This is a genomic window from Corynebacterium sp. KPL1995 (assembly GCF_000477935.1).
GTDB lineage: Bacteria > Actinomycetota > Actinomycetes > Mycobacteriales > Mycobacteriaceae > Corynebacterium > Corynebacterium pseudodiphtheriticum.
The window spans coordinates 1,356,808-1,414,478 of the sequence record NZ_KI515715.1; the positions used below are offsets into that span (position 1 = coordinate 1,356,808).

At 55.8% G+C, this 57,671-nt stretch carries 48 protein-coding genes, 1 other RNA gene and 1 pseudogene (2 of these 50 only partly in view); 31 read left to right on the forward strand and 19 right to left on the reverse strand.

Going from position 1 to position 57,671, the window contains the following annotated elements; genetic code table 11:
- Positions 1–798, forward strand: partial view of a class C sortase gene (locus tag HMPREF1292_RS06005; protein WP_023019157.1) — the 3' portion only. It extends 75 nt beyond the left edge of the window; 798 of the gene's 873 nt are visible here — the last part of the coding sequence; its start codon lies beyond the left edge, outside the window; its stop codon occupies positions 796–798.
- Between the two features lie 63 nt (positions 799–861).
- On the opposite strand, the gene HMPREF1292_RS06010 is transcribed toward HMPREF1292_RS06005, so the two are convergent.
- Positions 862–1,095: a hypothetical protein gene (locus tag HMPREF1292_RS06010; RefSeq protein ID WP_023019159.1), complete on the reverse strand. Its 234-nt coding sequence runs from the start codon at positions 1,093–1,095 to the stop codon at positions 862–864.
- 224 nt (positions 1,096–1,319) lie between these two features.
- On the opposite strand from HMPREF1292_RS06010, the gene HMPREF1292_RS06015 reads away from it, so the two are divergent.
- From HMPREF1292_RS06015 to HMPREF1292_RS06050, 8 genes are all read left to right on the forward strand, one after another.
- Positions 1,320–2,975: a TIGR04028 family ABC transporter substrate-binding protein gene (locus HMPREF1292_RS06015; RefSeq protein WP_023019160.1), complete on the forward strand. Its 1,656-nt coding sequence runs from the start codon at positions 1,320–1,322 to the stop codon at positions 2,973–2,975.
- Positions 2,975–4,021: an ABC transporter permease gene (locus tag HMPREF1292_RS06020; RefSeq protein WP_023019161.1), complete on the forward strand. Its 1,047-nt coding sequence runs from the start codon at positions 2,975–2,977 to the stop codon at positions 4,019–4,021. The genes HMPREF1292_RS06015 and HMPREF1292_RS06020 overlap by 1 nt, the downstream gene beginning before the upstream one ends.
- Entirely contained in the window at positions 4,012–4,824 is an 813-nt protein-coding gene (locus tag HMPREF1292_RS06025; protein ID WP_023019162.1) for an ABC transporter permease, read from the forward strand. Before HMPREF1292_RS06020 ends, HMPREF1292_RS06025 begins: the two co-directional genes overlap by 10 nt.
- The gene (locus HMPREF1292_RS06030) at positions 4,824–6,440 is read left to right on the forward strand and encodes an ABC transporter ATP-binding protein (protein ID WP_023019163.1); all 1,617 of its coding nucleotides are present in this window, start codon (positions 4,824–4,826) and stop codon (positions 6,438–6,440) included. The genes HMPREF1292_RS06025 and HMPREF1292_RS06030 overlap by 1 nt, the downstream gene beginning before the upstream one ends.
- A 55-nt stretch (positions 6,441–6,495) precedes the next feature.
- Positions 6,496–7,758: an alkylhydroperoxidase domain protein gene (locus tag HMPREF1292_RS06035; protein WP_023019164.1), complete on the forward strand. Its 1,263-nt coding sequence runs from the start codon at positions 6,496–6,498 to the stop codon at positions 7,756–7,758.
- 691 nt (positions 7,759–8,449) lie between these two features.
- Complete coding sequence (locus tag HMPREF1292_RS06040) at positions 8,450–9,616, forward strand: acyl-CoA dehydrogenase family protein (protein ID WP_023019165.1); 1,167 nt, start codon at positions 8,450–8,452, stop codon at positions 9,614–9,616.
- 38 nt (positions 9,617–9,654) lie between these two features.
- The gene (locus HMPREF1292_RS06045; protein WP_023019166.1) at positions 9,655–10,839 is read left to right on the forward strand and encodes a CaiB/BaiF CoA-transferase family protein; all 1,185 of its coding nucleotides are present in this window, start codon (positions 9,655–9,657) and stop codon (positions 10,837–10,839) included.
- Positions 10,832–12,184 carry a YjiH family protein gene (locus HMPREF1292_RS06050; RefSeq protein WP_023019167.1) on the forward strand — a complete coding sequence of 451 codons (1,353 nt, stop codon included), beginning with the start codon at positions 10,832–10,834 and terminating at the stop codon, positions 12,182–12,184. The genes HMPREF1292_RS06045 and HMPREF1292_RS06050 overlap by 8 nt, the downstream gene beginning before the upstream one ends.
- Before the next feature lie 595 nt (positions 12,185–12,779).
- Here the strand turns inward: HMPREF1292_RS06050 and HMPREF1292_RS06060 are convergent.
- Positions 12,780–13,415, reverse strand: coding sequence for an Abi family protein (locus tag HMPREF1292_RS06060; RefSeq protein ID WP_027018422.1), 636 nt, complete (start codon positions 13,413–13,415; stop codon positions 12,780–12,782).
- A 344-nt stretch (positions 13,416–13,759) separates the two neighbouring features.
- Here HMPREF1292_RS06060 and HMPREF1292_RS06065 point away from each other — a divergent pair, with 344 nt between their 5' ends.
- From HMPREF1292_RS06065 to HMPREF1292_RS06080, 4 genes are all read left to right on the forward strand, one after another.
- Positions 13,760–15,067: a DUF3100 domain-containing protein gene (locus HMPREF1292_RS06065; RefSeq protein WP_023019169.1), complete on the forward strand. Its 1,308-nt coding sequence runs from the start codon at positions 13,760–13,762 to the stop codon at positions 15,065–15,067.
- 12 nt (positions 15,068–15,079) lie between these two features.
- Complete coding sequence (locus tag HMPREF1292_RS06070; protein WP_023019170.1) at positions 15,080–16,303, forward strand: amidohydrolase; 1,224 nt, start codon at positions 15,080–15,082, stop codon at positions 16,301–16,303.
- A gap of 236 nt (positions 16,304–16,539) precedes the next feature.
- Complete coding sequence (locus tag HMPREF1292_RS11105) at positions 16,540–18,972, forward strand: Rib/alpha-like domain-containing protein (RefSeq protein WP_023019171.1); 2,433 nt, start codon at positions 16,540–16,542, stop codon at positions 18,970–18,972.
- 67 nt (positions 18,973–19,039) lie between these two features.
- On the forward strand, positions 19,040–19,738 hold the full coding sequence (locus HMPREF1292_RS06080) for an alpha-ketoglutarate-dependent dioxygenase AlkB (protein WP_023019172.1): 699 nt from the start codon (positions 19,040–19,042) through the stop codon (positions 19,736–19,738).
- Between the two features lie 280 nt (positions 19,739–20,018).
- Here the strand turns inward: HMPREF1292_RS06080 and HMPREF1292_RS06085 are convergent.
- Positions 20,019–20,726 (reverse strand): annotated as a pseudogene (locus HMPREF1292_RS06085) (trypsin-like serine protease); the annotation flags it as partial.
- Between the two features lie 120 nt (positions 20,727–20,846).
- On the opposite strand from HMPREF1292_RS06085, the gene HMPREF1292_RS06090 reads away from it, so the two are divergent.
- The 3 genes from HMPREF1292_RS06090 to HMPREF1292_RS06100 all read left to right on the forward strand — a co-directional run bounded on the left by HMPREF1292_RS06090 (position 20,847) and on the right by HMPREF1292_RS06100 (position 23,321).
- The gene (locus HMPREF1292_RS06090; RefSeq protein ID WP_023019174.1) at positions 20,847–21,653 is read left to right on the forward strand and encodes a hypothetical protein; all 807 of its coding nucleotides are present in this window, start codon (positions 20,847–20,849) and stop codon (positions 21,651–21,653) included.
- A gap of 23 nt (positions 21,654–21,676) precedes the next feature.
- Positions 21,677–21,877 (forward strand): hypothetical protein, encoded by a 201-nt coding sequence (locus HMPREF1292_RS10865; RefSeq protein ID WP_023019175.1) that lies wholly within the window; start codon positions 21,677–21,679, stop codon positions 21,875–21,877.
- Between the two features lie 61 nt (positions 21,878–21,938).
- Positions 21,939–23,321, forward strand: a complete 1,383-nt coding sequence (locus tag HMPREF1292_RS06100) for a phosphatase PAP2 family protein (RefSeq protein WP_023019176.1) — start codon at positions 21,939–21,941, stop codon at positions 23,319–23,321.
- Position 23,322: 1 nt separating this feature from the next.
- Here the strand turns inward: HMPREF1292_RS06100 and HMPREF1292_RS06105 are convergent, their stop codons facing one another.
- From HMPREF1292_RS06105 to HMPREF1292_RS06110, 3 genes are all read right to left on the reverse strand, one after another.
- Positions 23,323–23,565 (reverse strand): hypothetical protein, encoded by a 243-nt coding sequence (locus HMPREF1292_RS06105; protein WP_021353773.1) that lies wholly within the window; start codon positions 23,563–23,565, stop codon positions 23,323–23,325.
- Positions 23,522–23,875: a hypothetical protein gene (locus HMPREF1292_RS11110; RefSeq protein ID WP_023019177.1), complete on the reverse strand. Its 354-nt coding sequence runs from the start codon at positions 23,873–23,875 to the stop codon at positions 23,522–23,524. The genes HMPREF1292_RS06105 and HMPREF1292_RS11110 overlap by 44 nt, the downstream gene beginning before the upstream one ends.
- Before the next feature lie 87 nt (positions 23,876–23,962).
- A complete protein-coding gene (locus HMPREF1292_RS06110) occupies positions 23,963–25,054 on the reverse strand; it encodes a 2,3-butanediol dehydrogenase (RefSeq protein ID WP_023019178.1) in 1,092 nt (363 codons plus the stop codon).
- A gap of 212 nt (positions 25,055–25,266) precedes the next feature.
- Between HMPREF1292_RS06110 and HMPREF1292_RS06115 the strand changes: the two genes are divergently transcribed.
- Positions 25,267–25,578, forward strand: coding sequence for a hypothetical protein (locus HMPREF1292_RS06115; protein ID WP_023019179.1), 312 nt, complete (start codon positions 25,267–25,269; stop codon positions 25,576–25,578).
- 42 nt (positions 25,579–25,620) lie between these two features.
- On the opposite strand, the gene HMPREF1292_RS06120 is transcribed toward HMPREF1292_RS06115, so the two are convergent.
- From HMPREF1292_RS06120 to HMPREF1292_RS06140, 5 genes are all read right to left on the reverse strand, one after another.
- Positions 25,621–26,130 carry a 2'-5' RNA ligase family protein gene (locus tag HMPREF1292_RS06120; protein WP_023019180.1) on the reverse strand — a complete coding sequence of 170 codons (510 nt, stop codon included), beginning with the start codon at positions 26,128–26,130 and terminating at the stop codon, positions 25,621–25,623.
- Positions 26,131–26,219: 89 nt separating this feature from the next.
- Positions 26,220–28,466, reverse strand: coding sequence for a YhgE/Pip domain-containing protein (locus tag HMPREF1292_RS06125; RefSeq protein WP_023019181.1), 2,247 nt, complete (start codon positions 28,464–28,466; stop codon positions 26,220–26,222).
- Positions 28,463–31,006: a YhgE/Pip domain-containing protein gene (locus HMPREF1292_RS06130; RefSeq protein ID WP_034645175.1), complete on the reverse strand. Its 2,544-nt coding sequence runs from the start codon at positions 31,004–31,006 to the stop codon at positions 28,463–28,465. Before HMPREF1292_RS06130 ends, HMPREF1292_RS06125 begins: the two co-directional genes overlap by 4 nt.
- A gap of 200 nt (positions 31,007–31,206) precedes the next feature.
- Positions 31,207–32,322, reverse strand: a complete 1,116-nt coding sequence (locus HMPREF1292_RS06135) for an SURF1 family protein (protein WP_232218014.1) — start codon at positions 32,320–32,322, stop codon at positions 31,207–31,209.
- A gap of 62 nt (positions 32,323–32,384) precedes the next feature.
- Positions 32,385–32,861: a low molecular weight protein-tyrosine-phosphatase gene (locus tag HMPREF1292_RS06140; protein ID WP_034645177.1), complete on the reverse strand. Its 477-nt coding sequence runs from the start codon at positions 32,859–32,861 to the stop codon at positions 32,385–32,387.
- Positions 32,862–32,940: 79 nt separating this feature from the next.
- Here HMPREF1292_RS06140 and HMPREF1292_RS06145 point away from each other — a divergent pair, with 79 nt between their 5' ends.
- The 4 genes from HMPREF1292_RS06145 (at position 32,941) to rnpB (ending at position 36,679) form a co-directional block, all read left to right on the forward strand.
- Positions 32,941–34,080 (forward strand): Nif3-like dinuclear metal center hexameric protein, encoded by a 1,140-nt coding sequence (locus HMPREF1292_RS06145; protein WP_023019185.1) that lies wholly within the window; start codon positions 32,941–32,943, stop codon positions 34,078–34,080.
- Positions 34,081–34,239: 159 nt separating this feature from the next.
- Positions 34,240–35,016 carry a zinc ribbon domain-containing protein gene (locus HMPREF1292_RS06150; protein ID WP_023019186.1) on the forward strand — a complete coding sequence of 259 codons (777 nt, stop codon included), beginning with the start codon at positions 34,240–34,242 and terminating at the stop codon, positions 35,014–35,016.
- A 13-nt stretch (positions 35,017–35,029) separates the two neighbouring features.
- Positions 35,030–36,217 (forward strand): bifunctional RNase H/acid phosphatase, encoded by a 1,188-nt coding sequence (locus tag HMPREF1292_RS06155; RefSeq protein ID WP_023019187.1) that lies wholly within the window; start codon positions 35,030–35,032, stop codon positions 36,215–36,217.
- A gap of 26 nt (positions 36,218–36,243) precedes the next feature.
- Positions 36,244–36,679: RNase P RNA component class A (rnpB, locus tag HMPREF1292_RS10570), an RNA gene on the forward strand.
- Here rnpB and HMPREF1292_RS06160 read toward each other — a convergent pair.
- Complete coding sequence (locus HMPREF1292_RS06160) at positions 36,673–37,968, reverse strand: galactokinase family protein (RefSeq protein WP_023019188.1); 1,296 nt, start codon at positions 37,966–37,968, stop codon at positions 36,673–36,675. The two genes, rnpB and HMPREF1292_RS06160, sit on opposite strands and share 7 nt — an antisense overlap.
- Before the next feature lie 226 nt (positions 37,969–38,194).
- Between HMPREF1292_RS06160 and HMPREF1292_RS06165 the strand changes: the two genes are divergently transcribed.
- From HMPREF1292_RS06165 to HMPREF1292_RS06180, 4 genes are all read left to right on the forward strand, one after another.
- A complete protein-coding gene (locus HMPREF1292_RS06165) occupies positions 38,195–38,407 on the forward strand; it encodes a hypothetical protein (protein ID WP_023019189.1) in 213 nt (70 codons plus the stop codon).
- A 58-nt stretch (positions 38,408–38,465) separates the two neighbouring features.
- Positions 38,466–39,803, forward strand: a complete 1,338-nt coding sequence (locus HMPREF1292_RS06170) for a glutamine synthetase family protein (RefSeq protein ID WP_021353789.1) — start codon at positions 38,466–38,468, stop codon at positions 39,801–39,803.
- Between the two features lie 22 nt (positions 39,804–39,825).
- Positions 39,826–43,047, forward strand: coding sequence for a bifunctional [glutamine synthetase] adenylyltransferase/[glutamine synthetase]-adenylyl-L-tyrosine phosphorylase (locus HMPREF1292_RS06175; protein WP_023019190.1), 3,222 nt, complete (start codon positions 39,826–39,828; stop codon positions 43,045–43,047).
- 209 nt (positions 43,048–43,256) lie between these two features.
- Positions 43,257–43,826 (forward strand): hypothetical protein, encoded by a 570-nt coding sequence (locus tag HMPREF1292_RS06180; protein WP_023019191.1) that lies wholly within the window; start codon positions 43,257–43,259, stop codon positions 43,824–43,826.
- On the opposite strand, the gene HMPREF1292_RS06185 is transcribed toward HMPREF1292_RS06180, so the two are convergent.
- Positions 43,732–45,213, reverse strand: a complete 1,482-nt coding sequence (locus tag HMPREF1292_RS06185) for a nitrate/nitrite transporter (protein WP_084521426.1) — start codon at positions 45,211–45,213, stop codon at positions 43,732–43,734. The genes HMPREF1292_RS06180 and HMPREF1292_RS06185 overlap by 95 nt on opposite strands.
- A 34-nt stretch (positions 45,214–45,247) precedes the next feature.
- Between HMPREF1292_RS06185 and thrC the strand changes: the two genes are divergently transcribed.
- The 5 genes from thrC (at position 45,248) to HMPREF1292_RS06210 (ending at position 49,918) form a co-directional block, all read left to right on the forward strand.
- Positions 45,248–46,705 (forward strand): threonine synthase, encoded by a 1,458-nt coding sequence (gene thrC / locus HMPREF1292_RS06190; RefSeq protein WP_023019193.1) that lies wholly within the window; start codon positions 45,248–45,250, stop codon positions 46,703–46,705.
- 30 nt (positions 46,706–46,735) lie between these two features.
- Positions 46,736–47,812, forward strand: a complete 1,077-nt coding sequence (locus HMPREF1292_RS06195) for a trypsin-like serine protease (protein WP_023019194.1) — start codon at positions 46,736–46,738, stop codon at positions 47,810–47,812.
- A gap of 18 nt (positions 47,813–47,830) precedes the next feature.
- Positions 47,831–48,370: an NUDIX domain-containing protein gene (locus HMPREF1292_RS06200; RefSeq protein ID WP_023019195.1), complete on the forward strand. Its 540-nt coding sequence runs from the start codon at positions 47,831–47,833 to the stop codon at positions 48,368–48,370.
- On the forward strand, positions 48,363–49,295 hold the full coding sequence (locus tag HMPREF1292_RS06205; RefSeq protein WP_023019196.1) for an SGNH/GDSL hydrolase family protein: 933 nt from the start codon (positions 48,363–48,365) through the stop codon (positions 49,293–49,295). The genes HMPREF1292_RS06200 and HMPREF1292_RS06205 overlap by 8 nt, the downstream gene beginning before the upstream one ends.
- 134 nt (positions 49,296–49,429) lie before the next feature.
- On the forward strand, positions 49,430–49,918 hold the full coding sequence (locus HMPREF1292_RS06210) for an RDD family protein (RefSeq protein WP_021353797.1): 489 nt from the start codon (positions 49,430–49,432) through the stop codon (positions 49,916–49,918).
- A gap of 6 nt (positions 49,919–49,924) precedes the next feature.
- Here HMPREF1292_RS06210 and HMPREF1292_RS06215 read toward each other — a convergent pair whose 3' ends face one another.
- The 5 genes from HMPREF1292_RS06215 to sucB form a co-directional block, all read right to left on the reverse strand.
- Positions 49,925–50,704 carry a DUF4191 domain-containing protein gene (locus HMPREF1292_RS06215; RefSeq protein WP_023019198.1) on the reverse strand — a complete coding sequence of 260 codons (780 nt, stop codon included), beginning with the start codon at positions 50,702–50,704 and terminating at the stop codon, positions 49,925–49,927.
- A gap of 194 nt (positions 50,705–50,898) precedes the next feature.
- Positions 50,899–51,942, reverse strand: a complete 1,044-nt coding sequence (lipA, locus tag HMPREF1292_RS06220) for a lipoyl synthase (RefSeq protein ID WP_021353799.1) — start codon at positions 51,940–51,942, stop codon at positions 50,899–50,901.
- Positions 51,943–51,996: 54 nt separating this feature from the next.
- Positions 51,997–52,758, reverse strand: coding sequence for a lipoyl(octanoyl) transferase LipB (gene lipB, locus HMPREF1292_RS06225; protein WP_034645959.1), 762 nt, complete (start codon positions 52,756–52,758; stop codon positions 51,997–51,999).
- Positions 52,759–52,803: 45 nt separating this feature from the next.
- On the reverse strand, positions 52,804–54,018 hold the full coding sequence (locus HMPREF1292_RS06230; RefSeq protein ID WP_023019200.1) for an MFS transporter: 1,215 nt from the start codon (positions 54,016–54,018) through the stop codon (positions 52,804–52,806).
- 284 nt (positions 54,019–54,302) lie between these two features.
- Positions 54,303–56,108, reverse strand: a complete 1,806-nt coding sequence (sucB, locus tag HMPREF1292_RS06235; RefSeq protein ID WP_023019201.1) for a 2-oxoglutarate dehydrogenase, E2 component, dihydrolipoamide succinyltransferase — start codon at positions 56,106–56,108, stop codon at positions 54,303–54,305.
- Positions 56,109–56,234: 126 nt separating this feature from the next.
- Here sucB and HMPREF1292_RS06240 point away from each other — a divergent pair, with 126 nt between their 5' ends.
- Positions 56,235–56,627 (forward strand): hypothetical protein, encoded by a 393-nt coding sequence (locus HMPREF1292_RS06240; RefSeq protein WP_021353803.1) that lies wholly within the window; start codon positions 56,235–56,237, stop codon positions 56,625–56,627.
- On the opposite strand, the gene HMPREF1292_RS06245 is transcribed toward HMPREF1292_RS06240, so the two are convergent.
- Positions 56,624–57,671 carry the 3' portion of a leucyl aminopeptidase gene (locus HMPREF1292_RS06245; RefSeq protein ID WP_023019202.1) on the reverse strand. Its footprint extends 503 nt past the window's final position, so only the last 1,048 of its 1,551 coding nucleotides appear in the window; its start codon lies beyond the right edge, outside the window; the stop codon is at positions 56,624–56,626. The two genes, HMPREF1292_RS06240 and HMPREF1292_RS06245, sit on opposite strands and share 4 nt — an antisense overlap.

Below are 57,671 nucleotides of genomic sequence, written 5' to 3' on the forward strand. Positions count from 1 at the left end.
GCGGTTTTCCTATCGCCGGTGGTGCTGACGCACTACAAAAACGTCGAACAGCACAACCTCGCCGCGCAATACTCCGAAAACATAGCGCTGCTGCCCGCAGAATACATAGACCCCGTGCTTGCCGACGCCCACGCCTACAACGAAGGGCTAGTGGATTTTCCCGTCTCCGACCCGTGGAAATACGGCGTGGACACCAACTCGCCGGCCTACCACGACTACGAAAACCACCTCAACGTCGACGGGCTCATGGCGCGCATCGAGATCCCATCGGTGGGCGTTGATTTGCCCGTCTACCATGGAACTTCTACTGATGTCTTAGCCGCAGGCGTCGGGCACTTGTACGGCACAGATTTACCGGTCGGTGGCCTGGGAACGCATTCCGTGCTGACCGGCCATACTGGCATGGCGACGCTGACGATGTTCGATAACCTCACCAGCGTCGCCGAAGGCGAAATCTTCACTGTCGAATCGATGGGGCAGAAGCTGGCTTACCAGGTGGATCAGATTCAGACCGTGCTGCCCGATGAAGTAGAGCACCTGCGCGCAGAGGATGACAAAGACCAAATGACGCTGGTTACCTGCACACCTTATGGTCTGAACACCCACCGGCTGCTGGTGCGCGGCCAACGCGTAGAAATGCCGGAACAACCACTGGCACAAACCTATTACAGCCCGTGGCAGCCCTGGATGGTGGCCTCGGTGGTTATCTCTCTGCTGACCCTGCTCTACCTGGTTTGGTGGTTGGTGGGGCGAGCACGTAAACCGCGACGTGCCAACTGCTGCGCAGCGACGTCGTAAACGTAGTGCACAATATCGCTGTTGATGATCTTGTCGACGGCATCGATGATGGCCTCCAGCGGGTTATGCAGGTAGGTCGGCGTCGACAAGCGGGCGGAAGTAGACGATGTTCTTCTGGGCATAATCCCGTGAAGGATCCTCCGCCGCGTTGTAGCTGCCATTGCGGAGGCGAGTGACATTAGACTGCGCGCGACCATAGGCGAGCAGGAGATCGAAGAAGAGATCATCGCCGAACTCATCCTGCTCCGCGATCTGCGTGACGCGCTGCTCAATTTCCCGGATGCTAAGCGTAGCCACCTTGCGTTTATCCTTTAGCCGAAAACACTCTGGTTAGGTGTAGGCGATTGAATAGTGCAGGGCCGAAAAAATCGGTTCATCGATCGTAGACTGGATTGTCTATATGGTTTGTTTAATTGTTGTATCTATCGAGGTGAATCAATAGACCGAATGGTCTTGTAATCATCTTTCGTGTGTGGTCTAATTAGCGGGCTTTACTTTAGAACTGAAGGAAACCCACGATTATGACGAACCTACGAAGGCGCCTGAAAACGTTTGCCGCAGCTATGGGCGGTGCGATGACACTCTCCCTGGCCGCATGCACGAATATCTCCGAAGCGGCGGATACCGGCATGGTCACCTATGCCGAGCCGAATATGTTCAATAACCTTTATCCACCTTCTGGCGGTTATTACCCAAATGGTGGCGTGTTAAACAACATTACGGACCGGCTGCTGTGGCAAGACCCGGAAACCTTAGAGCTGCACCCGTGGATTGCAGAAGAATTACCGCAAGCAAATGCGGATAATACGGAATTCACTTTTACAATCCGTCGGGGCGTTACTTACTCCGATGGTTCTGTGCTTGATGCCGCGAACGTGAAAAAGAACTACGACCTCTACGCGAAAGGGGATGAGGCACGCTTATTAACGCCCTCCGAACAGCTTCCGAATTACGAGAAAGCTGAAGTCATTGACGAATACACGGTGAAGTTTTATTTCACGAAGCCATCCCCGGGCTTCCCACAAGCGACGTCAGTTATGAACCAAGGGTTGCTGTCCAACGAAACCTTGGATCTCGATGATTCCGGCTTCGCGCCGGGCAATGCCACCGGAATTTCCGGGTCTGGCCCCTTCGTGATTGAGCAAGAAGAACTCGGCACAAAACTGGTGTTAAAAGCGCGTGAAGATTACAACTGGGCACCGTCTGCCCGCGCGGACCAGCAAGGGCCACCAAATATTGCAGGTGTGAATATCGTGCTCGCCGAAGAAGATTCCGTCCGCGTGGGCTCCCTCGTCGCCGGGCAATCCGATGTGGCGCGCCAAATCGAAGCCCCGGACGAGAAGCACCTCAAGGAGCAAAATTTACAGATCCTCGCTGCGCCCACACGCGGCGTCAACAATAGCTATCACTTCCATTTCCGGCATCCGCTGGTAGCAGATATCCGCGTGCGCCAGGCACTGATTCACGCCATCGACCGCGACAACATCCTGCGAGCCTTGTACTCGGATTCCTACCCGAAGGGCTCGTCAATTTTGGCGCGCACGGCAATCGGCTACAAAGACGAGTCAGAACACTACGCTTATGACCCAGAATTAGCAGAACAATTATTGGATGAAGCAGGCTGGAAACGTGGTGCAGACGGCATCCGCACCAAGGAAGACCAACGGCTTTCCCTGACCTTTAACGAAGCCGTGCCGCAACCGCGGTCCCGGGAGATGTTTACCAAAGCGCAAGAGATGCTGAAAAGCATTGGGGTAGAAGCGAATTTGTACCCAGGCGATCGCTCTGCGCAGACGAAAGCGATGCAAGACCAAGAACTCGTACAAATACGTCATACGATGACCGGACGTGCGAACGTCGACACTTTAGCTACCTGGCTTGATGGCGCCGGGCGAAATAGTTTTCTGAACTACGATGCAGGAACCGATAGTTACGGCGATGAGCAATTGCAAGCATTGGTGGATGACTACTTCCAGCTGACCAGCGAGAAGCAGCGCCTCGCGAAAGCTGCTGAAATGCAGGACTACCTGGCAGAACAAGCCTATATTCTGCCTTTGTTTGAAGAACCACAAGTCTATGGTGCGCAACCGCATGTTGACGGCTTTACGACGGAAGCCATTGGCCGACCATCGTTTTACGCAGTAGAGATTAACCCTGCACAAGGACGGGGGAAGTAATGAACCGGAAATCAATATTTGCACGAATCGGCCAGTCCGTTTTAGTTATCTGGGCGACGTTTACGCTGGCTTTTATATTGCTCAGTGCCCTCCCAAGCGACGCGGTGGCTGCGCGCTACGATAACCCGAATCTTGGCCTGACACCCGAGCAACTAGCCGATATCCGTGAAGTCTACGGTGCTGATGAACCACTTATCTCACGGTATTTTTCTGCTCTCACAGGATTCCTGACTGGCGACTTCGGCTATTCCGTGGCAACAGGCACTGCGGTTTCGGAGCTGCTTGCTAATGCCATCCCGTCCACAATGGCCCTGGCATTATCCGCGTTTGTGGTGGGCGCAATCCTCGCCTTCGGTATTGCGGTGCTATCTACCTTCGGGCCAATGAAATGGTTGCGAAGCCTTTCGCGTAGCTTGCCCTCGGTGATGGTCTCGGTGCCCACCTTCTGGATCGGAATTATCCTCATTCAAGTCTTTTCCTTCGGGCTTGGCTGGGTGCCGGTTATCGGTGCGAATTCTGTGCAATCTCTGGTGCTTCCAGTCATTACCTTGGCTATCGCGATATCTGCGCCGCTGGCCCAGGTGCTCATGCGCTCTATCGATGAGGTCATGGATATGCCCTTCGTACAAGTGGTGCGTGCTAAAGGCGCAAGCGGGGCATGGCTGCTGTGGCGAAATGTATTGCGCAACGCCTTCCTGCCGGTATTGACCATGGCCGGACTTACCTTTGGCGAATTAATCGGCGGGTCCGTGGTAACGGAAGCCGTTTTTGCTCGGCACGGCATTGGAGCCTTAACGGTAGATGCGGTTGCAGACCGTGACACCTCGGTGTTGTTGGCGATCGTGGTGCTTGCCGCGGTCATCTTCGTGCTCATCAACCTCGTGGTTGACCTTCTTTATCCAGTGCTAGACGTGCGCCTTCGGGAGCGTCGCACGGTCGTAAATTCCGCAGCACAGCCTTCCGCAACTTCTTCATCTGCACACGCGGCAGGTGCTTCCCGGAATGCCTCAGAATCGCACGAAAAGGAAGAGCAAAAATGCAGCTAAAACCCGCACAACTTAAAGTTCGTCCCGGTACAGCTATTTCACTCATCGTGCTTGGCTTGGCAGTGCTGTGCGCATTGGTGCCGCAGTTGTTTACTTCGCAAGATCCGAGCCAGGGTGGCGACACCACCGCACTACTAGCCCCAAGTTTTCAGCATTGGTTTGGCACCGACGCCGTTGGACGCGACCTGTACACCAGGGTGGTCTACGGGGCCCGGCAATCCCTATTGGGAGCGCTGCTCGCCGTACTTTTTGGTCTCGTCGTCGGAACCATTCTTGGCGTGGTCGCGGGCGTGAATAAGGGATGGCTTGATGCAGCGATCATGCGCGTCGTCGACGTGCTGTTATCCATCCCCGCGCTACTGCTGTCTCTATCCGTCATCATCGTTTTGGGCCATGGCATCTTTAATGCTGCTATTGCAGTAGGCATTACTTCGGTTGCCACCTTTGCGCGCCTGGCCCGCTCCCAGGTACTGAGCGTCGCCGGTGCGGATTTCGTTGAGGCCGCCTACGGCTCCGGTGGAACACCATTCCAAGTACTCGTGCGCCACATCCTGCCAAATTCCTTGACCGCAGTATTCGCCGTTGCCGCACTGCAATTCGGCTTGGCGATTCTGCAGCTGGCCACACTTGGATTCCTTGGCTACGGGGCTCCACCGCCGACGCCGGAATGGGGGCTATTGATCTCGGAATCACGTGACTACATCGCTACCGCCGGATGGCTCACTATGGCACCCGGACTTGTCATCGTCGCTGTCGTCCTAGCAGCGAACCACCTCAGCCAGATTTTGCGAAAGGCGGCATGATGTCCCTGCTTTCTGTTTCCGATCTTTCCATTACCTACCGCACCGAACACGGTGAGGTAGAAGCCGTCAGCGGAATCAACTTCGACGTGATTCCGGGAGAAATCACCGCCATCGTGGGGGAATCCGGATCCGGAAAATCCACCTCAGCCATGGCGGCAATCGGTTTGCTCTCAGAAAACGCGTCAATCGTATCCGGATCTATCGAATTTGATGGCAAGGAAGCCACGCAGCTGCCAGAAAAGCAATGGCGTAAGCTGCGCGGCCGACGCATCGGGTTAATCCCGCAAGACCCAAACAATTCGCTGAACCCACTCAAGACCATTGGCGCTTCTGTCGAAGAAGGCCTCAACATCCATTCCTTCGGCGATAAAGCCACCCGCAAGCAGCGCGCGATAGAGCTGTTAGAGCGAGTCGGAATTGACGATCCACAGCGTCGTTACGAGCAATACCCCCACGAACTCTCCGGTGGCATGAAACAACGCGTCTTGATTGCCGCGGCAGTGGCGCTGGAACCCGAACTGATTATTGCCGATGAGCCGACGTCTGCATTGGACGTAACCGTGCAGAAGATCATCTTGGACCTCCTAGACAGCATGTGTCGCGAACTCAATATGGGCATCCTGTTTATCACCCATGATCTGGCCGTGGCTGGCGATAGAGCAAACAAAATTGTCGTCATGGAAAAGGGTATGGTGCGTGAATCAGGTGTTGCAGCTCGAGTGTTGACGAAGCCGCAGCATGAGTACTCAAAGCGGCTGCTTGCCGATGCGCCGTCTTTGAGCTCGCCACACCTGGGCACCTCCCGGCGTGGGCAAGAAGCGCCGCAGGTACAGGAGCCATTGCTCACGGTTTCCGGGCTAACCCAACAATTTGGGGACTTTACCGCAGTCAATGACGTGAGCTTTAGCGTCGCACCAGGTACCACGCATGCGCTCGTGGGTGAGTCTGGCTCTGGTAAAACCACCACAGGCCGGGCAATATCACTGTTTAGCCGCCCAACTGCTGGAAGCATTGAGTTGCATGGGGAGGAAATTACACGTGCCCGCGGAAAGCGCCAACGCGAGCTGCGTCGCAGCATTCAGATGGTCTACCAAAACCCGTTTGGTTCGCTGGATCCGCGACTGAGCATCGGAGACAGTATCGCTGAGCCGGTGCGGAATTTTCTCGGTGATTCCCGGCGGAGTGCTCGGGCGAAAGCGGCAAAGGTGCTTGACCAGGTCTCGTTAGATTCGTCGATGGCTGCCCGTAAACCCACCGAGCTTTCCGGTGGTCAGCGCCAGCGGGTGGCGATCGCGCGGGCGATTATCATTGAGCCAGAGCTCATCGTCTTGGACGAGGCCGTATCGGCGCTGGACGTTACTGTGCAGGCGCAAATCCTTCGGTTGCTCGATGAGCTCCAGAAAGAACTCGGGTTGACTTATATCTTCATCTCGCATGATCTTGCGGTTGTGAACCAAATTTCAGATTCTGTATCCGTGCTTTCACGCGGTACACAGGTGGAATGCGGTGCAACTGAAAAAGTATTTACCCAGCCGAGCACGGATTACACCCGGACGCTTATCGACGCCATCCCAGGCTCGCGCTACCGTGCGGGAGATTTGAACTTGGGCTTGTAGAGCCGAAAGTGCTGAAAAATTAGCGGAAATCAGGGATTGGAAAAGGAGAAACACTATGGCGGACATCATTAACAACCTGGCTGCGGCAGCACCGGAAATCGAGGAGCTACGCAATGCTCGTCCTGATGCGTTGCACAATGCGCAAGCGAGCTTTTCGGCACTCCTGGAGCCGGAAGATCCAGGCAATTTTTCCTACGCAGAGCGCTATGCCGTTGCTGCGTTTACGGCCACGTTATTCGGGGAAGAAAAAGCCACGGACTTTTATTTCGATTTGCTTGCTGACGAAGCCGACGAAGAGTTGATTGCGGTAGTGCGCGCCGCCAGTGCCCGTGGGGCGTCGACCGGACCGTACCACGATGGTGGATTCGTCGTGTTCGGTGGCACTAGTGACACCAGCGGCACCGGTGACGTTACGGCGGGCGATGGTGACGCCGACGGTGTGGAAGCAGCGCTTGGTACCCGCTTGGCAGCAGCCTTTTCCTGGGTACACCTGGTGGCATTCCATCCGAAGGATGCGTCCCCACAGGCGTTGGGAAACCTGGATGCTGCCGGTTGGAGCGCAACTGAAATAGTTAGCCTTTCGCAGTTGGTGGCGTTCCTCGCGTTCCAGGTGCGCGTAGTGCATGGGCTGCGGGTGATGGCGGGGCAGAACCCGCACACGCCTACAGTCGATCGTGCTCCAGGGACGAAGAACACGGGCTGGGAAACCACCTCGAATATCCTCGAGCATGACTCTGTTGCGCCTAGCCATTTTGTGAATCACCCCTTGGGCTGGCTGCCGTGGATCGCCCCGCTGGAAAAAGAAGAACTTAACGATGAGCATATTGATGCGCTCATTAAGCCCGAGCGTGCCGGTATCGCGTATTTTCGGTTGCTTGCCCGTGACCCAGACGCGTTGAAAGCCCGCACACTCACTGACCTGGATATTTTCTACAACACCGAAGGTGGGCTGTCGCGTGCCGACCGGGAGCTCGCAGCAACCGTGGTTTCGCGTTACAACGGCTGCGAATATTGCGCCACTGTGCACCAAGCACGCTGCATCGACGAGGGCGGTGAATCAGCAGCGGTGCAACGGCTACTTGATGAGGGCATTGCGGCGGACCTTGGCTCAAAGAAATGGGATCTGATTCGCCGAACGGCGGTTGCCCTGACGAGCACACCGTTTGCCTTCGACACTGCACAGTGTGCGGAGCTTCGCGAGTTTGGCTTTGATGAACAGTCGATTCTGGACCTGATCTATTCCTCGGCGTTCTTCAACTGGGCCAACCGATTGATGCTGACGTTAGGTCAAGCAGAAGTCCCGAAGCGGTACCGGTAGCTGGCGTGCGGATCGCCCAGCGGTTGCAGACGCGGTTGGTTACGTCGCAGTAAACCCCTCTCCAAGCTTCTCACCTGCACAGCTCAAATGAGAGAGGGGTTTTGCACGTCAGTTGCGGACAGTTGATTAAGCGGCTGTCGAGAGTGAGATGAACGATTACCCAGGAATATATCCTCATAATTGTGCTGAATTGATGAATTTTGGGTAGCGCCTGATTGTTATTGGGGAACTTGGCGCCTTATGAATATTACTTATAAGCAAGTGTGGTGGGCCCTGGGAATCAGGGAGCGTCGCGTCGTGCGGTATTGGAAAATCTGCAATGCCACCCGGCGGACTATGTATCGGGCGGAAAATGCCCAACGGATGGAAGCTCGAGCAAGTTTTTTTATCAGGGCTATAAGTCTTGATGGAGTCGCAATTTCTCGTGAAAATTTTGTGTAAAAACCAACACGATCGCCAATGACCTCATTGTCGCACGCTTGTAAACGTGAGTGGGCCCATGTTGTGTTAACAGTGCCGTGGCGTATGCGGATAATGCTTATTGTTCAACAATGATGGTATACTGGAAGTTTTTCTCTCCTGGTCTCGAATTTCAGACAGGGTGCGGTAAATGTTGCTATCCAAACCGGTCGCGTCACAATAGCCTGTAACTCAGTTCATATTCACTTGATATTTGGATTGGAGTCTCAACATGGCTGGCCGTTACCCACAAGGTGATTTCTTTGATTTCGAGAGCGAACTTCCACAAGAAGAAAAGCAAATTCTTTACAAAGTTCGGGAATGGGCTCGCGAATCGGTCCTTCCAATCGCAGTTGATTACTGGAACCGCGAAGAATTCCCGCACGAACTGATTCCAGAAATCCAGGATCTGAATATCATCAGCCTCGTTCGTGGCCAAGGGCGCTCACGTCTGCTTGCCGGTCTGGTCGCGGCCGAGATCCACCGTGCTGATGGTTCTGTGGGAACCTTCTTCAGCGGCCAAGACGGTTTGTTTACAGGAAGCATTGAACTGCTCGGATCCGAGGAGCAGAAAGAACGCTGGCTCGATGACCTCTATGCGGTCCGGAAAACTGGAGTGCTTGCCATTACAGAGCCAGAGGCTGGATCCGACGTAGCACAAGGTATGCGGACGACTGCCAAGAAAGTGGATGGCGGATGGGTGCTGAACGGTGCGAAGCGGTGGATCGGAAACGCCACCTTCTCGGACTATGTAGCGGTATACGCGCGTGACCCAGAAGATGAGCAAGTCAAAGGATTTATCGTTGATACTTCAACCGAGGGGTACAGCGCGACTCTGATGAAAAACCGCATTGCGATCCGTGCGGTGCAAAATGCAGATATTGTTCTCGACAACGTATACGTTCCTGACGACTGCAAGCTGGAGCACGCGAATTCTTTCAAAGACCTGAACAAAGTATTCAAAAGCGCCCGTTCAACTGTGGGCTGGCAGGCAGTCGGTACGCAGATGGGTGCGTTGGATGTGGCGCTGGATTACGTCGACAAGCGTAAGCAGTTTGGCAAGAAGATCTCATCTTTCCAACTCAACCAGAACAAATTGGCCACGATCCAAGGCAATCTCGTTGCTAGTGAATCCATGATGGCGCAGTTAGCACGCATGGAAGATCGTGGTTCTGCACGAAACGAACAGTCTGCGCTGGCTAAAGCTTTCACCTCGAAACTGATGCGGGAAAGTGTTGCGTTAGGGCGTGAGCTGCTTGGTGGGAACGGTCTGATGACGGAATACCGAATGGCGAAGATCTTTAACGATGCAGAAGCTATTTACTCATACGAAGGAAGCTACGACATCAACCAGCTGGTCACAGGCCGCGCTATCACTGGTGAATCCGCATTCGTCTAACCACGGAATTTCGTAATCCAATTTTGTAGGAGGCCACTATGGCTACTGATGCATCATTAAATAAGCAACACGATCCAGCGCCATTGGCTGGTGTGAGAGTCTTGGACTGTTCGCGCGTGCTCGCTGGCCCTTTTTGTGCGATGATTCTGGCTGACTTGGGTGCGGAGGTCATCAAAGTTGAATCGCCCTGGGGAGACGATACGCGCCAGTTCGGTCCGTACTACGAAGGTGAATCGACGTACTACCGGTTATTTAACCGGTCAAAGAAATCCATCACCCTGGATTTCAAGAGTGAAGACGGCAAACAGACGCTGAAGGAATTAGCGAAGCGTTCTGATGTAGTCGTCGAAAACTTTCGGCCTGGAGTGCTTTCTAAGTTGGGACTTTCAGCCGAACAATTAATGGCTGTGAACCCTGGACTCATTGTCACGAGCATCAGTGGCTTTGGCCAGACTGGCTCCTTGGCAAAGGAACCTGCCTATGACCTGGTTGCCCAGGCGATGAGTGGATTGATGTCAATTACTGGTTGGCCCGAAGGCAAACCGACGCGAGTAGGAATCAGCTTAGGCGATATTGTCCCTGGTCTCTATGCGGCAATTGGTACGGTGTCTGCGCTGTACCAGCGTGTAAATACTGGGAAAGGTCAGCACATTGACCTTGCGATGTATGATTCCCTGATTTCGGTGATGGAATCAGTGGGCATGCGCGCCCTACACGGCGATACCCCGCCATCACGAATTGGCAATGACCACGGTCTTTCAGCACCATTCAGCACGTATGCGACAAAAGACGGCGATATCGTCATCGCCATCACAACGAACCGTTTGTTTGATCGTCTCTGCGAGGCATTAGACCTGCAGCACCTTGCCGAAGATCAGCGCTTTGCGACTGCTGAAAACCGTTCTGACTATAGGGACGACCTTCGTGAGGAGCTTGAAGCACGGCTGTCGGATTTAACCATGGGCGAAGCAATCGCACTTTTCGAGGAGCATGGCGTCCCGACAGCCCGCGTCTATGAACTTGATGATGCTTTGAAGAGCCCACTTGCGCAAGAGCGAGGCGTAGTAGCTACAGAATCAGACGGTTTCGCGACTCTCGCATCTCCGCTAAAACTCTCAGGAATGACCGGCCCGGTGCCAGCCTCGGGATTGGGCGAGTTTAATGATGATATCGAGAGTTGGCTTTCAGAACCGGTAAAGGATGAAGGGCAAGCCAATGACTAACTCCCACGACGTGGTCAGCAACGCGGCCTCGGAGGTTCAAAAGGAAACTGATCCGCAACCGAAAGCTGTTTGGCGATTCTTTGTATATAGCGGGATAGGCATTTTCGCTTTCTTCGTGCCTTTCCAAATCGGTGAGAAAAACACCATCCTTCTTGATCACATCGTTGGTTGGATCCAAGATGGTCTTGGATCGGGAACACGGTACGTAGTGCTAGTGCTCATTACCGCCGGTGCTGTCTTCCAAATTGCCACAGGTAAGTGGAAATTGGGCATCGCACGAGCGATTTTTGCTGCCCTAAGCGTGCTGGCTGTCATCTTGTGCGCGATGCTGACTTTCGGCTTTGGTCCTGAATTTTTATTCGAGGATAAACTTGGGCCATTCATCCTGGACAAGCTCGTCGTGCCAGTAGGGCTGTTAATCCCAGTCGGTGCAATTTTCCTTGGCCTACTGGTTGGTTTCGGCCTTATGGAATTTATCGGAGTCTTGTTGCAGAAATTCATGCGACCTGTGTTCCATACACCAGGTAAGAGTGCGGTTGACGCGGTCGCATCATTTTTGGGTTCGTATTCACTTGGCCTGCTTATTACTAACCGGATGTACAGGGCAGGTGCTTATACGGCAAAAGAGGCATCGATTGTTGCTGCAGGTTTTTCTACTGCGTCTGCGACGTTCATGGTTGTTGTTGCCCGTACGCTAGATCTTATGCACATTTGGGGCATCTACTTCGCGGTAACTTTGGTGGTTTGCTTTGCAGTTACTGCAATTGTCGTAAGATTGCCTCCTCTTTCCACGATCCCTGACGATTATTACCCGGGATCTGAACCTGAGCCAGAAGCTCAAGTTCAAGGAAAGCTACTTCCTGAAGCGTGGCGTCAAGGAAAATACTTCCTGAAATATGCTGACTCATTGCCTAAGACGCTGTGGAAGAATTTCGCAGATGGCGTTGTTATGACGATTCAGGTGCTCCCAGGAATTATGGCAGTCGGTGTCATCGGGCTAACCCTGGCCTTTTACACACCAACGTTTACTGTGCTGGGAGCTATCTTTTATCCATTGATGTGGGTGTTGCGTTTACCAGACCCCTGGTTTGCTTCGGAAGCAGTTGCCATTGGGCTTGCAGAGTTATTCTTGCCAGCAACACTTGTCGCTGGTGATGGTTCTGAGGTCTTGCGGTTTACAGTCGCTGTGACATCGATTAGCCAGGTATTTTTCTTCTCTTCGATGGTCCCTGCAGTCCTGGCGACAGATATTCCACTGGCAATTTGGAAGATGGTAGTCATCTGGTTCTATCGAGTTGTATTCACGGTTCTGCTGACAGTGCCTATCGCATACCTAATTTTTTAACGGATAATATGTAGGCTCAGGATAAGTGGGTATCTGAGCGTAACGGAATGACCGAATAGAAGAGATTAGGTCATTCCGTTTGGTATTTTGGGGCGATGCCGTTTGGCTACATAAGGCCAATGCGTCCCTGAATCTCGTGCTGATTTGCTGCGTTGAGTGCTTCAACCTAGAAGTTCTCAGCAGGGATGAGAACTTCTACGATCTGGTCAATTGCGAGATTCTTATGGCGGTCATGCACATTTCGGGCCGGAAACTACGGAATCATCGTGCGCTCGCGACTCACTGGTACTAAGGATTGTGCCTATTTTGGTCAGGTCGATGCGATCTTGGGATTTCCCGCAAGATGTCGACCGTTGACTAAATGGCTTTGTTGGTAACGGACTTGGGTTCGGTCGGGGTATTGGTGACTGTTTTCTCGAAGTCCATGGGGCACATGCCGAGTGACGAGTGTAAGCGACTTCGGTTGTAGTCCTTTCGATCCTTCGCCCAACCGATCGCATGGTCAGAATGGGGTTCATCTCCTGCGTGTCCACTTCCCGGGGCCACCAATTTTGATGACAATTTTAATTTCTTGCCATAATTCTGAGGGACATGCCTAAGGGCGTTGTGCTCGGATAACGACGACGCGGGAATGGCGTTTGATCCATGCCGCGGCATAGGGATCAATGAAGTTTGCCACCACGTGTATGGCGTTATCAACGGAGTCGAGATGTGCTGCTTCACGGGGTGCATCGTGTTGTTGGACGATTGATTCGTGGTGAGAGCATCTGTTTCTCATTTTGTAGACAATGGATACAAAATCTTCGAATTGCTGTCTGCTGTTGGGTTTTTCCTGCAAAGCTTTCTCTACCTGAGGCCAGATGCTGGCCTGATAGCGACTACTTAACAGGAAGCGCCAGAAGTCAAAGCTGAGCTCAGCGATGATTTTCCCTGGTGGCGCCTTCTCACCTCCGGCTCGTCTTTTCGCCTTGCGGATACTTTTCTCTGCTTCCTTGCTGAAAGCTATTCTGTCGTCGTCAAACCATCGTTCGTTGTATCTTCTGGTTAGGGCATCGTGGATACAATTTCGGAGAAGCACCTCGAGATGCTCGATGTCGGCAAGATAGGTCTTCGTGAGGTGAGTATTCCAAAGGTATAGCGCTTCTGGTGATGGATGGTCGGCGTATCGTGTCATTCGTGCAGAGGAAAACCACTGAGATAGCGTTACTAGGGGTGACTTTGAATTATTCATAATGGACATGTTAGTCTTTAACTCGAAAGCCCCGGAACGATCCCTGCACTACGTAAGTAGGAGTAAATCGCCGGGGTTATTGATATTTCGGGTTATTAGTGGCTATGTATGTGCATTCGTGAATTTTTCAATGCCTGCAGTACACTAAGAATCAACAGAAACCCCCTCCAAGCTTCTCATTAAGAACAGCTAAAATGAGAGGGGGGGGCTGTGCTATGTGGCGTAAACGACAAAACGGGCAGTGGATATTTGCCGCACTTACCTTTCTTTGCAGTTCACGCTGTGACTACACAGCGTGAATACAGTATTTTGTGCGGTGTTATCCATCTAGTTTAATTTCTTATATGGCTGAAACTATCGCACGCCTGATGCATTGGCGCCTGCACCTAGTCGTGTTGGTGCTCGCATGCCTGGCAGAGGTCATCGGCATCATCCAGATCGACATCGGCATCGGCACGGTGGTTCTGCTGCCGCTGCTGTACGCGTTTTTCTTCTCACTGTTGTTCAACCCGAATATTGTTTCTGGTCTGGGCAACGTCGTCGGTAAGCAGGGCGCAGGAATTGCGCCGCGGTGGATTCTCATCTGCATGATGCCGTTCATGGCGAAATTCGCCATCGGCATTGGCCCGCAAATCGGTGACATCATCGCAGCCGGGCCCGCGTTGATCCTGCAAGAACTCGGCAACGTTGCCACGCTGCTGATCGCCATGCCCGTGGCTGTGCTGCTGTTCAACATGGGGCGCGAAACCATCGGTGCAACACACTCCATCGCACGGGAACCAAACATCGCGCTGGTTGCGGATAGATACGGTCTGAAATCCTCCGAAGGCATCGGCGTGATGGGCGTCTACGTCATGGGCACCGTCTTCGGCGGCGTGTACTTCTCGCTGGTGGCCGGGCTATTCGCTTCCTGGGAGGTATTCGATATTCGCTCGCTGGCCATGGCCTGTGGCGTGGGCTCCGGCAGCATGATGGGCGCGTGCTCCACGGCCTTGGCAGAAACCGTGCCGGATGCCGCCAACGAGATCAGCGCCTTCGCGGCCACCAGCAACCTGCTCACCTACGGCACCGGGTTATTCGTCTCCGCGTTCATCGCGCTACCGCTAGCAGAACGCCTGTTCACGGTGCTGGCGAAAATGCGACGGCAGAAGGCGTCGGCAAGCAACTTCAGCGCATACACCGATGAAGAATGGGAATCCGGCCAAGAAGGCGACACCGAGCTGCCGATCCGCACAGTACTGGCTGCGCTCGTGTGGGTTTGCGTGCTCGCGCTGGTAGTGAACTGGGTAAATTCCGGGGTGAACCCGCTGGCTGCCGCACCGGGCATGGTGATCCTCTACGTCTGCTGCATTGGCGGGCTGCTGATTACGAAATACGTGCGCATCGGCGTGCCCAACGTGGCGTGGATTTCCGTGGTGGCGATCCTGGCAGCGCTGCCGTTTTTGCCATGGTCGGAAGCATTCATTGCCGCGACGGATCAGCTGAATATGCTGGCACTGCTGACCCCGGCGTTAACGTATTCCGGATTGGCGATCTCGCGCACGGAAGTCTCGATCTTCAAAAAATCCGGTGTGCAGATTGCCGTGATCGCCCTGCTGGTGTTCACCGGAACCTTCGTGGGATCCGCTGCGATTGCGAATGTGTTGTTGTAAGGAGCAAACTTCATGGATGCTAGTAGCGCGGTTACTACGATCATGGGCGACTACGCCTCGGTGGAGCAGTGGCAAACCGAGATTTACCTGGATCTGCACCGCAACCCGGAGCTGAGCATGCAGGAGGTACGCACGCGCGGGGTGATCGCCCGCGAACTGGAGACGCTGGGGTATCGCGTCGACAAGATTGGTGGCGGGCTCGTCGGCACGCTGGACAATGGGCCAGGGGCGACGGTCATGTTGCGTGCAGATTTTGATGCACTGCCGGTGCGCGAGGAAACCGGGCTGGACTATGCCTCGACGGCAACGGCGGTGAACCCAGAAGGAAAGACCGTCCCCGTCATGCACGCCTGCGGGCACGATTGCCACGTGGCATCGTTGCTGGCGATGGGGGCGCTGATGATGCGCCACCGTGAGCAGTGGTCCGGCCGGTTGCAACTGCTATTCCAGCCGGGGGAAGAGACCGGCGAGGGCTCGAAGTCGATGGTTGCCGACGGGCTAGTGGAACGCGTCGACAAGCCAGATGTGGTGCTGGGCCAGCATGTTTTCTGCGGCCCAGTGCCAGCCGGTCAGGTGGGCGTGGTGCCAGGGCCGTTCATGTCGACGGCGGTGAACGTGGACATCACGCTGCACGGGCGCGGCTCGCACGGTTCGATGCCACACCTGGGCGTCGACCCGATTGTTCTGGCAGCGCACGTGGTGCAGCGCTTGCAGACGATCGTGGCGCGTGAGCTGAGCCCGCACGAATTCGGGGTGGTCACCGTCGGCGTCGTGGAAGCTGGCACGCGCCCGAATGTCATCCCGGAAACCGCGCGGCTGAAGCTGAACGTGCGCGCCTACGACGAAGCAGTGCGCGCACGGATCCTCGCGGCGATCGAGCGGATCACTCGCGGGGAGGCCGTAGCTGCCGGTGCGCCGCGGGAGCCGGAGTTCCGCTATTACGAGTCCTTCCCGGTCACAGACAACGACAACGTGGTGGCCAGCCGGTTAACCGCGAGCTTCAGACGTGAGCTGGGCGAGAAGAACGTGCACCGCATCGAACCACTGACGGCATCGGAAGATTTCTCCGTGCTTGCCGACGCCTTCGGCGCACCGTACTGCTTCTGGCTATTGGGTGGGGCGCCAGAAGGTGTGAGCATCCCGAACCACAGCCCGAAATTCGCGCCGGTTCTGCAGCCGACTCTAGAAACCGGAACCCGGGCGTTGGTCTCGGCAGCGTGTGAGTATTTGCGCTGATCAGAAGATTGATTGGATTATTCGATTAAAAGTAATGTCGATTTTCAGGCGAAAAATCGACATTAAACATGTCTAATGTCGATTGCGTAAACATATCGGGGGATGTGCTCGTCGCCGGGCGCCGCCCGTCGCAGGTAGTTGCCCGCTGTGGGGTGGCGCCCGGCTGCGGGCCGGGCGCATACAAACCGAAGCGTATAGGCTTGTTCCATAATGTTTGTTTAGGGTAAGCTAATGCGATGCAAAAAACTCATAACCTCCGCAAAATATGGATTGCGGCCGCAATAAGCATGTCTGTTACCGGCATACACCTTAGCGTTGTACAACCAGCTTTTGCCCAACCTGCGACGCAAGAAGCAGCACGTGGCACAACGCCGGATAGTGAAAAAGCGCTCGGCGAAGTACCACGCGGTGAAGTGCCACACAGTGAAACCGCGTCAACGCCGCAAAAACAGCAACAAAGCAAAAACTATCAAGTCACCGCGACGTTTGCTGCCGGGGAAGTCACCAGAGACATCCTCATCGACGAAAAGCGCGGACGCGGCTGGGTAGCCGTCGACAAGCTAGGGGAGAGCCCCAGCGGAATAACGTGGTTCGACCTGGAAACCCAGAAACCATCTGAGACCGTGTACTGGGCGCCAAGCAAAGAAGCGCTAGTACAGATTTCTCTGAGCAACGACGGAAAATACATCTACGCTCTGCACCAACGAGAAGGAAAACTCACCGTCTTTAATGCAGATGACGGAACCGTGGTACGCCAGATTTTTGGGACCCCGAAGTTTCCAAAGGGCATGGTGGAAGACACAGATACCGGTGCAATCTACATTTACGATTCGAAATCCCTGGTTCATGTAGATCCCACGAACGCAACCGTGAGTGCGCCGATCCCCGTTAGTACGGAAAAATACCCGTCGATTAATGGCCTAGTCTACGATGCAACCCGCAAGATGCTGTGGATCAGCGCAGGCCGCGAAAACGTCATCACTGGATACAACACCGCAGCCAAGCAATGGGTACAAGACCTGGCTATTCCCGTCGCGGAAACCAGTTTTCAGGGGGCCGCAGTAGGAGGGCGCCCATACGAGTTAGCTTTTGACTCAGAACTCGGGCACCTGTACGTCGTCGTCAAGCCAACTTTGCAAGACGAGTTCACAGAAAGCAAGATACTCACACTCGATGCAGCGACCGGCAAATTCCTCGGCATGCCGATCGAGGTTGGAACCAAGGTTAACTCGCTACACGTTAACCCGCGCACACACGAAATTTATGCGGCAGCAGCGGACGACAACCGTGTGTCAGTCGTGAGCCCAGAAACCTGGACTGTCGCCGAAAAGATCGATTTCACTGAGCTTGGCGTCACGAGCGGCTACGGTACAGGCGAAGCCAACCTCGCTGTCGTTACCGGAAACGCTACGGGCGATGTCGCCTACGTTTCACACCCCTATAAAGAACGTTCCCGAGTAAGCCAGCTGCACCGAATCGGGCCAACACCGGCGATTACCCCCTTGCAGCCTGCCGACGAGAACCAGAAACCACCAGTCGACGCCGACAGCACAGGCTGGAACGGCCCCGAACAACCCCAGGACGCGGCAGTCAACAAACCGGCTAGCGCCATCGACGTAAAAGAGGCCAATTTGCGCTGGGGAATCAACGAATATCTGAAGGCGTGGTCAGTAGAAGCCCTAGGCGAAGCAGTGACAGTGGACAACTACCTGCCAAGCTTCACTCGCGCCCAAGGATGGTTCGATACAACCACTAAACAAATGTACTTGTCTTTTGGCAACGGTTTCCGCATCAAGCATTACCCCACGCTCGCCCCGCACGTAATTACGACGATGGGTAATCCCGAGCTACAGGTCAATGCAGACGGCTCCGGTGCCTTGACAATGGACGTTGCCTGGTCAGTCTACGAAGATAAAAAGAGCGACGGTTATAAACGCGTCACGGTCGCCACGTTTAGCTCTTCGACAATAGACATTGCCGGTGGAGACATCACCTTCGAAGCAACACCAGAATTCTACGGACATGCCTACCAGGGAGAAGAGAAGCAATATCCCAACTCGTGGCCGAAAGAATTCATCGATTATCTTTCCCCGGACACCCGGGCATGGTGGTACACCACGGGCGCCAGCCTGGATGCGGATAAAGCACCCGCACCGATCAAACTGACTGCCAAAATCCCAGTCGCGGATGTGCCAGCAGGCAGTGATCATGGAGATAACCAGGACTCCGCAACCCCGGACGCGAAACCTGGAAAGACCATGGCGGAAGAATATTCGCCCGAACCACACAGCTCAGTCACAGTTGCCCCTGGCGTAGCCGTCCAGGCACAAGATGCCCTGATAAATACTGCGCAATTGCCAGCAGACACCACCTATGCTTGGAAAACACCGCTTGATACCTCCCGGCCGGGAATACAGACCGGCACAATTGTCGTGACCTACCCAGACGGCTCGACGGATGAGGTCACAACCTTCATCGTTGTCGATGACCAACCAGCAACGGAACAGTCGGATAACACGCTCGGTAAAATCTTCAAGGTCATCACCGGGCTCGGAGTAATGGCAGCAGTATTTGGGGGCATTATTCATTTGTTGAATAACGATCCAGGCTTTGCACAACTGAAACACAACGTCATGGAGATGCTAAAAGGAATCGGGATTCGCCTATAAACGGAGTGCCGCTCGCTGTGGGTTGCCACCCGTCGACACAGCCAACAGCAGCCGATACGGTGAGAGCATGTTGTTTGATTCTCTACCGCGCCCGAGTGAGCGCATCGCGCCGGGCGTGGCGCACCTGCCGGGGTGGTTGGGCGTCGACAAACAAGCAAAGCTAGTGCGCGAGGTTCGCGAGATCGCCCGCACATACGCGGATACTCCAATGGCGATGCTGCGCCCGACGTTAAAATCCGGCGGGCAAATGAGCGTGTACCAGCTGCATTTAGGCAGGTACTGGCACTATCCGAGTTACCGGTATGTCGATAAGATTGCTGGCACCACCGTCCCGCCAGTGCCAGACAGCCTGGTGGCGTTGGCGCCGGTAGCGTTGCGCGCGGCAGCAGGGGTTGCCGAGGAACTGGCCCCGTGGGTAGAGACCTTCGTGCCAGAGATGGTGCTGGTCAACTACTATCCGCCGGGTTCCGGGATGGGCATGCACGTCGACGAATTTGAAGAATCCCGGGCACCGGTCATTTCGCTCTCCATTGGCGACGAAGCGCTGTTCCGCATGGGGCATACCGAATCGCGAACCCAACCCTGGGACGATGTGACGCTGTGCTCCGGCGACCTGGTGGTTTTCGGCGGGCCGAAGCGTTTTGCTTATCACGGGGTAGTGCGCGTGAATGATGCCACGCTTCCCGACGGCTGCGGGCTGGCAGAAGGCCGGATCAACATCACCATCCGGCAGGTTTCTGCGGCGCCGAAGCTGCAGGGGCGCTGAGCGGGGGATTTGCTTAAGGATTTCCTAGGCGATCGTAGATGCAGGCGTGCTAAGAAGACGACAACCCCAAGCTGGAGCCGCCAGCACCACCACCTGGGGTGGCTAGCGGCCCGCGTGGTGGCAAGGGCTGGGGATTCTTGGAATTCGGATTTTCGGGCTTGGCGATGGGAGGCGCGGGCTTAGTGTTTGGCTGCTCGGGCTTGGCGACGGGGCCATTCTGGTGCGCGGCTCCCTGGTGATTGTCTGGGGCAGTTGTATCCGGGCGTTTGGCTTCGGCGTCGGAGGGCGTCTCGTTAGTGCTCGGCTGTGCTGGGGTAGCGGTGGTCTGCGCAATCCAATCGCCTAGCCCATGCAGCGAAGCAAACAGCGAGAAACGCCCACCACCTTGGGGAGCTTTAAACGAGGTCACCCCGGCGACCTCACCGTTGACAAAAAGCGGCCCGCCGGAATCGCCGCGCCCGGCTGTGGCCTCGTCCAAATACTGCACGAGGAATGCATCATGCTGGCTTTCCTGCGGCCGAACCCCGGAAGAAGTTTTACCAACAGCAGCGCGGGCATACTGCAAGGTCTTGCCGGTGCCAGCACCCCAGCCGTACACGCGTCCCTGCTCACCAAAGCTCACCGGTGTGTGGCGAACCTCGCGGATCAGATGCTGTGGCAACGCATCGGTGACATGCACCAACGCCACATCGCCGTGCGGCGCCCACACTGCGTAATCCGAGGTGAACCGATTTTCTTCCCGGTGTTGCTGCTCGCGGGTGGTGCCAACGTAGACCGATCGCTGCAAATTGGGAACCTCGACGCAATGCTGGGCGGTCAGCACCCACTGAGGAGCAACCACGGTGCCAGTGCAGCTGGCCACTTGAACCACGCCTTCGGCAGCGGTGTCGGTGGTGGCAACATCGGTTCCGTTCGTCAGCCCGGTGGCTGTTGCTGTTCCGAAGACACTGAGAAAACTTGCTGCAGCAAGGACGGCTATTTTCCGCATACCTTTATCTTAGTACTAGCAATCAATATGTTCTATAAGCGAATAATATACATAGTTGTTAGAATTCAGCTATCGCAAGCTGCTCAATTTTTTGACGAATTACGTCTCTGTGGGGGTGGGATGAATTCAAGCCGAAAAAGCGCGAATTTTCTGGGCGAAAATCCGCCGTTTTCTAAAAGCCGAGTAAATAAACAAGGAAGTCTTTGGCGTGATGGTCAAGACTTTGAAGTCAAAGTGATTAATGAATACATCGCATTTAATGCAGTGTATGTTGAAGAATTACTCTCGATTACAGAGCAAATTACGTCTGGATTCATGATGAACATCAGTCCTGCAGGTGATGCCGTGACTCCAGACTCGGGTTCGTACTTATTATCTGCACGAGTAAAGACTAAAGACACCTTGCTTGAAAAACTGCAGAGGTTGCAGACCACGCCGTTAATGAACATTCAAGATGTAGCTGGCATTAGGTTTGATTGCGATCTGTCGCTGACTGAGCAAACAGAGGTTGCAGAAGTTTTTAAGCGCGGATTCGAAAATAGTGGTGCGAAACGTGTAGATATCAGGGACTGTCGGGACGAACCCCACTCGGGATATCGCGCCATTCACCTCCATATCCGAGGTAATGCTGGTAGAAGCGAGATGCAGATCCGGACGGCTTGGCAATCTAAATGGGCGAACTATTACGAAGAAGCTGCTGATATTTTCGGAAGAGAAATTCGTTACCTGCACGAAGGAGCAACGATGCCTCCGAAGGCACAAGGCGTTGTGATGCAGCTACTTGAAGCGTCGACGGAAATTGCTGAGTTTGAACAACGCACAGACAGCGATTCGCACTACAGTCGTGACCATGTTCGTAATTTCCGCAGACAAATCGATGATAAACTTTCACGTATCCAAGCTGAATTGCGGCAGCAGCGAATCTAAGACTGAAATGGAAGGCTAATGTTATGGCGTCATATCTAATTCAGTACCACCGTCGTTCAGGGGAACTAGACATCCATGAATTTGACTCGCTGCCAGAGGCAACATTGAGGCGCCTCGAATTGGATGAGACCAATGATGACCCTGATCTCGAAGTTGTTGCCGTTGCCAGTGAGAGCGAAGAACATCTGCGGCAATCCCACTCTCGGTATTTTTCGAAGACGTAATCCAACCGCAGCAGTGAACCCTTCAATCTCATTAGATGCTCTGGGATAATTCATTGTGAAAATGTTTCTTACATCCCGACGCTGTGCTACTTCGCTGTTAACTGCCGCCGGAGCCCTGGCAGTTGTGGCTGGGACTCCTAGCCTTGTGGAACAGCACGGCGGCACTGCGCACTCCATGGCAGCAGAAGCCTCATTGCAAGCCCCACTTAACGCGAACACCACGCACCTGGCACTCCCATTCGAGATCCCACAGTTGCAGCTGCCTGCCCCGAAACTTTCCAGCGAGCACGGCGCGGGGCCAGAGTACAGCCCGCTGAGCTCGATCGGCGCGAACCCACAACACCACGCGGGCGCCCCGGTGCCGCGGCCTTTCGATGTCAGCTACCTCACCGGTTACGTCTCCGATGTGTCTTCTTACCAGTACGGCATCTATTACGAGGTGGTGCGAGAATTTAAAAACCTGCGCAGTAACCACCCGGAGGTGATGCAGAAAAACCTGGACATCGTCGCTGAGTACAACAATAATGCGCACCAACAGCGCGTCGACAAGGCCATTCGTGATGCCCTGGCAGATAAAGACGGCGTGCTTTTTACCGCAGCTGAGGCTCTTGGCGACGAATTCGGCCAGCATTTTCTGGCTGCGTTACACGAAAAGCGGCTGCCGAAAACTGAGTTCCTACTGGGCAACGGCTATGCCGCTCGCGCCGGTGGAATCGCTAGCTGGGGTCGCGCGGAAAAGCTGCTGTTCAATAACGACCGCCCATTCGTGCAAGCCCCGGAACGCATTCAGCGCCATGAGTCACCGGAACGTGAGCTCTACGACGGCTCGAGCAAATCCTTCCCGTCCGGGCACACTAACCAGGCGACCTGGATTACCACGCTGCTGGCCATGATGCTGCCGGAGGTGGGTACGCAATTGCTGGCGCGCGGTTCTGAGGCTGGGGAATCGCGACTGGTGATGGGCGTGCACTTCCCGTTGGATGTCATCGGCGGGCGCATGACCGGGCAGGCGGCCGCGGCGGATCGTTGGAATGATCCGAAAATGCGCGATGCGCTGCTGCAGGCGCGTGAAGAGATCGTCGCAGAAATGGAATGGCGCGCGGCCAAGCCTTTCGCCGAGATGATTGCCGAAGACTCGCATGCGCTCAGCGACCAGCAAGCAGAAGCTGATTACACACGACGCATGACCTACGGCTTCACACCAATTTTCGCGACCGATGAACCGGTGAACGTCCCCACAGCGGCACCAGCGTTACTGGAAACCCGCTTCCCGGAACTCAGCTACGAGCAGCGTGCTGAAGTACTGCGCCACACCGCCTTGCCGTCCGGCTACCCACTGGATGATCGCGACCCAGACAAAGGGGACTGGCAGCGAATTAATCTAGCCCGCGCCTGGAATGCACAGGTAAGCATCGGCGCGGGCGGGGAAGTAGTGGTGAAATAAGTTAGTCGTCGAAGATGAGGTGGGTGTTCCAATTTCGGCGCCACCATTGTTTAAGCTTTGTACCAATACTGGTGTCGGCTGGAGTGCTTGTGCCCCGTTGGAGTTCATCGGTAGCTTCTGGAGGCACCGGCGCACCGGCGAGCTCGTAAACATAGCGAGGGAGAATTTCGCCAGTGAACTTCGTGCCTTCTACTGCGACTTCAGCAATCGTTTGGCGTACCCGAGGATTGGTTTCTTGGGGCATCGCTACCTCCTGTATCGTCCTGCTTCCGATTATCGTCGTTCAATGTTTCTAAGGCAAGACCAGCAATTAGTGCTTTTTCGGTTTTTGTAATGAGTGAGCTTTGGTATAAGGCTTTTGTATTTTGCCAGGCGGCGCTACGAACTCGTTCATTGTCATTAGCGATATTTTCGATTGACCAAGTATAACGTTTCCACCATTCCGAACGATTATCGCTGTTCGTTCGCTGTTGAATGGTGACAACTAGCCCTATAAGGCCTGCTAATGCAACAACTAACTGTGCTGCTTGCAGAACTATTTCTGCCGGATCCATAAAAATCCCCCGATTGTCCTCACAAGCTATAGCTCACGATGGAGTATAGCGCAGAGAAAAACGGGGGGAAGAGTTAACCAGAAAGTGCTACTTATCCAAGCCCTTGCCAGATGGCGAAACGAGGATCTTCACGGCGGTTTCGTTGCGGTGAATGAGTGTGTCGAAACCTTCGTCGATCAGTTCGTCCAAACCAATGCGCGCGGTGACAAACGGCGTGAGGTCCACGCGTCCATCTTCGACCAATTTGATTGCAGCCGGGTGGTTGTTGACATAACCAATGGTGCCGCGCACGTCCAGTTCCTTGAGCACGATCTTGTTCAGGTCCACCTCGGCAGGCTTGCCCCAAATTGAGACGATCTGCAAAACCCCGCGTGGGCGCAGCGCATCCATGAGCGTGTCGAAAACCACCGGAACAGAGGTGCATTCAAAAGCCACATCGGCGCCGGCACCGTCGGTAAGCTCCTTGACCTTGGCGACGACGTCGACTTCTTCTGGGGTCAGCGCATGATCAGCAACCCCGGTTTCCAGGGCCTTCTCGCGGCGCGCTTTGGACAGCTCGGAGACGACGACGGTCACGCCAAACGCCTTCAACACAGCCGCGGTGAGCAAACCGATTGGGCCCGCACCACCGATGAGTGCGACCTGACCCGTGGAATCCTCGCCCACGCCAGCGCGTTCCACGGCGTGGTAACCCACGGTCAGTGGTTCAATGAGCGCGGCGTGATCGAGGGAAACTTTATCGCTGATCTTGTGGATCCACCGACGCTTGACGACGACATTTTCCGCCAACCCGCCGCCGCGGCCACCCAGCCCGATGAAGTTCATGTTTTCCGACAGGTGGTAAGTCTTGGATTCTGGTCCGGTATTAACGTCTTCACTGATGATGTAGGGCTCGACAACGACGTGATCGCCCACGGCCAGGTCATCGATATCATCGGCTACTTCGGAGATCACGCCACAGAATTCGTGGCCCATCGTCACTGGTGGTTCTTCGCCGCTGATGGGGTGTGGGTTGCCGTGTGAAGGGCAGAAGATCGGGCCATCGAGGTATTCATGCAGGTCAGTGCCACAGATGCCACACCAGGCAACATCAACGCGGGCGGTGCCTGGTTGTAATTCTTGTTGCTCGATGTCTTCGATACGGATGTCATTGCGATCATAAAAACGTGCAGCTTTCATGGTGCCTCCTCAGGTCACGGCGTGTGTATAGACAGCCTGCGGCGGTAGCGTGGCCAGGCTGCAAATCGGATGAATGTCGAAGAATGATGTGCTATAAAATTCCGGAACCTTATGGTCCCCATCATATAAGCAGTGGCGTGTGACTGGCGTATGTTTTTTATCACGAAGACTGCGCCGTAAAAACCAGAGACGTTGCTTGCTAGAGTTGCATTATGAGTACCCCCACAGAAATCGTCGCCAGGTTGCGCAGCGAAGTCGAAGATGGCTCGCTGGAATCGTTTTGCTTAGAACTGGGTATTGACCTGCTGGTTTTATTCGGAAGCGCACGTACTGATGCGCACAGTGCGGGGGATGTAGATCTTGCTTATTCAGTTGATTTTTCTCGCCCCAAAGAAGACAGGCCGAATCTTCTCGACGTAGCCACGGCGTTTTATGTCCGATACGGGGTTGATGCTGGGGACACCATGGACTTTATGAATTCAGCATATTGCTACGACGACTTTGGATATCGTGGATTCAAATAGTCGGCGCGGTTTTGAAACGCTAATCCGTGCTGGAAAATAATGCTAACCACCCGCGAGCAAGCGTTTTTCTTGCGTCTTCGGGCGCCAGTACGCGGCTTCCACTGCGGTGAGTTCTTTGAAATGCGACGAGGTCAGCTCATCCATGGCCTGTAAATAGCCGGGGATGTGTTTGCGGGGCAGGCGCAAACCCATGGTCAGGTGGGGCGTCCACAATGGGCCGTGGCCATCGGGGTTGGCTGCGCTGATTGTGCTGGCGGCAATTTCTAATTCCCGGGTGGTCTGCAACAACCACGCCACGGTCTGTTTGCTCTTAGTACCGAAGATGACGTTGCCCACCCGCCGGAATTGAGCCGGGATCACCGCGGGTAATAACTCGGCTGCCAACTCGACGACGCTGGGATCCATCGCCGCGGAAAACGTCACCGTAATATGTGGGCGCTGGTTTTGCACCGGAAAGCCCCGGGCAGCCAAGCCAGCGAAAATCTCGCGGATGCGCTGCTCTTGTTTTTCCGGCAGATAGAGCAGGATATTGTCCGGGGAATTTTTACTCACGCCAACCACCACTCATAACACCCAGTAATAGCAGTGTTGGCGAGCAAAGTCAGCCAAGCGCGGGCGTCCTCCTACTAGTAGTACTAGCGCTATTGCATGACTCGGGTTTCCCGGATGCCTTTCTGCAGCCGCTGGTGGTAGCTATCCATCGCGCGACGCAGCCACAATCCCAGCACCAAAGCCGGGATGGCGAATAACAGCAGCATGCCCAGGTCGCGGAAAATATCCCCTTGGTACACACCAGCGATTGCGCTGCGGAACGCATCAATGGCATAGGTGGCAGGCAGCCACGGACTCACAGACTGGAACCAATGAGGCAGCAGCGGTAGCGGATAAGCACCGCCGGAGCCGGAAACCTGCACGATCAATAGCAGCACAGCGAGTGCCTTACCGGCACTATCGAAGGCGATCACCAGTGCATGCACGATCAACATGAATACCGATGAGGCAAGCACAGCACTCAACCAGAGTAAGAATGGGTGCTCTGGTTGAATCTGCACGAAGAAGATCAAACCGCCCACGGCGAAGGTTGCCTGGGCAATACCGATCGCCAAGAACGTAGCCACCCGGCCCAGATAAATCTGGTTGCGCGTGAACTCGCCGTCGTCGCTGAGGTATGTGTGTTCAGCGTTGCTGCGCATCAAAACGCACGTCAACAACGCACCCACCCACAGTGCGAGTGCCAGGTAGAACGGCGTCATACCTACACCAAACGACGCCACTGCGAACACTGGTTTGCGTTCCACAGCCACTGGCGCGGAAATCCGGGAGGCAAGCAATTCTGGATCCGAGCCGATGATGTCAGCTAATTTGCTCAGGTCACCACCTTCGCGCACCTCTGCAAATTGGCGTTCCAGATCAGCAAAGCGACGTGCTTGCTGATAGAGAGTATCGGCCAACCGGTCGGCGCCATCCCGGGCGCGCAACAAACTGGACTCCGGACCACCCGAGGTGCTCGATAGCGTATTGCGCACATCGGCGATTTCCGCGCGCACCGCAGCGATATCATTAACGACGGTGTTTACGCTCCCGCGCAGCGTATTCAACTGGGGCTGCAAATTCTCGCGGTAGGCAGTGCGTGCATTATCGACAGCCTGGCGGGCTGCCGCAATCGCTTCCTGGGTTTGTTGCCGGGATTGCCGTGCATTACCGGTGCCCGATTCGACGCGATCGGCGGTCGTCGTCAAAGAAGCATGCAGGGCATTCGACTGGGCGATAGACGCATCCAATTGCGCGCGGACCTGCTGGTAGCCAGCAGAAACCGGGTCTGGCAGCGGCAAGTTGCCGATTTCCCGTTCGAGTGCATCGCGTACGCCTTGGAACGCTGCTGTTTGCTGCGCTACCCGTTCTGCCGCCGTGCGGTAAGTTTGCGCCGTCTGCGCCGTGGCAGCCTGCGCATTATTCAATAACTCGTCGAATTGATCTGATAATGCCGCATAAGCTTGCGAGGTCGCGCCCAAGGAATTTTCTAGCGCGCTGGTGGAATCATTTAGGGTTGCCGAAAGCGCATCAATGGGGGAAGAGCCATCAGCCCCAGCCCCGACGCTAGCTCCACCGCCGGCCCCAGCTCCGGCGCCAGAGCTAGCGCCAGCATCAGTACCCGAGGCAGTGTGGCTCCCGGCAGCACGCAAAATATTATCAGCGGCCTGCGCCAGCGGGATTGCGGAATCGACAAGGTTTGCCAAACTACGCACCGTGGCGGCAGAAGAATTCAACCGTGTACCGATGTTTTCAACACGGTTGGCGACATTATCCAAAGCCGCCTGGGTTTCTTCCTCCTCTAGATAATTATCCAACGATTCGACAACACCCAGCCCAATGGTGGTGACCACGCGGGTGAAAGATTCGTCGATACGCTCAATCACACCGCTGGCACTGCGCTCGGTGATGGTCGTTGACAAGGCGTTTTTCTTCTCGTTGGTATACAGATCCAACTTTGCCGGCTCGGTGCCTTCGATATAGAAGGTCAGCAATTCCCGGCTGAAGTTTTCTGGCAACACGATGCCGGCGTAGTATTCGCCGGACTTGGTGCCCTCTAAAGCATCGTCGGCATTGGTCAGAACCCAATCGACCTGCTCATTTCGGGAAAGCTGGGACAGCACTTCGTCGCCAAGATTCAACCGCAACGAAGCCAGATCGGACTCGTGGCCCTCATCCTTGCTAGCCACGGCGATTTTCAAGCGGTCGGTATTGCTGAAGGGATCCCAGCTAGCCAAAATATTGAAGCCAGTAAACAGCAACGGGATGATGACCAGACCGAAAACAATCACACCCGTCATGACATTGCCGCGGATTGCACGCAGATCATTGCGGAGAATACTCAGGATGTTGTTCATGACTTCTTACCTTGCTTGGCCAGTTGTTCTTGCAGCTCGTCATCGCTGAGATCCGCCAAGCTGTTATCGCGTGCGACGGACTGTTTAATGTATTCCAACGCGCAAATAATGACTACCGCGATCATCACCACTAGGCACGCCAAACCGAAAAAGACAGCTTTCTCATCCGGGTTGAAGCGGGAAACGATGCCTAAGATCAGCACGAGCAACGCACCCACACCAATGGTGATACCCATCCATTGCGAATAATTGCGGCGCGCGGAACGCCACTTGGAATCCAAACTCTCTTGGTAGCCTTCACGGTCCCGCAAAGCAGCGACGACGTCGGTGATGCGGTACGGGCTGCCGGTCAAATGCACCTTCTCGTTGATTACCAGGCCACCTTTTTCCAGCTGGTCGTTGACCAAAATATTGACATGTGAAAGGCCGCGGCGTGCCAACATGCCCACCAGGAAGGCCACCGCTGCCATCGCGATGATTGTGGCCAGGTTGCTCCAGTAATGGTTGCCATAGAACCCGCCGACGGTTTCTCGCATCGCACCAATGCCGTAAGTAAACGGCAGGAAAGGGTGTATCGCGCGGAAGAAATCGGGGGTCATCTCAATGGGATAGAGCCCAGAAGCTCCGGGGATTTGCACAAAAGCGTAGACCACCGCGATGATGCGTCCGATGTGGCCGAAGGCAGAGACCAAGCCGTAAATAATCGCTAAGTAACACAGGCTCAAGATAGTGGCGGTGAGGACATAACCGATTGCGGAGACGTGCTCGACGCCAATGACCAGGTTGCCGATGGACACGATCAGCGCTTGCATAATGCCAAATACACCCATGAGCAGGTAGCGCGCCTGATATGCGCGCTGCACGGTGAGGCCTTCCCGCCCGCGGGAATCGACTTCTGTGCGGAAAATGATCATCAACATGAATGCGCCGATCCACAGCGTCAGGTTGATAAACAGCGAGGACATGCCAGAACCGTAGTGCGAAACTGGGAAGACCGCGTGCGATTCCATCTCTGCCGGGGAGGCCAAAAAAGACGAAATCTCGTCGGCATTCAGTGCATTGACCGAGCGCAAAGCAGGATTATCTTGGGCAAGATTGGCCAGTGCCAGGATGTCCGTGCGTGCAGTGTTGAGCCCATTTTCGATGCCGTCGAGATCTTCCCGGAAATTACCGATGACGTCTTTCGCGCGCCCCAGCTGCGTGTCGACGCCGTCGAGCAAACCATCGGTCTCGCCGAGCAAACTCTTCTGTGCACCCAGGGTGGCGGACAGATTCGCGGCGGTAGCAGATACCCGCGAGATGGCCGAATTCAGCTGTGGCACGGTGTTGTTGATGGAATCACGCAGTCCCACGGAATCTGCACGCACTGCGTCCGTGGCGCGGTCGAGTGCAGCGGCAGTGTCGTTCAAAGAATTCAACGTATTTTGTGCGCTATCGTTCAATACGGAAAGCTCACCGAGCACGGCGCGGTTTTGCGAATTGCGGGCGTGCAGATCATCCACGGTTTGCTGGATCTGTCCGGAAATTTGCGGCGGTAGGGCCGGCAGTCGCGCTAACCCACCTAAACGGTCGATGGCTTGTTCTGCTTGGTCGACGATGCCGCTGGCACCATCGGTGGCCGCCCCCACGCGGTTGAGTGCGCCGGTCAACTGGCCAGATACGGAGTTCACGCTGGCGTGCGCGGAAGCAGCGCCGTCGGCAAGCGCGGTGGTGCCCTGCACATAAGCAGCGGTGGCCTCATCGGCAAACGTGGTCAGCTGGCGCTGCACCTCGTTGGTGATGGACTCCACCTGGCCTAGGGCAATTTGGGCGTCGTCGATGGTGCGTTCCACCGTAACCAGTGCTTCGCGGGCCTCGGCGATGGCTGGGCGGGAATTATCCAGGCTGGATTGCACCGCAGCGAGCCTGTCGCGAGATTGCGCCACCGTCTCTGCAGTGCGGATAAAAGAATCCGAAGCCCGACTGGCAGTGTCGCCGATGCGGAAATCCAGGTCGTGGCCTGACTTCCGCAATTCCGCGGCCACCGATTGTGCGACCTGCTCGTTAAACGCAGCGCTGATCGTTGAATCAATGGTGGAAGCGCCCTGATCCGTGATTTTCGGGGCAATCGCGTTGAGTTTCTCGTTCACCGCATATTCCAGCGTCGGCTGGGAATATGTGCCCTGGAACAAGCTGACGAAGTCCTGCGAGAAGGTTTTGGGCACCGTGATAGAAGCGAAAACATCACCCGTGTGCACCGCGTGGTTGGCCTCGTCGCGGTTAATAAACTGCCAGCCCAGGCGGTCGTTGTCTTTGAGCTGCTTTACTAACTCCGCGCCGACGTCAAGATCGCCCGTGAGATCCGAACTAGCGCCCTCATCCTCGTTAACCACAGCAACTTTGATATTGCCGGTGTTTTCATACGGATCCCAAAACGCCGCGATATTAACCCAGGAATATAAAGCTGGGGTGATCATCAATCCGACCAGAATCACCCACACTTTCCGGGTGCGCCACAACCGGGCTAAGTCCTCGCGAAAGACCTTCCAACTAATACTCACCCGTAGAACGCTAGCACCGCTTTTAGGCACTTGCACAGCTCAGAGCCTAATTTTTGGCCTTTTTCGGATAAGTGATAGCACTTTGGCGAATCTGTTTTAGAACCGATGGTTTTTCTCGAGATGCTTAACGACGCCGCGCCTCGGATGGTTGCTTAACGACGCCATGTGGCGGATGCTTACTTGACGACGCAAACCGTGGCTTATCGACGCCGCCTGCCACGGAACTTCGCGAGTTGATTCGCGCTATCCCCGCCGTAGCGATCCTGTAAACCACGCGAACGCGTGGCTGCCGCGGGCCGCGCAGAACCCGCTGGGGCACTGGCGCCTGCCGGGGAATTCGCCTGCGCGGCAGTCTTGTCGGCATCTGGTTGCTCGTTGGCGTCTGCTTGTTCGCCGACGTCGACTTGCTCGTTGACGTCTGCGATCTGAGACTGCCCTTCTGTCGTGTGTTCTGCGCGCTCCCGGCGTCGCTCGCGCAGCTCGGCATACACAAAATATGCCAGGCCAGCAGGGGCCATAATGCCGAAAGCGATCCACTGGAAGCCATACGATAAGTGCGAACCACGATCCAGCTTCGGCACCGGAATTGGTTCCAGTGCTTCTGGTTGCTCAGCCGCGGTTACGTTCACGATGGCGTCGGCAAGCTCCAGGCCCGTCAGCTCTTCGACCTGTTCCGGGCTGACCGAGCGCACCTGGGTATAGCCAGCGTCGTCAATCGGCGGGGCCTCGTGGGGTGCTTCCCCGAAACGCAGCATGGCCTCGGTAGTGATGTGCGTTCCAGAAGGCGGGGTGATTTCTGGAACAGAACCGTCACGATTAGCCACCGCAAAACCGCGGTTAACCAATACTGTCTGGCCCGAATCCAATTGGAAAGGCACCAACGATTGAAACACCTGCGAGCCCTCCAACGGGCGCAAGCGCAGCAACATCTCGTGTTCTGGCAGGTAGTGGCCGCGCAGGATGACACGGTGCCATTCCTCGTCGATGGTAATTCCGCCGGAGGCGTCGACAAGCTCTGCAAACGGCACCGGATCCTGCTCATAGGCTTGCTGAATGCGCTCGTTGCGGTCGACGATCTCATCATCCTTGTTCAGCTGCCAGGGTGCGAGCACCGTGAAAGCCAGGATGGAAAAAGCGATGAGCGACAGTGCCAGGATAATCCAACTGGGCTTGGCAAAGACTTTCCACCAGGAGGTTGGTGCGCCGTTGTTGGCGCTGCGGTTGGTTTGTGGCACGTCGGTATTGCGCGGCTGATTCGGTTGAGCTGGAGCTTCTGGTAGTCCAGATTGTTCAGGCTGCTGGGGTCGGGCACTCACACCGACCATGATAGACCTGCACGCCGGTTACTAGCGCAGCTGGTAGCAGCACAGCCCGGTTGCTAGCGCAGCTGGTCTTGGACGTACTCGAGCAGCCCAGGCAAGCTGGCTTCGATCTCTTTGCGCACGCGCGTGAAGCCGTCGCTGCCCCCGTAATAAGGGTCAGCGACGGAGGGTTCTTCTTCTGCTGTTGGATCGAAACTGCGCATCAGGGCCACGCGGTTTTCGTCGACACCGCGGGCGATGAGCTGGGAGCGGTGGCCGGTATCCATGGCAATGAACAAGTCCGTATCACCAGCCTGTGGGCCAAACTGTTGCGCTATGTGTTCGGTACCGTCCAGGCCGATCTCGTGTAATTCTGCCACGGTGCGCTCATCCGCACCTTCCCCGACGTGCCAGCTGTCTACACCACAGGAAGCGACTTTGACGAGCTCGCCCAGACCCGCCTCCTGAATGGCCTCGCGTGCCATGACTTCTGCCATTGGCGAGCGACAGATATTTCCGGTGCATACAAAATTAATGGAATAGGTAGCAGTCATGCTGCTGTATTTTATCGTCTCAGGTGCCTGCTGCGTGCCATAATTGTAGGAGCGTATGACGGAGTTAAAGGAGCAGCACATGAGCACCGAGACCACGGTAGGCGAAATTTGCCAGATTATGGACCGCGCCTATCCACCGCATTTGGCGGAAAGCTGGGATAGCGTCGGGCTTATTTGTGGGCGTCGCGAAGCCCCGGTGCGCCAGGTGGCTTTTGCTCTGGACTGCACCGGCGAGGTGGCAGACGCGGCGGTAGCGGCCGGTGTGGACATGTTGATCGTGCATCACCCGTTGCTGCTGCGCGGGGTGGATAGCGTGGCTGCGGATACCCCGAAGGGGCGGATTTTGCACTCGCTGATTGAGGCGGGCATCGCGTTGTTTGCTGCGCACACCAACGCTGATTCTGCACGCCCGGGAGTGAACGATAAGCTGGCTGAACTCGTCGGCATCACCCCAGGGCGCCCGTTGGCACCGAAGCCAGGGCCGGGGCGGCACTTGTGGGGCGTACACGTGCCAGCGGCACACGCCGAGCCGCTGAAGCAGGCCTTGTTTGCCGCGGGAGCGGGGCGGATTGGTAATTATTCCGAGTGCGTCTACGAGATCGCAGGCACCGGGCAGTTCAAGCCAGAACCAGGTGCGGATCCCACAGACGGTGAGGTCGGGCATACTTACCGTGACGATGAGCTGCGCATTCAGTTCGTCGCCAAGCCAGGCGATAAGCAGGTGCTTCTCAACGCCTTGTACGCCCACCATCCGTATGAAGAACCCGCCTTTGATATCACCGAGCTTGCCGACGCCACCCCGCTGGAAAGTGCCTATGGCTTGGGACGGATAGGTAAGTTGCCAGAACCAATGAGCTTGCGGGAATTTAGCCAGCAAGTCGCTGATGTTTTACCTGCCACATCTTGGGGAGTGCGTGCGGCAGGAGACCCGAACAAACAAGTACAGACGGTGGCGGTGGCCTCAGGAGCTGGCGATGGTTTTATCGCGACGGCTGCGAAACTGGGCGCTGATGTGTTTGTTACCTCAGATTTGCGGCATCACCCCGTCGATGAGCACCTGCGCACCAGCGATATGGCAATTATTGATACCGCGCATTGGGCCTCGGAATTTCCGTGGACTGCGCAAGCTGAAGAAATTGTGCGCCGGGAAGCTGGTGTTAAGACCACAATTTTGCAGGTGCGTACTGATCCTTGGACGATGTCTGTGCATAAGGGCTAAAAGCATAAGAGCATGAGAGCATAACGAGCTCAGCGGGCGCCGTGGACGCAGTGGACGGTACCAGCACAGCGGGTGCGGCGAGCGCAGCGAATGCAACAGCCGATAAATGCTAAGAAACGCGATTAAAGAAAATACGGAAATTAACGGAGACTCACGATGATGAAGCTAGCCCCGAAACAGCAACAACAGTTACTGGAACTGGCCAACCTGGAACGCGCGCAAGCCAGCGCTGGTGCGCAGGCTGGGTCTGGTGACGCAGCTACGCGCAAGTCTGTCACGCCAGAACGCGCCGAAGCCGATAAAGCAGCCAGCAAGCTCAAACGCGCGCGGGATGCCGCCGCGGCCGCGCAAATGGCAGTGGACGATATGGAAGCTGAGATCTTGCGCATCCAACAAGACGAACGCAAGCTGAAGCGTCGCAATATCGACAACAAAAAGCAGCTAGCCACCGAGCAAGACCCGGAAATCCGGAAAGACCTAGAACACGACAAGTACACCACAAAATCCCGCATCGCGGATTTGATGAGTGAACTGCAAGAAGCCCACAACGAGATCCACGCGTTACGGCAAAACCGTGACGTGCACGGAGCAAAGGTAGACCAAGCCAAAAACGAGCTGGAAGCTGCTGAGCGCGCCGCCGATGCTGCGGATGCTGTCAAGACTGAAGAACCGGACCCGCTAGAAAACATCACGAAACTACGCGCAGAACTGCAAGAACAAGCCCCTGAAGCGTTGGCGGCCTATGACGAAGTCCGGGGCGAAAATGGTGTGGGCGTAGCCCGCTTTACCGGACGTGGTTGCGGCGGCTGCTACATCCAGCTGCCACCAGCAGACCAGTCCGCGGTACGTGGAGCCAAGCCAGATGTCGTTCCAGAATGCCCAGATTGTGGCACCTTCCTGGTACCGGCCAGGCAGAATAAGTTGCAGGCAAAATAAGGAGTAGGCAGCGATGAAGCTGATCATTTATGCAGACGGTGGCTCGCGCGGCAATCCCGGCATCGCCGGTTCTGGCACCGTGGTCTACGCCGCTGATGGCACAACCGTGCTGCGTGAGATCGTCTATGTCGTCGGCAAGAAAGCCAGCAACAACGTTGCCGAATATCACGGCTTGTTGCGCGGGCTGGAAGCAGCTGTGGAGCTGGGGGCGGATGACGTCGATTTTTATATGGACTCCCGGCTGGTCGTCGAGCAGATGAATGGCCGGTGGAAGATCAAGCACCCGGATATGAAACAGCTCGGGTTGCAAGCGCAAAAACTCATGCAACAGTTAGGTGCGGTGCATCTTAGTTGGGTGCGTCGTAACGACAATAAGGTTGCCGATGCCTTGTCTAACGAGGCCATGGATGCTGCGGCCAAAGGACACGCGCCGGGTGTGGTGGACCGTGGCGACGGGCCAGATAACGTTGGCGACGAGCCCGATAATGTTGGCGATGGGCCCGATGCAGAAAAGTCCCCGGCGACAACGGGCACGCATGCTTCCTGGACAGGCGCGACCTGCCAGCCGACCACGTTGATTCTGGTGCGGCACGGGCAAACAACCTACTCCGCTGAACACCGGTACTGCGGGCACAGCGATATTGCTTTGACCGAGGTTGGCGAGCAGCAAGCCGAGGCCTCTGCTGCAGCGGTGGTTGAGCGCGGTGAGATTGACCTGGTGGTGTCCTCGCCACTGCAGCGGTGCCAGGTGACGGCGAAAATGATTGCCGAAAAAACCGGTGCGCAATTAGAAACGCATGATGCGTTGATTGAGGCGAACTTCGGAAACTGGGAAGGCCTGACTTTTCAGCAAGCCCAAGACGACGATGCTGAGCTACACGATGCCTGGATTACAGATGCGTCGTTAACACCGCCAGAAGGGGAGTCGCTTGCGCAGGTGCATCGCCGGGTACGCGAGTTTCGCAAACAGCTCGTCGCCCAGCATCCGGGCAAAACTATTGCGGTGGTCAGCCACGTAAACCCGATCAAATCACTGATCCGGCAAGGGTTGAATGCTGGGCCGGCGACGTTTAGCCACCTGTTTTTGGATTTGGCCAGCATTGCTGTGGTGAAGTTCTATGACGAAAACTCGCCAGTGGCATCCGCGGTGCTTAGCGTGAACGACACGGCGCATTTGCAGCGTATTTGCACGGGTGCGTGACTATCAACGAAGATAGGGTGCGTGAATGAGCTGGCCGGGCGATCGCGGCTGACAAACTACGCTGACAACCGTGTGGCGTGAGTGAAAGTCGAGGAAAGTCCGGACTCCACAGAGCACGATGGTTGCTAACAGCAACCCAGGGCAACCTGCGGGCAAGTGCAACAGAAAGTAGACCGCCACCGGGAACGCTGCGAGCACTCGCGACGCTTCCGGCGGTGAGGGTGAAAGGGTGCGGTAAGAGCGCACCAGCATGCCAGGTGACTGGCGTGGCTAGGTAAACCCCATTGGGAGCAAGGCATCACGGCGCGCCACGGTGCGTGCCTGCTCGAATGCTTGAGGGCTGCTCGCCCGATATTCGAAGGTAGCTGCTTGAGGTCACCAGCAATGGTCGGCCCAGATGGATGATCGCCCACGCACCACCACGGTGCGGGACAGAATCCGGCTTATAGGCTGGCTCATTCACTCACTATTTTGGCGACTTCGCCCGGCAACAAGCGCGTGACCACCAAGCCATCAGCGCTGAGATCATGAGCGAAGTTGTCGGCTTTTTTCTTGTCGACGTAGGCGATCACGGCCTTGGAGGTTCCCGCAGCAGCCGCCCGCGCGGCGATTGCGCCACGAACCTGACACAACTGCGCCAGTTCCATGGCAGCATCGAGCGTGTAATCATCTTGTAAAGCCTGCTGTGAGCTGTGCAGCAATGGCCAAATGTCCCGGGAACGCTGCGAACGAAGCGCGTGTGCAAACTGTTGAGCACGCTCAGTTTCCGTTTCGTGGAAATCCAGCCAGGTGCGCGACTCATGTAGCTCCGGGACACCGTCGGTGCCATGTACTTTGTGCACCGCGGACAACCATTGCGTAACGCGCGCCGGGGCGTCGGGAAGCAGCCGCAGCGACTGTGCACCAAATGCATGCTGGGCGGACTCCACAAACCGGTGGCGGGAACGGATTTCGTCGGACTGGTCGGGCGACTCGGCATCCTGTGGGACTGTCACCGCAAAGGCTGCTAATTCTCGCGTCACCGGGTGCACTGCTTTGGTGAGTGAACCATCGGCATAATCCAGCACAGAGATTTGTGCAGCAGCTCCACGCAAGGCCGTGGAATACCGTGCACGTAAGGTGGCGGTGCTGGAAAACACCTCGCCGGCCTGCCCGCAGATTTCCGCCAACCGCGCTCGCAGCGGGGCTTCGTCAATATCAGCTGTTTCTGCTTGCAATGCCAGCGCTAAAGCGGAATCAATAGCAGCGTATTCACCTAAGCCCGAATCTGGGGTGATTTCAGACAACACCGTGATATTCATGCCGTTGGTTTCGCGAGAAAGTAGTTGGCGCTGCACCATCATCCAGACGATCCCGCCTAAGCGCTCGGCCAATCCGCCGCGCGGCAGCGGTGGGGTAGTGGGCTTACCGGATTCATCAATGCCCGGTTGTTGTTGGGAATACAGTTCGGCGACCTCATCCATGGTTGTGGACGCCTGCGTGGTGGAGCCGTCGGTAAGCGAGGAGCGGCGAAAGTTCACCACGAATTGCTGGTCCTCGCGGGCAGATACCGCAACTGCGGCGCGCTGCGCGGCCAGACTCATGAGTACGACGCCGCCTGCGTGATCGACGTGTTCTCCGATCAGTGACCAGGTGGCGGGGGCGTCGGCTTGCCAGGTTGGGGCACAACCATGGAGTTCTGTGTGCCATGCGGCTGCAGAAACGGTCAGTGAAGCGTCAGGTGAACCGTTCGTCTGGGGCGCATGTGGCATGGGGGAAGAAAACTCCTTGGAAATCGGGAATAGCGAACCGAAAAATCGAAAATACCGATCGAGAATATCGATATGGACACATCCGTTTTCGGCAATCTCGGGCGATTTTACCTGTTTAGCTGTGTCGGTGGGTAGTCAGATTTATACTGAATAGGCATGGTTCTGGCTTTTGTCTACGCAGCAAAGCTAATGGCCGGGAACTCGAATGAAGGAGCAGCACTAAAACATGGCGCACGCAGATGAACAATGGTTTTTCAACCCCTCTACTGGGGAGGTGACCGAAGGTAAAGTCGCTGGGTGGAATGATCGCATGGGCCCGTATGACAGTAAAGAATTGGCCGAAAATGCGTTCGAGATTGCGCGGAAGCGAAACGACGCTGCTGATGAGGCAGAAGAAGACGATGACGACTGGGGCCAGCCTGCAGCTTGGGAGAAATAATTCTCAGAAGAGACTTTCGCCCCGCCCAATGTGACCGCGGTTGCCTAGACTAGGACTCATGAACAGTCAACACGATTACGTCTTGCGCACGGTTGAAGAACGCGATGTTCGTTTTATCCGCCTGTGGTTTACCGATATCACCGGCGCACTGAAATCCGTGGATATGTCACCGGCCGAGCTGGAAAATGCGTTTGAGGAGGGCGTCGGCTTCGATGGCTCCTCCGTGGAAGGGTTTTCGCGTGTGGCCGAATCCGACACTATTGCGATGCCTGATCCTTCGACGTTCAAGATCATGTCTTCGGAAAGCGAAAATGAATCGTTGCTGACAGCGCGCATGTTCTGCGATATCGTCCAGCCCGATGGCAGCCCGTCGCTGGTGGATCCGCGCTATATTTTGCGTCGCCAAGTGCAGGAGGCCGCGGATGACGGTTTTACCTGCATGGTAGGCCCGGAGATTGAGTTTTATCTGCTGCAACAGACCGATGATCCAGCTGATCTGCAGCCGACCGACAACGGTGGTTATTTCGACCAGTCGACGATGAACCTGGCACCAGAATTCCGGCGCACTGCTATTCAGATGCTGGAAAACCTTGGCATCGTTACTGAATTTTCGCACCACGAAACCAGCCCGGGGCAGCAAGAAATCGACCTACGCCACACCGACGCGCTGACCATGTCGGATAACATCATGACCTTCCGTTATCTGATCAAGAAGGTAGCCCAACAGCAGGGCGCACGAGCGACGTTTATGCCCAAACCGCACAAAGACTGGACCGGCTCGGGCATGCATACCCACATGTCCTTGTTTGAAGGCGATAGCAACGCTTTCCACGATCCTGATGATGAATTCTGCTTGTCGACGACGGCCAAGCAGTTCATCGCTGGTATTTTGCACCACGCGCCAGAGCTCACCGCGGTGACCAACCAATGGGTGAATTCCTATAAGCGGCTGATGTTCGGCAAAGAAGCCCCTGGCGCAGCAACCTGGGGTGTGTCTAACCGTTCTGCAATGGTGCGCGTGCCCACGTACCGGTTGAACAAGCCGGAGTCACGTCGGGTAGAGATCCGCAGCCTGGATTCTTCGGCAAACCCTTATTTGGCCTATTCCGTGTTGCTGGCTGCTGGGTTGCGCGGCATCAGGGAAGGCTATGAACTGGGAGACCCAGCCGAAGATAACGTGCAAGAGCTCACGCGCCGCGAACGCCGGGCGATGGGCTATATTGATTTGCCGAATTCTTTGGACCATGCTCTGCGCAAACTCGAAAAGTCTGATTTCATGGCAGAAGTGTTAGGCGAGAACGTCTTCGAGTTCTTCTTGCGGTCCAAGTGGCAAGAATTCCGCGCGTATCAGGAACACATCACTCCTTTCGAGCTCCACAACAACCTCAACATTTAACCCCGAAGATCTGAGCGATACTGTGACTTCGAACCGCCCATCCATTCCCTCGATTGCCACACTGGGTCTTTCCAGCCCGAAAGCTAGCGAAGATATTGCATGGCTGGGGTGGAACGATCCCGACCACACCACGCTTTTATGGTGTTTGGCTGCAGCGTCCGACCAAGACCTTGCGCTGAATACACTCATGCGCATGGCAGGCAACCTTGCCGACGATGGCGCCGAACTGACAGCACGCCTGTGCGAAGATGAAGCATTGCGCGTGCGGTTTTTCGCTTTGCTAGGTGGATCCACTTTGTTAGGCGATCACCTTGCCGCACACCCGGAGACTTGGCAAGAGTTGACGAAACCATTGCCGGAAGAACACGAAATGTTCCAGCAGATGTTGGGGTCGGTGGGCGCACACGTCGCAGATTTTGCTGAGCTTGAATCAGTGGAAGATGACCCAGCCAGTAAAGATCTCACGACGCCAGGAACTTACCGGGCGTCGGTGACTGGCAGTGAGGCGGTTTCTGCGCTACGCGATGCGTATCGCACACTGATGCTTCGGATCGCCGCGCATGATCTCGCTGGCAGTTATTTCGCACGCAAAGGGCAATCCGAGCCGCAACCAAAACTGTTATTTAGCACGGTTACCGGTGCGCTGTCGCGTTTGGCGGATGCGGCTTTGACTGCTGCACTTGCGGTTGCAGTCGCGGAAGTCTATGGGCCGTACCCCACGGACCCAACGGAAAATGCAGATGACAAAACATCCGGAAGCCATTCGACGACGGAGACGACGCAGACGGCGGCCCGGACAGCGGCCGGAACAGGGCCGGGGGCAAGGAAAACCACCGCAAAAAAGGCTACACCCGTCGACGCCCGCTTGGCTGTGATCGCGATGGGGAAGTGCGGTGCGCAGGAGCTGAATTACATCTCAGATGTCGACGTCATCTTCGTCGCCGAGCCTGCGAGCAATAAAGCCACCCGGCTGGCGGCAGAATTTAACCGCATTGGCTCAGCCGCGTTTTTCGAAGTCGACCCCAACTTGCGCCCGGAGGGCAAATCAGGCGCGCTCGTACGCACTTTAGATTCACATATTTCTTATTATCGCCGCTGGGCAGAAACCTGGGAATTTCAAGCATTGCTGAAAGCCCGTGCACAAACAGGGTACCTACCACTGGGGCGTCGCTACGAGGACGCCATCCGGCCGATGGTCTGGACTGCCTCGGAGCGTGATTCCTTCGTCGAAGACGTGCAAGCAATGCGTCGTCGGGTCCTAGCCAACGTGCCGAAAGACATGCGCAACCGTGAGCTGAAACTTGGCACCGGCGGCATGCGCGACGTGGAGTTTGCGGTGCAACTTCTGCAGCTGGTGCACGGACGCTCTGACGAGCGTTTGCGGGTTTTATCCACAGTGGAAGCTTTAGATGCTCTGAAAAACGCCGGCTATATTGGGCGCGAAGATTCCTGGCAACTCATCGAGGCCTACGAATTTTTGCGGCTGCTGGAACACCGCCTGCAATTACAGCGCTTTCGTCGCACGCACACGATGCCTGCCGATGACGACACAGAGGCTTTGCGTTGGCTGGCACGCGCGGCCGGCTTCGATGCCCACGGCGCGAAATCATCCTATGACTTAATGGTGAACCACCTGCGCAAAGTCCGCCTGCGCATTTCCGAACTGCATTCGCGCCTGTTTTACCGGCCGCTGCTGGATGCCGTCGCCTCCATGTCCGCCGAAGAACTGCGGCTGTCCCCGGCAGCGGCGAAGCTGCAACTTTCTGCCCTCGGTTACCGACACCCAGGGCGCGCATTTGACCACCTCACCAAGCTGGCATCAGGTAGCTCCCGAAAAGCCCGCATCCAGTCGATTTTACTGCCTGGGCTGATGGAGTGGCTCGGAGAAACCGCCGATCCTGATGCCGGGTTGTTGAACTACCGCAAACTATCGGATGCGGCATTCGATAGGGCTTGGTTTTTGCGCATGTTGCGCGATGAAGGAATCGTCGGCAAGCGCTTGATGTCGATCCTCGGAAATTCGCCATACACGGCAGAACTCATTATCAACTCGCCGGATACCGTGAAGCTGCTTTCCGACGGTGCGAACGGACCGAAGTTCTTAGACACTAACCCCCAGCAGGTGTCGAAATCGCTAGTAAACTCGTCGAAACGCCACGCGGACCCAGACAAGGCGGTCGCGGTGGCGCGATCCTTAAGGCGTGTTGAGCTAGCGCGTATTGCTGCAGCAGATCAGCTTGGATTCATGCCGGTAGAACGCGTGTGCCGGGAACTTTCCTTGATTTGGGACGCGGTACTAGAAGCAGCAATCCGCGCGGAAGTTCGCGCCAGCCTGCGTGAGATGGGCCGAGAAGAACCACCTGCGCGCATTGCAGTGATCGGCATGGGCCGGTTGGGAGGCCAAGAACTTGGTTTTGGCTCAGACGCAGATGTCCTCATGGTGGCCGAGCCAGCCGAAGGCGAGGATGAGACCGAGGCGATGGCCTGGGCGAAAAAAATCGTCGACAAGCTGCGTGCCCGGCTGGCGAAACCCTCCGGGGATCCACCGTTGGAGGTAGACCTTGGGCTGCGCCCAGAAGGTCGCAGCGGGGCGGTGGTGCGCAGCATTTCTTCGTACCGACGCTATTATTCGCAGTGGGGTGAAGCCTGGGAAATCCAAGCCCTGCTACGAGCAAATGTGGTGGCTGGAGACCCCGAAGTCGGGGCGGAATTTATCGAGATGATTAACGATTTCCGCTACCCGGCAAGCGGAATTTCTGATGCCACAATTCGCGAGATTCGCCGAATCAAAGCTCGCGTGGATAATGAACGCCTGCCGCGCGGAGCCGACCGTAATACTCACACCAAGCTCGGCCGAGGTGGATTAACGGACGTGGAATGGACTGTGCAATTACTGATCATGATGCACGGCGCAGAACACCACGAACTACGCACCCCCTCAACGTTAGACGCACTCGATGCTTTGCGCGATTGCGCAATCTTAAGCGCTAAGGAAGTCACACAACTACGGGAAGCGTGGTTGATGGCTACGAATGCCCGCAACGCGCTGGTGTTGGTGCGTGGCAAACGCGTCGACCAATTGCCACAACCCGGCAACCACCTGGCCCAAGTTGCTGGTGTTGCCGGATGGGCGCCGGAAGAAAACCAAGAATTCCTCGAGGCTTATCTGAAGGCAACCAGACACGCGCGCCGGGTCGTTGACCAAGTTTTCTGGGGTGAACCAGACTCTTATGAATACGAATAGGCCCTGCGTCTATCAAAAAACTGCATCCCAGCAAACCTGTAACTAGGTGCTGCCACCAGTGCAGCTGGAGATAGCTGTTTCCGGTGGCTAAATAATGTGATATACCTAGCAAACTGACAGGAATATCTACTGTTGCGGTCACATAACCTGGTTAGACTAAACGATGTCGAATCGTTATTGGTGAAAATGCATCAAGGAAGATTACCCAAATGCCACAACAACAAGCACCTACACAGAAGCCCAAAACAAGCACGCGTTGGGTCTGGGGTGTAATCGGTCTAGTGACCGTCGTCGCTGGCGTCTTTGCATGGCAATTCGCTTTACACAACGACGAGCAACGCAGCGGGCGTACCGTCGGTGCGATGCTAACTGATCAACCACACCCGTTCGACGATGATGCAACTGCTGGCAGCAGTTTCGCGGCCACCCCGAACGGGGAAATATCGGCAGAAATCTATACCAACCGGCTTTCTGAGCTTGCCTCTGCATTGGGGCTGCCCATGGAACTTGCCACGTCTTCTGACCGGCCGGACATCACCATCACCGTGCACAACGAAAACCGTGCTGCCATGCGAATCGTTCTCGAAAATATTCTGAACCAAGCGGTAGAGCGCAGCGAAATTTCCTATGTGGACCGAGACCGAGTGCTTTATACCTTTGACCTGGGTTTGATCGATGCGCCCACTAGTGCGATCGCAGAGCACGTAATCGGTGGGGCAGAATCCGATGCGCAGGCCCCGGATACTTCCGCCATGCCGAAGCAACCAACAACCCAATAACGCCGACGGCCCACACCACACCAGCGGCTAAGGCCGCAACCTGAAAATCACCCCAGGTGTATTCACCACCAGCAGAAGAAATATCCAAAACAACGCCGATCCCCTGCGATGCCGCCATTCCGGCTAGGAAACCACCCATATTCGCTAAACCAGTAGCAGTAGCTACAACTTCGCGGGATACTCCCTCGCGCACGTTATCGAAACCATAATTAGCTGAAGACGCGCACAAAGCCACAATCACGTTAACCACCACGATGGCGGCTAGCCCCCCGCGGCGTAGCGCTGGCGAAAAACACCACCCAGGTGAGCACGATCGTGACAGAAAACCCACAACTGCCCAGTGCCTGGCAGCGCCGATACGGGCAGAGAAGATGCCATGCAACGGCCCAGAAAACACGGTGACGACGGTGTTAATTGCCAAGACCGCACCGGCCTGTTGTGCGCTGAGCCCCATTCCGAGTGTCATCAATGGGAAACCCCACATCATCAAAAACACCAGCTGAAACATTAGGCAGGAATAGTGCATGAAAAAACCCTGCCAGGCAACTGGTGTGCGAAGCAGCGTACGCATGCGGGTGCGCAACGAATCGCGTCCGCTAGCAGCCGTACCGGATTCCGGCGCATCCGCTGCGCGCCGATCAACGTCGGGAAGATCTTTAATGGCCAAGCCCGCCAAGCCAGCGAGCAAAATGCTGGTCGCACCCAAGGTCACAAAAGCGCCCGTCCAACCAGCGCTACCGAGCAAAGCCAAAAATGGCACAGCGGAAATAAACTGGCCTGTCTGCCCAATCGCGCCGGTCAACTGCGTAAACAACGGCGTCTTGCGCAAAGGGAACCAATAGGGAAGCAACCGCATGACAGCCAAAAACGCCGAGGCATCACCGGCGCCGATCAATACGCGAGCAACAATCGCCAGCGGGTAGGACGTCGTCAAGGCCAACAGAAACTGCCCCAACCCCATGACTACCGCACCAAACATAACCATCGCACGCGGGCCAAACCTATCGATACCCATCCCAGTGGGAATTTGCGCTAAGGCGTACACACCTAATTGCACTGCCGCGAAAACCGCGATGCGTGAGGCATCCACATCGAAACGCGCAATGGCTTCTACACCGGCTACGCCAAAGGAGGTGCGACCTGTGATCGCGACTATGTAACACGCCACGCCAGCTACCCAGACCACCAATGCCCGGCCAGTGACTACCTCGCGGGGGTGCGGTGCCGAGCCACCAGTCCGGGATATCTTGGCGCGGGAGGTACCGCTTAAGGCAGAACCAGGTGGGACAGCTTCTGTGGTGGAGGCTTGAGGGCGGCTAGCTTCCGGGCGAGAAGACCCTGAGCGTGAAGCTCCTGAATGAGAAGCCGGTGAAGCGTGATTTTCCATACAAGTCATTGTAGGTAGACGCTAAGATGAACTCGTGGATTATATTTCAACTCGTGACACCCAGGCACAACCCGCTCAATTTACCGATATTTTGCTCGGTGGCCTCGCAGCCGACGGCGGGCTTTACTTACCTACGCAGTACCCTCAGCTGGATGCAGAAACCTTAGCGAATCTGCGGGAAGTTTCCCGCAGTAGTGGATACGCAGGGCTTGCAGCAGAAATTTTGCAGTTATTCGTCGACGACATTCCTGCCGCCGAACTCGAAGCCATGGCGCGCCGGGCCTACAGCACAGAAAAGTTTGCGCACGAAGAAATTGTGCCGGTGACCAAACTAGATGAGCAGTTTTATATCGGCCATTTGTCTGAAGGCCCAACCGCGGCGTTTAAAGACATGGCTATGCAGCTGCTTGGAGAGCTGTTTGAGTATGAGTTAGCGAGGCGGGAAACCACGCTGAATATTCTGGGGGCGACCTCGGGCGATACTGGATCCTCGGCGGAATACGCTATGCGTGGACGTCAAGGCATCCGTGTATTCATGTTGACCCCGAAAGGCCGGATGAGCCCGTTCCAGCAGGCCCAGATGTTCGGGCTGGATGATGAGAATATTTTCAATATTGCGCTGGATGGAGTTTTTGACGATTGCCAGGACGTGGTCAAGGCCGTTAGCGCGGATGAGGCTTTCAAACGCGAATACCGCATCGGCGCGGTTAATTCCATCAACTGGGCGCGGTTGTTAGCACAGATCGTTTATTACGTCTCTTGCTGGATTAAAGTCACTGAAGCAACCGGTGATTACGCACAGAAAGTGTCGTTTAGCGTGCCGACGGGCAACTTTGGTGATATTTGCGCAGGCCACATCGCCCGCCAGATGGGGCTGCCGATCGACCGGCTGATCGTCGCCACGAATGAAAACGACGTGCTTGATGAGTTCTTCCGTACAGGTCAGTATCGGCCTCGCTCTGCCGCGGATACGCACGAGACTTCCTCGCCGTCGATGGATATTTCCCGGGCCTCAAACTTCGAGCGCTTCATCGCGGACCTGTTGGATCGTGATGCCGCCCAGGTGGCAGAGTTGTTTGGCCAGCGCATTAAGGACGGAGGTTTTGCACTTTCCGACGATCTGCTCACTCGCGTGCGTGAAGAATTTGGTTTTGTGTCCGGACGGTCGCTGCACTCGGATCGCTTGGCGACGATTGCACAGGTACAGCAGAACCACAACATTGTCGTCGATCCGCACACTGCCGACGGCATTAAGGTCGCGTGGGACGCCGTGGCCGAACACGAGATCACCAGCCCCGTGGTGTGTTTAGAAACTGCGCTTCCGGTGAAATTCGCCGAAACTATTGAAGAAGCTCTCGGTACTACGCCGCCGATGCCACAGCGTTTCGCTGGCATTATGGATGGTGGCCGGAAGGTTGTTGATTTAGCGAACGATGCCGAGAAGGCTAAGGACTACATTCGTACTTCGATTGAGCAAACAGAAGTCCGTTAATTAGTATTCGCCGGGTTATACTCTGTAGCTATGACCGGGCATGAACAGCACAGTTACGCAGCGCGCCCTGCCGCACAGCGGGGCAGTGTTGTGGCAGCTTTAGCCATTCCAGCGCTGTTCGCCACGGCTTGCAGCACTGCCTATTTTGGTGCGGGCGAACTAAACCAAGCAGGCAGCAACGGCGGTGCTACGGGGGGATCTGGAGTCCAGGAAGCCCCAGGTAATTATGACCAAGCGGCGGCACAGCCCCGGCTGGCGCCTCCGCCGCGAGTCGACGCACTCAATGGTGCGGACAACCAACGCCTACCCCGAGAACCAGAATCGCAAACTCGGATTATTCATCCAGTGAGTGCGCCGCTGGCACCGGGGGCGCCCATTGATATTTCTACCCATGTGCCCGCACCGGGTGAGCAATTTAATTACAACATTTGCACCGTTGCGTATTCGTTTACTGATGCTAATGGCACCGGTTATGCCGTTACTGCCTCACACTGTGGGCGCGAAGGCGACTTGGTGTGGGCAGGCCAAGGCAACAATAAATTCCGCTGGCCTGCAGAGCCGATCGGTACTTTTGTCTATTCCGATTTGTATACCCTGAATTCTTCAGATTTAGACGTTGCGATTATCGAACTCAACGCTAATGCATACGATGCCAGTTTGGCCGGCGGGGCCGATGCTGCGGTGCACCCAATGCCGACTGCAATCGCGGAACGGCTTGATTTTCTGCCAGAACAGGTGTGCAAGAATGGCAGGATCACGGGCACCACGTGCGGGCACACCACGGCGTCTCAGGCGCTAGGCAAGCTGAACACACATGATGGCGCGGTGTTGAATGCGCGTTCGGCGCGGGCGGCCTTGTGTGCGACCACTGGTGATTCCGGTGGGCCGGTATATACCGAAATAAATGGCGAAAAAGTCATTGTCGGGCTGGTTTCCGGCACCACTACGCAGCAGGCCACACACCAGTGTCACCTGGAAGAATCCGGGCATAATGTCGGGAATAGTGCCGGGGAAGGCATTAGCGTCTCGTATACACCGGCCACTGAATTTCAGCGCATCATTAACGCTGTGGTGCCCGAGGCTGCGGCTAATACAGAAACCTGGTAAGCCAGCTAGAATACGGATATGGCAACCCCGGAATTTATTACCCAACTGCGTGAACATATCGGCAATGCACCCTTGTGGGTTCCAGCCACTACCACGGTCGTGATACGCGAAGTGCCTGCCGATGCTCCCATTTGGGAGGTTCCGACGGTGCTGTTGGTTAAGCGTGCCGATACTGGCGATTGGACGCCGATTGGTGGCATATGCGAACCCGGTGAACAACCGCACGCTACTGCTGTGCGGGAGGTAAAAGAAGAAACTGGGTTGGACATCGAACCAGTTGCCTTGCTCGGCACCGGCGCGGTGGGGCCAGTAACCTACCCCAATGGCGACGTGTGCCAGTTCATGGACACCGCGATATCTGCTAGGTTGCTCGGAGACTACGATCAGCAGCCGGTGGTAGCTGACGATGAATCCGTTGCTGTGCAATGGTGTTCCGTAGCCCAGTTGCCACAGTCTGTATCGGCCCGCCACAGGCTGGTTATCGCTGATGCAGTAGCGCATATGAAAAACCCGGCTCGTTTTCGCCCACGCTTAGGATTCACAAAGCGGAATGGCTAATACCCGGCTTGGTGGCACCTGGGCCGGGCTTATGGTTAGTGCATTAGCGCTGACTGCATGCAGCATCACCTCTTCCGAAAGCCAACCGCCTGCCCACGAGCAGACAAATCCAGCGGAACACTTAGGTGCCAATGGAATTGGAACGTATGTGGCCCTTGGCGATTCTTTTGCTTCCATGGCCTCGCGTGCTGGTGCGCAACGCCCAGATGATCCGGTTGCTGATTTTTGCCGGCGCTCGCCAGATAATTACCCAGCAATAGTTGCGGAGTTGCTGGGAACGGATACTGCTATTGACCGCAGCTGCCAGGGCGCGATTATTGATAATCTTTCAGAAACCCGCGAAGCCGGCGGGGTAGAAGTACCCGCACAATTAAATGCTTTGCGTGAAACCGAACAGCCGGTAGAGCTCGTTACCCTGACGATTGGGGGCAATGATATTGGCTTCGGGGAACTCGTGTGGTGTGCTCAGACAGCGATGCACACCGGTGAGCCGTCCAATTGCAATACTTTCTTGGACCGCAAGGTAGCGCACGAAATCGGTGTGGTTTCTGATCGCTTGGACCAGGTTTTTCAGACCCTCGAAAACGAGGCCCCACAGGCGCGGGTGATAATGACAGGCTATTTGCCTTTGCTTGCAGCTTGGGATGACTGTGCAGAAATCGCCGCGATTTCGGGAACCGACCGCACGTGGTTGCAAAGCGTGACTCACCAGCTCAACCACGCACTTGCAGAAGCCGCCCACCGCAATGGTGCGGAATTTGTGTTGCCTGATGACGTCGACAAGCACACCGTGTGTGCACAACCACAACAACGCTGGGTGGATCTGACTGGTATTGAAACCGGGTCGTTCCCATTTCACCCCACTGCGGCGGGCCAAGCGGCCATGGGCCGGGAAATTCACCAGCGGGTTGCAACGCTGCGGTAGCGGGATTGCCCGATAGCACTGCAGCGGGTGCAAGCATCGTTAGCGGCAGTGACAGGCGAGGAAAGCGGCAGCGACAGTCGAGGAATGTTCTGTCTGGTTTCGCTGCCCTAAACCTGGCTTGTAGATTAGAGACCATGGCGGAAAGAAAGCGAAGCTGGCTCGATGGGCCGGCCATTCCCGGTGAAAATGAAGATCCCAATGCGCCAAGTCGGTGGCCAGGCGAAAAACTTGGCATGCCGCAGCATGGTCGCGGATCTATGGCACCGGTGGGTAAACGTGCGCTAGCGGTGCTTATTGACTGGTTTGTTGCCTTGGCGCTGGCTTTTGGTTTGCGCTATGGCCTGGGACTTGGCGACGTGAGCCAAGGAGCAACCACCACGTGGAATTATGTGCTCTGGATTGTTATGGGAATTGTGTGCGGCTGGTTGTTTGCCCGCACCCCAGGCATGATGTTGCTCGGCATGGGGGTTGCGCGGGTTGATGCAGAAGAACGTGTCGGCCTATGGCGGGCAGTGGTGCGCACCTTGCTTACCGCATGTTTTTTCCCGGCTGTGATGGTGGATTCCGACGGCCGTGGCATGCACGACCGTGCGACAGGAACCACCGTTATTCGCACGAACTAGCTGGAGTTATTTTCCCTTTTTCGCGTTCATACGACGCATGCGGCGGTTCATGCCCGAAGGGTTCTGTGCCTGGCTGGGCAGCGGGCCTTTGGGCATACCGGCACCGGGGCCAGCTGCAGCATCCATGGCTTCGATGCGGGCGTTGATGTCATAGACCTCAGTTTTGCTGTAGTTACGTGGCAACTTCAGCAGTTTACGCTGCAGTTTGCTGAGTGGAACCTGGTCTTCACCGGTGCCGGTGTAAATCACATGTACCGGAACTCCACCAGCGATGCGATCAATACGGCGACGTTCCTTGTCGACGATCTTCTCCAAGCGCTTCGGGTTGCCCTCACCGACAAAAACCACGCCCGGGTTGCCGACAACGCGGTGCAGCAAATCCTGCTGACGCGTCATGCCTACACCTTGCTTGCTAAACCAGACGATGCCAAAGGTGTTTCGAAGGTTATCCAAGGTCCAGCCGGCAGCACCCGGTTGATCCTCTACGCGCTTGTACATCGAGGACTGCAGACGACGGGTGAAGATCCACATGGCCACGACAGCACCTAATACGATGCCGAAAGGCAAGGTAAACCACTGGCCGCCCCACAACATGCCGATGAAGAAAAACGCCACGGCGATGCCAACTACCGCCAGCAACATCAGCGGGATCAGCGCTTTATCTTCCTTACGCTGCATATTAAACGCTTGCCACATTTGCGAGCGTGTTTGTTTGCGTTGCGCCTTTTTAGCCTGTTTTGCCTCGCGCTTTTGGGCTTTCAGCTTCGCCTTGTCGTCTTTTGCCATGTCTCTCACTTTAGGGGGTAGTCAATCAATTTAGAAAACGCTGCCAGCACTCATACTAATCAGCACTCGCACTAGTAAGTGTCCACGAGAAAACGCGCCCCGGGCAAGACCCGAAGCGCGTTGCAGAATAGCAGCACACCCCTGCGCTGCTATCCGGGGGGCTCCTCCGTAGAAGAGCTAGTATCCACGGCCCCTTAGCGGGTGGTTACCGGGGTCTCCTGGGAAGCGCCATATTTGCTTAACAGGGAAGAAGCTTCCTGCGCGGTTGGGCCTTGCGAAGTCTCCTGCAAGTGAGACAATCGCTCTGGCAGTTCACGGCCGCGAGCCTGCATCGCCTGCACATACAATTTGCCAGCGCGGTAGGAGGAACGCACCAGCGGACCAGCCATGACAGCGCCGTAGCCCATTTCGCGGGCGGCCTTGGAATGTTCCACAAATTCTTCTGGTCGAACCCAGCGGTCAATTGGGTGGAACAGAGGCCCTGGGCGTAGGTACTGCGTGATGGTGATGATGTCGGTTCCCGCATCACGCAGATCCTGCAAGGTATCGAGAACTTCCTGCTCGGTCTCGCCCATGCCCAAGATCAGGTTGGACTTGGTAATTAAGCCATAATCGTGTGCCTGACGAATAACATCGAGCGAGCGATCATAACGAAACGCCGGACGAATGCGCTTGAAGATGCGTGGCACTGTTTCCAGGTTATGCGCGAAAACCTCTGGTTCGGCTTCGAAAACCTCTTGCAGCAGATCCGGTTTGCCAGAAAAATCAGGAGTTAGGTTTTCAATACCGGTATTCGGGTTTAACTCCCGGATCTTCCGCACAATCTCTGCGTACAACCAGGCGCCTTCATCCTTCAGATCATCACGAGTAACACCAGTGACAGTGGTGTAGTTCAGATCCATTTCGCGGATATTTTCCGCTACGCGGCGTGGTTCGTCGGTATCTAACAAACCAGGTTTACCGGTTTTAATATCGCAGAAGTCGCACCTGCGAGTACACAAATCGCCGCCGATCAAGAAGGTGGCCTCACGCGACTCCCAGCACTCGTGAATATTCGGGCAGCCAGCCTCTTGGCACACGGTATGCAAGCCTGCGCCGGCGACCTTGGCCTTCATGTCTTTATATTCCGGGCCGTTGCGGACCTGGTTACGGATCCAGCGTGGCTTCTTCTCGATAGGATTTTCTGCGTTCCGCTTCTCAATGCGCAGCAGTTTGCGCCCTTCGGGGGTGACACTCATAATGCCCCAGCCTACGCCTTGTTGTAGCTTCTGACGAACAGGGTTCGCTGTGCCTTATTGCGGGGATGGGCCGACTCGCGAACTATCCAAACTGTGATCGCTAACGGCTAAGTCACCGGCCAGTGCACGCACCAATGACTTGTGTAGTAGTGGGATCATTTCTTCAGTAGTAACCTCCCGTCCATGTTCCAAGGACAAGGTGGTGACATCCGCGTCGTCAATGCCACAAGCGACGATGTGCTCATAAAATTCCAGCGAGTTATTGCAGTTCAGCGACAGCCCATGCATGGTGACGCCACGAGTGACGCGGATGCCCAGTGCCGCGATCTTGCGGTCCCTGCTGGAAGCATTCTTGTCGACGGCGGACACGCTGTGCGGAACCCAAACGCCGGAGCGGCCTGCAATTCGGCCCACTTTTTGGGTGCCGAACGTAGTCAGCGCGTCGATGATGGCTTCTTCTAAGCGACGCACGTAATCGACTACATCGACCGGTTCTGCGAGCTTGATGATGGGGTAGACGACTAATTGCCCGCGACCGTGCCACGTTATGCGGCCACCGCGGTCGACCTTGATCGTCGGCAAGCCATTAGTGGGCATATCGGAAGGTTGGGTTCTTTTGCCAGCGGTGTAGACATCCGGGTGCTCGAGAAATAACAGTTGATCCGGAATCTCTCCGTCGGCACGTTGCCTGGCTAATTTCGCTTGCAGCTCCCAAGCTTCTTGGTAATCCACGGTTCCTAGCTTTTGAATCTCTAGGGCTTCTTCGGCACGAATGGAACGGTCAGCGGGGAAAAACGGAGCACGCGGGGCAGTCATAGTGCTCATTTTAACGCGGCCTGTCAGAGCAAGCCGCGCGTGCACCTAGCTGCGGGCTATATTCGTGGTTTCTGGGGCTTTCTGTGCCCGCCGCCGGGATTTTTTGAAAAACCGACCGTCGAAGCGTAACACCATGAAGATGGTGAACAATGCCATTGCGATACCAAATGCGAAGCACATGATGTAACCAATTGCTGGCCCCAAAATAGAGATGACAAACGGGAAGACGAAGCCGATATAGGTCAACGAATAGAACGACGCGCTGGCGGCACCCAGTTCTTCGTCTGGGGCTTGACGCTGTGCTTCCTGTAGTCCCGACGACATGAGGATGCCGTAGGCGAACCCCAGCGGGATAGTCGCTAGCAACCCGAAGATGACACCAACGATGGAATCTTGCCAGAGGGCAACGCAGATTGAACACAGCATGCCAACGATGATCAGTGACAGACCATAGACCGCTGGCGGGTAGGTGCGCGAGGTGCCAACGAACCGCTGAATCAGATTGCCGAAGACCATAGCCAAACAAGCGATCGAGCCGGTGTAGACGACCGGGTGGTCCATCTGTGCTTCTAGTAAACGGGTGTTGACTGCGAAGGCTGTTGAAGCCGCACCGAATACCCACGGACCGGACAAGCCTAGGGTAAGCCAAAAACGCTTGGTGGCTACCTGGCTGGCAAACAGTTTGCCCTTGCCGGAACTACCAGTAGTAACCGTCGGGGTGTTCCATACCAGCGGAGTAATGAGAGTTACTAGTACTAGGTGCAGCAGGTAGGGGAACAAATCAGGCTTTGGTAAAAACTCAGCAACTAGACCCGCCACCAGAGGTCCGCCAGCAAAACCGGAAGTAAGAGCGATGGTCGCTCGGCGCGCACCCTGGATTGATGGTCCAGCTGATAGCTGCTTCAGCCAGGCTGCGCCGGAGGCCATAACCAGGCCGGTAGCTAAACCTGTGATGAAGCGGCCAGCGCCGATGAAAAATGCCGGGCCGAAAGCACCGAGTGCCAAAACTGCGGAACCGAAAAAGGAGAGCACCAGTGCGGGGCGAATCAGCGCACGGCGACCGTAGGTATCTGATAGCGGGCCACCAATGATCAGAGCGGGGATAAGGCCCACGATGTAGATGGCGAGGAAAGCTGTCACCTGGCCGTCGCTAAGCCCTGCTTCCAGGCGGTAGGAAACCATCAGTGGAGCAAAGGCGTTGGCGCCGAATGCGACGACGAACATACCTAAGCCAACTCTTAACCAATCGCTGATACGCATGTGTTCCTCTTTTGGCTACTGGAGATCGTGTGTCGATGACCGTCGACAAGACCGGCGGTGTTTGTGATCTTTCATTACCTTGTGCGGTCATGTGACTGTGCTTAACATGATGACCGTTATGTTACGTGATTCAGCTCATAACACGAAAACCGGGCCTTCCTACTCTGCGTCCTGTAACGAGAACAGGAGCTAACAGAGGGAAGGCCCGGTATGCGCGCCAGCTAGCTGCTTAGCAGGGCTAGGCGATTGGTCCTCCGGAGTTTATCCAGAGAATGGGGACCGATTTATAGGTCCAAATCAGCCTCGAAGTCGGCAGTTTCGAGACGATCCTTGATGGTGGTGATGAAACGACCTGCGTCGGCACCGTCGACGACCTGGTGGTCGTAGGTGAAAGGCAAGTAGCACATCTGGCGGATCGCGATAGCGTCCTGGCCGTCTTCGGTAACGACGACTGGGCGCTTTTCGATGACTGCCGTTCCCAGGATGCCGGCCTGTGGCGGAACCAGAATCGGGGTATCCAGCAACGCACCTTCGGAACCGATATTGGTGACCGTGAAGGTAGCGCCAGTGAGGTCATTTGGCTTCAACTTGTTGTTGCGTGCGCGGTCAGCCAAGTCGATGATCTCAGCGGCGATCTCAGGCAAGGACTTGTCTTGTGCCTTCTTGATCACTGGAGTCAACAAGCCCTTAGGAGTATCCACCGCGATGGCGACGTTGACGTCGGCGTGGTAGGTCATCTCCTTCTTTTCAGCGTTGTAGGAGGCGTTGACGTTCGGATGGGATACTAGGGCTTCGACGGTGGCCTTGACGAAGAATGGCAGGAAGGTCAACTTCGAACCGTGCTTGTCCGCGAAAGCCTGCTTGTTGGCCTTGCGCAGGTTGGACACAGCAGTCATGTCGATTTCCTGCACATGGGTCAGCTGAGCGGAAATCTGTAGCGCTTCCACCATCTTTTCTGCGGTGATCTGGCGGATGCGGTTAACCTTTTGCGTGGTGCCGCGCAGCTCAGCCTTTTCTGGATCCACCGACTTGGTGGACCAGTTCGAGCCCGCCTTCTTCGCATCCTTTTCGGAAGACTGCGCAGAGTCCTGGGCAGAAGAATCAGCCGAGCTACCTTCAACAGCAGCCATAACATCCTGCTTACGGATGCGACCACCGACGCCAGTACCTTCCAGTGAGCTCAGGTCAACGCCGTGCTTATCTGCCAGTTTGCGTACCAGCGGGGTGACGTAAGGAACCTTTCCGGAATTCTTCTTCGCTGAATCCTTCGCGGCTCCCTCGTTAGCCTTCTTGGTTTCTTGGTCGGAGTCTTGCTTCTTGTCCGCAGAATCCTTCTTCGCAGAATCGTTCTTCGCAGACTCGGCTTTTTTATCCTCGGACTTCTTGTCTGCGGATTTCTTGTCTGCATCCTTCGAATCGTCTGATTCGTTGGATTCGTCTGCTGCGGCGTTTTCGTCGCCAACGCGGACGATGACTTCTCCGACCTCGACGGTGTCGTCTTCTTCGGCGAGGATTTCGATGATGGTACCGGCAACTGGGGAAGGAACTTCGGTATCGACCTTGTCGGTGGATACCTCAAGCAGTGGTTCGTCGACTTCGACGGTATCGCCGACGGACTTCAGCCACTGGGTGATGGTGCCTTCGGTTACTGATTCGCCGAGTTCTGGCATTTCTACGTCGGTAGCTTGGGATGAGCCACCGGAAGACTTCTTGTCGTTCTTGGATTCTTTGTTGTCTTCCTTTTCCTCAGAAGCGGAATCCTCGGAGCCTGCGTTGTCTTCAGCGTCATCAGCGTCGTCAGAATCATCGGCGCTAGCAGCATCAGCAGAGTCCTGCGAGTCTGCGCTCTCGCCCTCGTCGCCGATGATGGCAATGACGTCGCCAACTTCTACGGTGTCGTCTTCTTCGGCTTTGATCTCCAGAAGCGTACCCGAGACCGGGGAAGGGACTTCAGTGTCCACTTTGTCAGTGGAAACTTCGAGCAAAGGCTCGTCGGCTTCGACGGTATCGCCGACGGACTTCAGCCACTGGGTGATGGTGCCTTCGGTAACCGATTCGCCCAGCTCGGGCATCTCTACGGAGTGCGACATGTGTGAGAGACTCCTCTAAAGTCGTTAGTAAATAGAAGCTACGGCATTCCAGCCTACCGCCATCGCCGCTGCTACGTGTAATGAGTCAATGCGCAATATTGCGCACTACCCCTAGAATTGTGAACTGTGTTCAACCTATTCCGTCGTAACTCCACGAAATCACAGCTCAGGCCACCCCGCGCGCCTGGCGATACGATACGCGAGCAAGACCAGGCAGATCTAGTTGCATGGATCGATGGCCGCGGTTTCATAGAAGGCTTCGTGGAGCCGGAAACCGTGGTTAATGAAATGTCGATCGTGCTTGTCGACGACTCCGGCGACTATATCCGCCGCCGTATTGGCGGGCCGAAAGGAATAGACGCCGTGGCCCGGGTACTAGATGTGCCAATCTATGACGTTGAAGAAACCGGGTATCCACAGCGTATGCGCGAGCGTATGAAACGCGAACGAATCCTACGCAAGCGCCAAGAACAAGTGGAGCGCCGCAAACAGTGGGAGCGGCGCCACGGAGATGCTTAGCTGGCGATTTCGTCCAACCAAGCAACTAGTGTGCGTACCGGAACACCGGTTGCTCGCTGCGCAGTGTATCCGGAAGCGCTTGCTGCCCAGGCAGGGCCGGCGATATCGAGATGTGCCCACTCAATGCCCTCGCCGACGAATTGCGACAGGTAGGTACCCGCAAACTGCATGCCACCCCAACGGTCCTCGGAGATATTGCGGATATCCGCCGCAGGGGTTTTAATCGCTTCTTCGTGCTCTTCCAGCAAAGCCATGGCCCAAGCTTTTTCGCCTACACGGCGTCCCAGCTCAGCGATGCGATCACGTAGCTCATCGCTACCCATAACACCGTAGGTTTTCTTGCCCAACGCGAGCATCTGGTGGCCGGTCAACGTTGCCGTCTCTACCAAATAATCTGGCTTGTCTTCGCTCGCGCGCGCGATGGCGTCGGCAAGCACGATACGGCCTTCAGCATCGGTATTCAGAATTTCTGAAGTAATGCCGCCATAGTGAGTGATGACGTCGCCTGGGCGAATAGCGTTACCGGAAGGCATGTTTTCTGCCAGCGGCACAGTGGTGGTCAACTCCACGTTGAGGTCGAGCTTTGCAGCAGCGACAGTGGCAGCCACGACGGCTGCTGAGCCACCCATGTCCATGATCATCTCGCCCATGCCTGCGCCTGGCTTCAAAGAGATACCGCCGGTGTCAAAGGTAATGCCCTTGCCTACGAGAGCAACCTTCTTCTTGGCCTTGCGTGGACTATGGTGCAGGCGGACCAGACGCGGTGGGCGGACCGAACCCTGGCCGACCGCCAAAATACCACCGAAGCCCTCCTTCTCCAGTTGCTTTTCGTCGAGAATCTCCACCTTCAGGCCTGCATCTTCGGCAAAGCCACGGATAAACTCAGCATAGGATTCTGGGAATTTATGGCTGGAAGGAACGTTGACAAAGTCCCGTGCTAGGCACACCGATTCTGCACCAACTTGTGCGAGACGGAAGACGTCAGAATCCTTCTTTGGATCGCCGAGCACAGTAAATTCGGCGGGATCTTTATCAGCGTGATTC

What these genes read in the sequence shown, in the direction of transcription:
- HMPREF1292_RS06015 (WP_023019160.1), top strand. Translation starts at nt 1,320, where the DNA reads ATGACGAACCTACGAAGGCGCCTGAAAACGTTTGCCGCAGCTATGGGC.
- HMPREF1292_RS06020 (WP_023019161.1), top strand. Translation starts at nt 2,975, where the DNA reads ATGAACCGGAAATCAATATTTGCACGAATCGGCCAGTCCGTTTTAGTT.
- HMPREF1292_RS06025 (WP_023019162.1), top strand. Translation starts at nt 4,012, where the DNA reads ATGCAGCTAAAACCCGCACAACTTAAAGTTCGTCCCGGTACAGCTATT.
- HMPREF1292_RS06030 (WP_023019163.1), top strand. Translation starts at nt 4,824, where the DNA reads ATGTCCCTGCTTTCTGTTTCCGATCTTTCCATTACCTACCGCACCGAA.
- HMPREF1292_RS06035 (WP_023019164.1), top strand. Translation starts at nt 6,496, where the DNA reads ATGGCGGACATCATTAACAACCTGGCTGCGGCAGCACCGGAAATCGAG.
- HMPREF1292_RS06040 (WP_023019165.1), top strand. Translation starts at nt 8,450, where the DNA reads ATGGCTGGCCGTTACCCACAAGGTGATTTCTTTGATTTCGAGAGCGAA.
- HMPREF1292_RS06045 (WP_023019166.1), top strand. Translation starts at nt 9,655, where the DNA reads ATGGCTACTGATGCATCATTAAATAAGCAACACGATCCAGCGCCATTG.
- HMPREF1292_RS06050 (WP_023019167.1), top strand. Translation starts at nt 10,832, where the DNA reads ATGACTAACTCCCACGACGTGGTCAGCAACGCGGCCTCGGAGGTTCAA.
- HMPREF1292_RS06060 (WP_027018422.1), bottom strand. Translation starts at nt 13,415, where the DNA reads ATGAATAATTCAAAGTCACCCCTAGTAACGCTATCTCAGTGGTTTTCC.
- HMPREF1292_RS06065 (WP_023019169.1), top strand. Translation starts at nt 13,760, where the DNA reads ATGGCTGAAACTATCGCACGCCTGATGCATTGGCGCCTGCACCTAGTC.
- HMPREF1292_RS06070 (WP_023019170.1), top strand. Translation starts at nt 15,080, where the DNA reads ATGGATGCTAGTAGCGCGGTTACTACGATCATGGGCGACTACGCCTCG.
- HMPREF1292_RS11105 (WP_023019171.1), top strand. Translation starts at nt 16,540, where the DNA reads ATGCAAAAAACTCATAACCTCCGCAAAATATGGATTGCGGCCGCAATA.
- HMPREF1292_RS06080 (WP_023019172.1), top strand. Translation starts at nt 19,040, where the DNA reads ATGTTGTTTGATTCTCTACCGCGCCCGAGTGAGCGCATCGCGCCGGGC.
- HMPREF1292_RS06090 (WP_023019174.1), top strand. Translation starts at nt 20,847, where the DNA reads ATGAATTCAAGCCGAAAAAGCGCGAATTTTCTGGGCGAAAATCCGCCG.
- HMPREF1292_RS10865 (WP_023019175.1), top strand. Translation starts at nt 21,677, where the DNA reads ATGGCGTCATATCTAATTCAGTACCACCGTCGTTCAGGGGAACTAGAC.
- HMPREF1292_RS06100 (WP_023019176.1), top strand. Translation starts at nt 21,939, where the DNA reads ATGTTTCTTACATCCCGACGCTGTGCTACTTCGCTGTTAACTGCCGCC.
- HMPREF1292_RS06105 (WP_021353773.1), bottom strand. Translation starts at nt 23,565, where the DNA reads ATGCCCCAAGAAACCAATCCTCGGGTACGCCAAACGATTGCTGAAGTC.
- HMPREF1292_RS11110 (WP_023019177.1), bottom strand. Translation starts at nt 23,875, where the DNA reads ATGGATCCGGCAGAAATAGTTCTGCAAGCAGCACAGTTAGTTGTTGCA.
- HMPREF1292_RS06110 (WP_023019178.1), bottom strand. Translation starts at nt 25,054, where the DNA reads ATGAAAGCTGCACGTTTTTATGATCGCAATGACATCCGTATCGAAGAC.
- HMPREF1292_RS06115 (WP_023019179.1), top strand. Translation starts at nt 25,267, where the DNA reads ATGAGTACCCCCACAGAAATCGTCGCCAGGTTGCGCAGCGAAGTCGAA.
- HMPREF1292_RS06125 (WP_023019181.1), bottom strand. Translation starts at nt 28,466, where the DNA reads ATGAACAACATCCTGAGTATTCTCCGCAATGATCTGCGTGCAATCCGC.
- HMPREF1292_RS06140 (WP_034645177.1), bottom strand. Translation starts at nt 32,861, where the DNA reads ATGACTGCTACCTATTCCATTAATTTTGTATGCACCGGAAATATCTGT.
- HMPREF1292_RS06145 (WP_023019185.1), top strand. Translation starts at nt 32,941, where the DNA reads ATGAGCACCGAGACCACGGTAGGCGAAATTTGCCAGATTATGGACCGC.
- HMPREF1292_RS06150 (WP_023019186.1), top strand. Translation starts at nt 34,240, where the DNA reads ATGAAGCTAGCCCCGAAACAGCAACAACAGTTACTGGAACTGGCCAAC.
- HMPREF1292_RS06155 (WP_023019187.1), top strand. Translation starts at nt 35,030, where the DNA reads ATGAAGCTGATCATTTATGCAGACGGTGGCTCGCGCGGCAATCCCGGC.
- HMPREF1292_RS06160 (WP_023019188.1), bottom strand. Translation starts at nt 37,968, where the DNA reads ATGCCACATGCGCCCCAGACGAACGGTTCACCTGACGCTTCACTGACC.
- HMPREF1292_RS06165 (WP_023019189.1), top strand. Translation starts at nt 38,195, where the DNA reads ATGGCGCACGCAGATGAACAATGGTTTTTCAACCCCTCTACTGGGGAG.
- HMPREF1292_RS06170 (WP_021353789.1), top strand. Translation starts at nt 38,466, where the DNA reads ATGAACAGTCAACACGATTACGTCTTGCGCACGGTTGAAGAACGCGAT.
- HMPREF1292_RS06180 (WP_023019191.1), top strand. Translation starts at nt 43,257, where the DNA reads ATGCCACAACAACAAGCACCTACACAGAAGCCCAAAACAAGCACGCGT.
- HMPREF1292_RS06185 (WP_084521426.1), bottom strand. Translation starts at nt 45,213, where the DNA reads ATGGAAAATCACGCTTCACCGGCTTCTCATTCAGGAGCTTCACGCTCA.
- HMPREF1292_RS06195 (WP_023019194.1), top strand. Translation starts at nt 46,736, where the DNA reads ATGACCGGGCATGAACAGCACAGTTACGCAGCGCGCCCTGCCGCACAG.
- HMPREF1292_RS06200 (WP_023019195.1), top strand. Translation starts at nt 47,831, where the DNA reads ATGGCAACCCCGGAATTTATTACCCAACTGCGTGAACATATCGGCAAT.
- HMPREF1292_RS06205 (WP_023019196.1), top strand. Translation starts at nt 48,363, where the DNA reads ATGGCTAATACCCGGCTTGGTGGCACCTGGGCCGGGCTTATGGTTAGT.
- HMPREF1292_RS06210 (WP_021353797.1), top strand. Translation starts at nt 49,430, where the DNA reads ATGGCGGAAAGAAAGCGAAGCTGGCTCGATGGGCCGGCCATTCCCGGT.
- HMPREF1292_RS06215 (WP_023019198.1), bottom strand. Translation starts at nt 50,704, where the DNA reads ATGGCAAAAGACGACAAGGCGAAGCTGAAAGCCCAAAAGCGCGAGGCA.
- lipA (WP_021353799.1), bottom strand. Translation starts at nt 51,942, where the DNA reads ATGAGTGTCACCCCCGAAGGGCGCAAACTGCTGCGCATTGAGAAGCGG.
- lipB (WP_034645959.1), bottom strand. Translation starts at nt 52,758, where the DNA reads ATGACTGCCCCGCGTGCTCCGTTTTTCCCCGCTGACCGTTCCATTCGT.
- HMPREF1292_RS06230 (WP_023019200.1), bottom strand. Translation starts at nt 54,018, where the DNA reads ATGCGTATCAGCGATTGGTTAAGAGTTGGCTTAGGTATGTTCGTCGTC.
- sucB (WP_023019201.1), bottom strand. Translation starts at nt 56,108, where the DNA reads ATGTCGCACTCCGTAGAGATGCCCGAGCTGGGCGAATCGGTTACCGAA.